The following is a 57,671-nucleotide window of genomic DNA, read 5'->3' as shown; positions in this document are numbered from 1 at the left end:
ACAACAACTCGAACCAATTGTTAGTTCCCGGAGTACAACAAGCTCTTAACCAGATGAAGGAAGAAATTGCTTCTGAATTTGGAGTACAACTTGGACCAGACTCAACATCGCGTGCCAACGGATCCGTCGGCGGAGAAATTACAAAGCGATTAGTGCGTCAGGCTCAGTCACAAATGAACGGTTATACTAAGTAAATCGTAAGACACGGGATGCCTCAGAAGCCATAGCGCTTCTTGGGGCATCTTTTTTAACTGCTTTAAGTTCAAGGTCAAAGTGGGACAGATTTTGTAAGTTTAAAGTGAGTACGAGGGGATGGATATGGATCGCGTATTGGCGTTAGTATGTGTCCGGTTGTTGTGTTTTAAACTTTTTTGTTACAAGATCAAATTCAAGTAACCACAATCCCAGCTTCAATGGACAATGAAAAGTAGTACCTGCTTACATTGCAGGGATTTATGCGCAGGAAAGCGTGCCCTCCGAAGCATAAATTCCCTCGGGTTTTCCCGTTCAGCCTTTCCTCTTCCTTCATTCCTTCACCATATTAAAAGAACTCATACTATACCTTTCCAAAGAGTAAAATGGAAAAAAGTATATAATGTTTTGAAATTTCGCCATTCTATTTGTATACTTGTAGTATTACATAAAAGGGGGAATGGAAATGAACCGAGAAGAACTACTTGCGCCAGCTCGTTACAATATTGTTTCGGAATTCGAAAAGTATGCAACGGGTGATGGTAGAAAAGCATTAATTTATGTAGATGCGCAAAATCAAGAACACGAAGTAACATACGACGAACTCATCCTAGCCGCTAACCGTACAGCGAACGTGCTGACATCGACTGGCTTGAAAAAAGGGGATGTAGTGCTAGTCATGGTACCGCGTATGATTGAAGCGTATGTGACATATATTGCTGCACTAAAGGCAGGACTTGTTGTGATCCCTAGTTCTGAAATGCTTCGTTCCTCCGAAATTGAATATCGAATTGAGCACAGTAACGCAAAAGCAATTATTGCATTTGACGCGTTCACCGATCAACTGGAACATGTAGAAAATCTAGATAAAGTGACAGTTTATATTATCGGGGAAGCAAAAGAAGGGGAAGTATCCCTGACTGAGCAAGAAAAAAATGCATCGTCCGAATTTACAGCTTGTGATACCGCTAGTGATGATATGGCGTTTCTATCGTATACGTCTGGAACGACAGGCAAACCTAAAGGTGTAGTGCATACACATGGTTGGGGATACGCGCACTTGCGAACCACTGCACCGAACTGGTTAGGGATTGAAGAACATGACATTGTGTGGGCTACAGCGGCACCAGGCTGGCAGAAGTGGATTTGGACACCATTCTTATCTGTTCTAGGAAGCGGTGCGATAGGTTTCGTCTATAGTGGCAAATTCAACGTAGACAAATATTTGCAATTCTTGGATGACTATCAAGTGAGTGTTCTATGTTGTACGCCGACTGAATACCGATTTATCGCAAAAGCGGAGAATTTGGACAAGTTTTCATTAGCTTCTCTAAAAAGTGCCGTCTCAGCAGGAGAGCCATTAAATCGTGGAATTATTGATATTTTTGAGAAACAGTTCTCGCTTTCTGTACGTGATGGCTATGGGCAAACAGAGAACACGCTGCTAGTCGGTACGATGATTGGAATGGAACCACGTCCTGGATCAATGGGCAAACCAACACCAGGGAATATCGTCGATGTCATTACTGATGAAGGCAAACCGGCAGACGTAGGTGTAGTGGGAGATATTGCGGTTCATAAATCAACGCCAGCACTTTTCCAAGAATATTTAAATGATCCAGAACGCACGAGAATGCAATTTAGAGGGGATTATTATATTACGGGTGACCGTGCTAAAAAAGATGAAGACGGCTATTTCTGGTTTGAGGGCCGAGGCGATGATATCATTGTGAGCTCAGGTTATACGATTGGACCTTTCGAAGTGGAAGATGCGTTGATCAAGCACCCTGCAGTTCGTGAGTGCGCAGTAGTAGCAAGCCCTGATCCTGAACGCGGAAATATCGTCAAGGCGTTTGTTGTCTTGCGTGACAATGCGACAGAATCAACTGAAAAACTTGTGAAAGAGTTGCAAAACCATGTCAAAGAACTGACGGCACCTTATAAATATCCACGTAAGATTGAGTTTTTAGAAGAGTTGCCAAAAACATCTTCAGGAAAAATCATGCGGGTTGAATTGCGCAAAAAAGAACAAAATCAAAATTGACGTTGTCGTAAGGCTATAAAAAGGACTGTCAAGAGTCGTTTTGTACCGACATTTGACAGTCCTTTTCATTTTATTTTAAAAGAACGTACGTTGGACTTTCTCGAAGAATGAGTTATCTAGAAGTTTAGCGGTACGAATGACTTTATTGCTGAGTCGCGCTTCTACTTTTTCTACTTGTTTAATACCGAGTGCTTCGTTATCTGCTGCAATGGAAGGGAATTCATTGCCTTCTTGTTGGATATTGAGCGTCAACGTTCGTTCATTGCTTAGGATGAACGACGTGCCGAGTGTGCGGTAGCGATTATTATTAACTGATGCGAGTTCTGTCACTTGGAAAGAAGGAAGTCGCGGATCAATTACGGCGCCCTTAACGGATTTATTATACGCCGTACTGCCAGTTGGCGTAGAGATGATCATGCCGTCGCCAAGAAACGTTTCGAACAATAAATCATCGATGTAAATATTCATGACAAATGTGCGGATGATTGTGGAACGTATGCTGAATTCATTCAGGCAGAAGAACGGGTTCTGCTGATTGATCGTTACTTCGAGAAGTGGATAATGACGTTCTTCAATTGTGGATTGCTGTAAAGTTTCTGTTAGGCGACTGATATCATCGTATTTAAAATCACAATATACACCGTGTGCTCCTTTTACAGATGTTCCGAGATATAGAACATCCTGACGGAAATCCGTTTTACGAACCGCTTGAAGGAATGTGCCGTCACTGCCGATACTAATGACCACGGTCGCTTCGGTATGATCTTCAGTTAATTTGAAGCCTTCGTTTTTAAGGCGTTGGGCAATGAAATGTTTTTTATGTACGGTGTCTTCATCCAAACGGCTGAAGAGAAAGATAGTATGTAGGGAATTCATTTGAATCATCTCCTTATTCAGTTAATAGAATAAGTGTAGCATGAATGAAACATTTGGACGATGAGGAACGTATAGGTAGATGTGGACAAAGGAGGAACTTTAATTATGAATGCAAAAAGATGGATTGCCGTAGCGGTAACTGCCACATTGATTATTGTGTCGGTAGGTATTAACGCGATGTCATGGGTTTTCACGAGAGATTGGAACAGTTTCGTCAATGAAATCAATTTAATGGAGACGCAAGTGCAAGAAACAGTAGTAGAAGAAGGAAGTGTCAATGAGCGAATTGCGGTATTGACAGTAGATGGCGTCATTCAAGATGTTGGGGAAGCTACAATTTTCAGTGGAGCAGAGTACAACCACAAGCAGTTCTTGACACAGTTGAATGAATTATCGAATGACGACACGGTGAAAGGAATTGTCCTTTCTGTCAACTCACCAGGTGGCGGTGTATTGGAGTCATCTGATATTTATGATGCGATCACAGAAATTCAGGAATCGAAAGAAATTCCAGTCTACGTAGCGATGGGCGGTATGGCGGCTTCAGGAGGCTATTATATTTCAGCTCCTGCCGATAAAATTTATGTTCATCCTGAAACATTGACTGGTTCGATTGGTGTCATCATGCAATCGATTAACTACGGAAAATTGGCTGAGAAATACGGTGTGGAATTCCCGACAATCAAGTCTGGACCCTATAAAGACATGATGAGCCCGACACGTGACATGAAACCTGAAGAACGTGCAATGCTACAGGAAATGATTGATGATTCGTATAAACGCTTCGTTGATATTATTGTAGAGGGACGCGGTATGTCTGAAGCAGCTGTCCGTAAAGTAGCGGATGGACGTGTCATGAATGGTCGTCAAGCGATTGAAGCGGGACTTGCGGATGATTATGGTAAGCTACCAAGTGTTATTTCTGCAATGAAAGAAGATTATCACTTAGAAAAAGCAGAAGTATTCGAATATGGAATGCCTACTAATTTGAAAGCGATTCTGTCCATGAAAGCGCATGATGTATTCAATGGAGATGTCGAATCACAAATTATGAAAAAATTACTGACTGAAAATACAGCACCACGCATGATGTATTTATACGGTGAATAACAAGGAGGGAAACGATAATGACGAATGAACTGCTAGATACGCAACCAACCGTGCGACTTGAACAGACGCTCGTGCCAAAGTATGCAGGCTTCTGGATCAGACTGTGGGCATTTTTAATCGACATGCTGATTCTTTCGGCTGTTAGCGGCATCTTTGTCAAGCCGGTGTTCCGTGTGCTCGATATTGCGATCACCAAGCCCTCTGCCTTTTTATTCAGCCCGTATAAAGTGACAGCACTTGTCTTGTTATTGTTGTATTTTATCTTGATGACGAAAATAGCGGGGCAAACTATAGGGAAAATGATTATGGGCATTCGAGTGATGAAAACAAACGGCGAGAAGTTAAGCTTTAGTTCCGTTATCTTTAGAGAAGGTTTCGGCCGTTTCATTTCACAAATGCTATGGATTCCGTATTTGCTAGTGTTGTTCTTACCACAAAAGAAAGCACTTCATGATGTTTTCGCTGACACGGTTGTGGTTCATGAACGAACATTTGAGAGAAAAGAAGTACAGAAAATCATTCACCCTGAACACCATCAGTTGCATGATGACCCTACAGTTTAGTACACTAGCTTAAAAGGAGTGGTTAGTTATGGTACAAGTTACATTCAAAGATAATCCGATTCATCTATTAGGTTCAGAGGTGAAAGTAGGAGATCAGGCACCAAGCTTCACAGTGCTTGCGAATGATTTGAATCCTGTTACACTTGACGATTCAAAAGGTAAAGTACGTTTGATTAGTGTTGTGCCTTCTGTTGATACAGGTGTATGTTCCATCCAGACTAAGCGTTTCAACGACGAAGCAACTTCACTCGGTGAGGATGTGGAAGTCATGACGATTTCTTGCGATCTACCGTTTGCACAAGGGCGTTGGAAAGAAAATGAGAACGTAGAGAATTTACACTTATATTCCGATCATCGTGATCTTTCATTCGGTAAAGCGTTTGGTACGGCGATTGAGGAATTACGATTATTGACTCGTTCTATCTTCGTTGTCGATCGTGATGACAAAGTCACATATGTTGAATATGTGAGTGAAGCGACAGACCACCCAGATTATGATGCAGCAATCAAAGCAGTAAAAGAATTGAATTAATTAAAAAACCCACCTGAACAAGAGGTGGGTTTCTTCTTGGAGGAATTTCAAATGAACAACATGGAAAAAGTTTTTACGTATTATGACAATCATGCGGCGGCTACTGAAGGATTGTATTTGGATGCGGTGTTGGAAGCTAGTGAAAAGTGGCTCGATCAACCGTCAGCGGTAGACTTACAAGATCCAGATAAAGAGGAAATTCGTAAAGGCATTCAACTAGCCTTATTAAAAGGATTGAAGCAGTCCACACAAGCTCATCACCAAATGACTCCTGATACAATTGGCTTTTTGATGGGCTATCTAGTCAATAAATTACTAGACTCAACTCAGCCTGTCACGTTATTGGATCCCGCAGCAGGAACAGGGAACTTGTTGTTTACAGTATTGAATCAATACAAAGGTTCCGCTTCTGCCAGTGCAGTTGAAATCGATGATGTGTTGATCCAAATTGCTGTAGCGACAGCCAATTTATTGGAGTTGCCGGTATCATTTTATTTACAAGACGCGCTTCGTCCGTTACCTATTGATGTAGTCGATGCGGTAGTGAGTGACTTACCTGTAGGCTATTATCCTGACGATGAAGTCGCTTTGGATTATGAACTAATGGCACCTGAAGGCCATGCTTTCTCTCATTATTTATATATTGAGCAATCTATGCGCTACGTGAAGCCGGGTGGTTATGGATTATTCATCGTACCTTCGAAGTTGTTGACTGCTGAAGGGGCAGAACCCATTTTGAATTTTGTCAAAGAACATAAATTATTGAGAGGCTTGCTTGAATTGCCTTCTTCATTATTTGCGGATCAGCGTTTCGCGAAAAGTATTTTATTATTACAACAACCGCCAAATGAAAACTTTGTCTTGCCGGACGTATTGTTAGCGAAAATACCTGAGCTTGGCAATACAACCGCTATGCAAAAGTTCTTCGATAAACTTAGTGCATGGATGGATGAAGAAGAGGAGTGACGAAAAGTCACTTCTCTTCTTTTTTAATTCGTGAATATATTAGCGGAAAGATAGTACAGATCCATGAATTCCATTGCTTTTAAAATTGTTAGATACTATAATAAATTCAAACGTTCTACGACGTAATTATTTTAAGGGGTGGGTATTTATGCCGAAGATTTTGTCGATAAATGCAGGCAGTTCTTCTTTGAAGTTTCAATTGATTGAAATGACGAACGAAGAAGAAATTACTAAGGGGTTATTCGAGCGAATTGGTTTAGAAAAATCGGTTTTCACAATGGCAACTGCCGAAAAGAAAATCGAAAAAGTAGTAGATGTTACAGATCACTCGATGGCAGTTGAGATGCTTTTGGAGCATTTACTCAGTGAGGGAGTCGTTTCATCCTATGATGAGATTGACGGAATCGGTCACCGTGTTGTTCATGGGGGAGAACTTTATAGTGACTCAGTATTAATTACAGATGAAGTGGTCGAGAGACTTGAAGAAATTTCAAGCTTCGCACCTCTGCATAATCCAGCAAACATTGTAGGAATTAAAGCTTTTGAGAAAGCGCTACCAAACACACCTTCAGTTGCAATCTTTGATACAGCATTTCACCAGACGATGCCTGAAAAAGCATTTTTGTATGCGTTACCATATGAATACTATGAAAAATACGGGATTCGTAAATACGGTTTCCACGGGACGAGCCATAAATACGTAACGGAGCGTGCTGCAAAGATTTTGAATAGACCACTTGAAGATACACGTCTAATCTCTTGTCACTTAGGTAACGGCGCGAGTATCGCAGCAGTTAAAGGTGGTAAGTCAGTAGACACGTCTATGGGCTTCACTCCGTTAGCAGGAGTAATTATGGGCACGCGGTCAGGTAATATTGATCCGGCTCTTATTCCGTATATGATGGAGCGTACGAATGAATCAGCTGAAGAAGTCGTCAACACGTTAAATAAAAAATCAGGACTACTTGGAATCAGTGGATTTTCAAGTGACTTGCGCGATATTACGGAAGCTGCAGAACAAGGCAACCACCGTGCGCAATTGGCTCTGGACGTCTTCACAGATCGTATCCACCAACACATCGGACAATACGCAGCTGGAATGGGTGGAGTGGATGCAATCATCTTCACAGCAGGGATTGGCGAGAATAGTGCAATCGTTCGTGAAAAAGTAATGAACGGATTGGAATTCATGGGTGTCTACTTTGACCCAAGCCTTAACAACATCCGTGGTGAAGAAGCGTATATCAGCTTCCCGCATTCACCAGTCAAAGTACTGATCATCCCAACAAACGAAGAAATCATGCTAGCACGCGACACTGTGCGCATCGCGGAAATTCCGGTACCAGTAGAAGCAGAGAAAGTAGCAGTTGAATAAATCACACAAAATCCCGACCGTCAGAATTCTGACAGTCGGGATTTTTTAAGAAATCGTAAAAGCATTACTTAGAACGTTGATCAACGGCGTCTACCGCCAACACTTGATAGGCAAGAATAAAAAAGACTGCCACAAGAAATCGAATGAACGACTCCTTGGACAGTCTGTAGTTACTCATTAGCCTTGTAGATGTTCCGGTGTACGTACAACTAGTACATCACATTTCGCAGAACGCACGATATTCTCGGAAACACTTCCGATTAAGAAACGTTCTACACGATTTAGACCTGTAGCACCACAGATAATTAAATCTGCATTAAGTTTCTTAGCGATATCGCGTGGGATCAACGTCTTAGGAGAACCGTATTCTACGTGGATCTCCACATTTGCAACGCCCGCTGCGACAGCTTCATTACGATAATCAGTTAACAACTCTTCAGCGTATTTCTGCGCACGCTCAGCGATTGAACGATCATACGCTTCAACTGCTGCGTAAGAACGTGTATCAATAATATTGATCAAGTGAAGAGTTGCGTCGTTACGATCTGCAATGGCGATCGCTTTCTTGAAAGCCCATTTCGCCTCATCTGAACCATCCACGGCTACGATGATGTCTTTGTAAGTAAGTGCCATAATTACCACTCCATCCTTAAAATTAAATTCTTTCTACACTATTCTTATTCTACGTAGTTTTATAATAGTCCTTCTTTTTTGTCGAAATGTTTTATCAAAATTTAGAAAATGAAGTTTGTATGGAATAACATTGAAAAAAAGAGGTAAATCTAGCTATTTTCTGATAAGATTAAATAGTCATGAATCGACAATGAGATAATGAAAAATGAATGAAAAGAAATTACAATTCTAGGAGGATTTTGCATGCGTATTGGTGTTCCAAAAGAGATTAAAAATAATGAGAACCGAGTGGCAATAGCCCCTTCAAGTGTACTAACTCTACTAAACGCTGGTCATGAAGTATTAATTGAAAAAGGTGCTGGAATCGGTTCGAGTTTCCAGGATGAAGAGTATCAAGAAGCAGGCGCGACAATCGTAGATTCTGCCGCTGAAGTATGGGAAGCGGATATGGTACTGAAAGTTAAAGAACCTGCAGAGTCAGAATATCAGTATTTCCGTGAAGGATTAATTCTATTTGCGTATCTTCATTTAGCACCAGAGTTAAAGTTAACACAAGAATTGCTTAATAAAAAAGTAACAGCAATTGCTTATGAAACAGTTCAACTTCCTGGCGGTGGCTTACCTCTACTAGCACCAATGAGTGAAGTAGCGGGCCGTATGGCAACGCAAATCGGCGCACAGTACTTGGAAAAAACGAAAGGCGGCAAAGGGATTTTGCTTGCTGGAGTACCGGGTGTATCACGTGGGAAAATCACCATCATTGGTGGTGGACAAGCTGGTACAAATGCTGCACGTGTGGCAATCGGAATCGGTGCACACGTAACGATCTTGGATCTATCGGTTGAGCGTGTACGTCAGCTTGATGAGATTTTCGGAGAGCATATTCAAACATTAGTATCCAATCCGTTTAACATCGCTAAAGCAGTAAAAGATGCAGATTTGGTAATCGGTTGTGTTCTGATTCCAGGTGCAAAAGCGCCAACTCTCGTAACAGAAGAAATGGTGAAATCCATGGGCCCTGGCTCTGTAGTCATTGATATTGCGATTGATCAAGGTGGGATTTTCGAGACATCGGACCGCGTTACAACACACGATGACCCAACGTATACGAAACACGGTGTTATTCACTACGCAGTAGCGAACATGCCAGGTGCAGTTCCACAAACATCTACCATGGCACTGACAAACGTGACGATCCCTTACGCTCTTCAAATCGCTAACAAAGGCGTCAAAAAAGCATGTACAGACAACGAAGCACTACGTAAAGGAATTAACACACTAGCTGGAAAAATAACGTACAAAGCAGTAGCAGAAGCGCAAGAGCTGGATCACGTAAACATTGAAGAAGCACTAGAAACAATCTAAACTAAAAAGGACCACTACATAAAGTAGCGGTCTAGGACTGAAGACAAACCCCTGCATTGGAGTTTGTCTTCAGTTTTTTTCTCTTCATATTGCTTATTCTGCGATAATCTTCAATTCTTTAGGGAACTTCGTTAACACTTCGACACCATCTTTGGTTACATACAGATCATCCTCAATCCGCACACCCGTGATTGCTGGATCATATATACCTGGCTCAATGGTGAAGACCATACCTTCTTGAAGTGGCATATCATTCGTGCCTGTTAAAGAAGGGAACTCATGAACAGAAATACCAAGACCGTGTCCAATACGGTGCGGGAACAATTTTCCGTATCCTGCTTCTTCAATGATGGACCGTGCCGCATGATCAACTTCCCGAGCTAATGTGCCAGGACGTACTACATCAATAGCTGCTTGTTGTGCTTTCTTGACCGTCTCATAAATTTTACGCTTTTCTTCTGTAGGCTCGCCAAAGGCAATCGTACGCGTGATGTCAGAGCAGTAACCTTTATACACAACACCTAGATCAAATAAGATGAAATCCCCTTTTTCAATTCTCTTATCTCCTGGAATACCATGAGGTGAAGCGGTTTTTGTACCGGAAACGATAATGGTATCGAATGACATCTTCTCTGCACCTTTTTGTTTCACAGCCTGTTCTACAGCTTGAACTATTTCTAGTTCGGTTTTTCCTTCTGCGATTTCATTGCAACCTACTTCAATTGCATAATCTGCCAATTCAGCTGCTTTACGTAAATGCTGAAGTTCCACATCATTTTTGATTAGACGATTATTTGCCAGTATATCATCCAGCTTTGCGAATTGTAGGGCAGGGAAACGCTCTTGCAGTATTTCGAATCGATCAACAGTTAGATGTTCTTTTTCAATTGCGAGCAATGAACATGTAGAAATCCGTTCCGTTATGGCTTCATCTAAAAATTTGAACGCATTATCTGTATCCTTATAGCCGATAGCATCATACTGCCAACCAATTGCTTTTACATCGGCCACTTCCATAGCTGGACAAATAATAAATGGGTCCGCTTCTTTGAAAACAACTACAGCTAGTAACCGCTCGTGGGGATCGCTGCGGAAATCAGTCAGATAAAATATATTATCTGGATTCGTTATGAGTGCGGCATCAATATTATGTTTCTCTAAGAAATCTTGTACTTTTTGAATGTTCGTCAAATTATTTCCTCCTCCGTTTTGGTTAGTATAACAAATAAGAGGGTTTTAAGCTGTTTTGCAGAAGGTATAGAGAGAGTAGGTAATTAAAAAGAGGAGTGTGATCGTTGTGAAAATCTCATACCATGGTCATTCGATCGTAAAAATTGAGACAAAAGGAAAGACGATATTAATCGATCCTTTCATTACAGGCAATAAATTAACAGATCTACAAGCGGAAGAGGAAAAACCGGACGTGATTTTACTAACGCACGGACATAATGACCATGTAGGCGATACGATGGATATTGCTAAAAGGGAAGACATACTAGTCGTAGCACCAAATGAATTAGCCGTATACCTTGGATTCCAAGGATTGAACACGCATGGAATGAACATTGGTGGAGCAAAAGAGTTTGATTTTGGTACCGTGAAATATACACAGGCATTCCATAGTTCTTCCTATACAACGGAAGATAATGAGATTATATATACAGGTATGCCAGCGGGGTTACTATTGACGATAGAAGATAAAGTAATCTATCATGCAGGGGATACTTCACTGTTTAGTGATATGAAACTGTATGGGGAAGATGGAATTGATGTGGCGTTCTTACCGATTGGTGATAATTTCACGATGGGTCCTAAAGATGCCGCAAAAGCAGTCGAGTTGCTGAAACCGAAGCTAACTGTTCCGGTTCATTTCAATACTTTCCCACCAATCGAAGTGGATCCTGAAGACTTCAAGTCACTCGTAACGAATTATGAAGTGAGAATAATGGAACCAGGGGAATCAATCGAACTGTAAAATGTGAAATGAAAAATTACGGTCTAAGGCGCATTGTTCGTGTCTTAGACCGTTTTTTTTATGGTTTTATGGTATGATTATCAAAAAGCCGAAACCTTAAACTAGGTCGAAGAAAAAGGTGAAATCATGTCAACTAAACACGAGCAGATTTTGCGTTATATCGAAAGCTTGGCCGTGGGAGAAAAGATCTCCGTCCGCCAAGTTGCGAAAGTATTAGAAGTCAGTGATGGAACCGCTTACCGAGCGATAAAAGAAGCGGAAAATCAAAAACTGGTGAATACGATTGAACGTGTAGGTACAATCCGAATTGAGAAAAAGAAAAAAGAAAATATTGAACGCTTAACATTCGCGGAAGTCATCAACATTGTAGATGGCGTCGTGCTGGGTGGACGGGATGGATTACATAAAACATTAACGAAATTTGTAGTGGGAGCCATGCAACTTGAAGATATGATCCGCTATATCGATGCAGGCAGTTTATTGATTGTAGGAAATCGTTTGAAAGCGCATGAAATTGCGATTAAAGCGGGGGCAGCTGTACTTGTTACGGGTGGCTTCGATGCGACAGATGAAGTGAAGCAGCTAGCAGACGAAATGAATTTGCCTGTGATTTCAACAAGTTACGATACTTTCACAGTAGCGACTATGCTAAACCGAGCGATTTATGATCAGTTGATTGAAAAAGAAATTTTGCTTGTTGAGGATATTTTAACGCCACTGGCCAGTACAGTGACATTATCTCCTGAGGATTCAGTCGACCAATTTTACGAAGTCAATCATCAAACATCGCACTCAGCCTACCCTGTAGTAAAATCTGATGGCACATTAGTAGGAATTATTACGTCCCGCGATGTTGTGAGCAACCCCGATGTAGAAACTATTGGGAAAGTTATGACGCCAGGGCCAATCACTGTAAACGGAAAAATGAGTGTGGCATCAGCAGGACACAGTATGATTTGGGAAGGTATTGATTTAATGCCTGTCGTTAATGATGCTGGAGTCCTCGAAGGGATCATCAGTCGTCAGGATGTCCTAAAAGCATTGCAAATGACGCAACGTCAACCGCAACAAGGGGAAACCATTGACGACATTGTCAAAAACCAAATGAAAGCCATTGCCAATTCACCTGAAAAAATCGAGTTCGCTGTGGTGCCGCAGATGACCAATCAATTTGGTTCATTGTCTTACGGAGCGATGTTGACGATTCTGACGGAAGCAGGCAGTCGTACGATTAAGCTTCAAAAACGCGGCGAAAGTGTGCCTGAGAATGTGACAATCTATTTCATCAAACAAGTGCAACTTGGCGCAACGGTAACAGTGGAGCCAAAGATTATTCACTTGAGTCGCCGATTCATCAAACTAGAAATCGAATTAACGTCAAACGACGGAATTGTAGCGAAAGCTATGGGGACTTTCCAGCTTTTTGAGAAATAAAAAAGCTGACGTCAATTGACATCAGCTTTGTTTAGTTCACGTTCTTCAGCTACAAACTGCTTATAATGTTTCTGAGCATTAAAGTTAAATATGGCCACATATCCACCGAATAAAATGAATATAGCTGACACGATATAGGTTAGTACGCCATCAAATATGAGCAATTGATTAATTCCGAAGAAGATCAATAGGGCACCAAGTGCTGTGCCGGCCAAACTTGCATACATCTTTTTACGGATGGGAAACATATGGCTTGTGCGGAATTGTCGTGTTTTGAAAACAAAATAGAATACGCCTGAAGCGACGATACCAAATACAAAAATAAAATTAACCATTTCCATCAAAAAAGCCTCCAATACATACAAAATAACCTACTACCTAACAGTAGAGGTTCATTATATATTGTAGCGGCTTTTACTGGGAAATGCGAATACTTGTACAGGAACCTGGGGGAATATACATGAAACGACAAATCATTGACACAATTGAAAAATACGAAAAAATCATCATCCATCGTCACGTCCGACCGGATCCAGATGCATATGGATCACAAATGGGGTTGAAAGCACTTATTGAAAAGAACTATCCCCAAAAACAAGTACTTGCAGCAGGAACACATGATGAATTATTAGGCTATTTAGGGGAACCAAATACAGTGACTGAAGCTGATTACGAAGGAGCTCTCGTCATCGTCACCGATACAGCGAACACGGATCGCATTGACGGATCATTTTACAACAAAGGTTCATTTTTATTGAAAATCGATCATCACCCGAACGAAGATCCATATGGCGATGAGCGATGGGTGAATACAGATGCAAGTTCTTGTTCAGAAATGATCTATACACTGTATGAAGAAGGTCAAGCGTCATTCGGTTGGGAAATGTCTCCGGAAGCGGCACGTTTTTTATTCGCAGGAATTGTGGGAGATACAGGCCGCTTTATGTTCCCGAGCACAACGGAAAAAACATTTGAAGTTGCCAGCTCATTGATCAAGCAACCTTTTGATCGCACGAAATTATTCGCGGGAATGTATGAGATGGATCGTAAAATCTTGCATTTGCAAGGATATATCTACCAAAACTTTACGATTGATGAAAATGGTGCGGCGTATATTAAATTAACTCAAGACATTTTGGAACAGTTCGATGTCACAGTGTCTGAGACGTCTCAACTAGTAGGGTCACTTGGAGATGTGAAAGGAATTTGTGCATGGATTATCTTTATTGAAGAGAAAAATCAAATCCGTGTCCGCCTACGTTCGAAAGGTCCAGTCATCAATACGTTAGCGATGCAGCATAATGGTGGCGGTCATCCATTAGCCTCAGGCGCTTCCGCATACTCATGGACAGAAGTAGATGAAATTATCGTCAAACTGCAAGAACTTTGCAGAAACTATTAAGCAGAGCTGAGGGATTGAAATGAACCTGATGTATCCGCAAATCGTAACGGGCGCAGACTTATTGCGTGGAATTGTAAAGTTAGATGAACTGGCTCCTCTTTTGCAAAAAAGAGGGGCTTCTTCTGCTGCGATCGTCAACAGTAAATTATATGGTGTTCGATCATTTAGTAAAATGTTAGTGAAATACGGTATCCGACCGGTAATTGGTTTGTCCGTTATGTTAGAAATCGAAGATCATGAAGTGCTTTTATATATATATGCACAAGATGAAATAGGTTTTTCCAATCTAATGAAAATGAGCAGCGCCATTTCGACACGTGAAGAAGAAAACTTGCCGCTTAACTGGCTTCAAGCCTATAGAGAAGGGTGCATCATCATATGTGCGATGACGGATTCTTCATGGGCGAACGCGCGTAACCTCCATGTATTACAGTTGCTGATGGAGAAAGTTTCTAGCGCTTCTACATTTATCGGGATTAGCCGGCCGGGTGGAGGGGCACACACCGACGAAGAGGCAATCATTCAATTGAGTAAAGAAAGTCAATTGTCTATAGCGGCTTGTCAGGAAACACGCTTTCTCTACAAAGAAGACTTTCAAGCGTATGAAGTCGCAACAGCTATTCGTAAAGGCTATAAATTGAATGATTCAAAAAAGCCACCCAATCGTTATCGACAAGCGTATTTGCCTGAACAACAAGAACTTTCGGATTGGTTCACGGATTATCCAGAATGGTTACAAACAACGGAAAACATTATGAATTCCTGTGACGTAGCTATCCAGAAAGAAGATTTTTTACTTCCGAAGTTTCCTGTAGTAGATGGCAAAGTACCTATTGATTTGCTGGAAGAAAATTGCCGGACAGGATTGCAACAACGCTTTCAGACGTTATCTCCAGAATACGAAGAACGGCTGCGCTATGAATTATCGATTATAGAACAGATGGGCTTTACAGATTACTTCTTAATAGTGGAAGACTATGTGCGTTATGCGAAAACAGAGGGAATCCTAGTTGGTCCGGGACGAGGGTCTTCAGCAGGCTCTTTAGTCGCGTTTGCACTGGGTATCACAGAAGTAGATCCCATTAAATACGGCTTATTATTTGAACGCTTCTTGAATCCGGAGCGAGTGACGATGCCCGATATCGATATCGATTTTGCCGACCATCGCAGAACAGAAGTGGTAAATTATGTGGCAGATACATACGGTAAACAATATGTCGCACAGATCATCACATTCGGTACACTTTCAACGAAAGCCGTTGCTCGAAATGTGGCCAGAGTGTTGGATTTCACACCTGAAGAAGTTCGATTCATGTCCAATGAATTGAATAGTGGACAGTCATTTAAGGAAACCATCAAGCAGTCCAAGAAATTACGTGACTGGATTCAAGTAGAGCCGCGAAGAGAGATGTGGCAACAAGCCGCTGAACGTTTAGAAGATTTACCGAGAAATGCATCCACACATGCTGCGGGTGTTGTACTTGCCGCGAAACCGCTTGTTCATTATGTCCCATTGCAAATTGGATCGGATGAAGTCTTCCTAACGCAGTGGGCGATGAAGGATGTAGAAGAAGTCGGTTTATTGAAGATGGACTTCCTTGGATTGCGAAACTTAACATTACTCGATAGAATTCGTGCCATGATTCAATACAATAAAAAACAGGTTATTGACTTCGAACAGATCCCACTCACTGATCAAGCAACCTACAAACTATTTAAAGCAGGAGATACAACAGGAATTTTCCAGTTCGAATCACCAGGCATGCGTCGCGCCCTACGAACGATACAGCCAGATAACTTTAAAGATATTTACTCAGTCAATGCGTTGTATCGTCCAGGCCCTATGGAGTTTATTCCGCTGTATAGCCGTCGGAAAAATGTACAAGAGCCGACTGTTTATGACATTCCGGAGCTCGAACCTATTCTAGCTGAAACGTACGGCATCATTATCTATCAAGAACAGATTATGAAAATCGCGGTGAATATTGCGGGCTTCACTATGGCGGAAGCCGATCTTCTGAGACGAGCCATTAGTAAGAAGAATCAGCAAGTGCTAGAGGAAGAAAGACAGCACTTTATTGCCGGAGCACGTAAAAAAGGATTTGATCAAGTGAAGGCAAATAACGTCTATAACTTGATCGTTAAATTCGCAGATTACGGATTTCCAAAAAGCCATGCTGTGGCGTATTCACTGATTTCGTATCGCTTGGCATTTTTTAAAGCCAATGAACCGACATATTTTTACGCCGCGTTTTTATCTTCTTTAACAGGAAGTAAAGATAAGACGATGGAAGTGATCCGTGAAATGAAAGCAAAAGGTATTCCGATACTACCCCCATCTGTCACGAAAAGCCGCTATTCACATACAGTGGAAGGACATGCGATTCGTCTGGGTTTAGGTGCTATAAAAGGTGTCAATTTCGCCTTCTACCAGCAATTGGCTACTGCCCGTGAAAAGGGGAGGTGGTCTTCTATGTTTGACATGGCCCTCTCACTAGGAGCGGATCATTTTACAGAAAAAGCGATCATCCCGTTAATTAAAGCAGGTGCGCTTGACGATTTTAATGAAAGGCGTTCAGTGCTCCTTGCTTCCATAGATGCCGCTCAATCCCATGCGCTCTTCATAGGGGATGATGCATTAAGCGATCAGTTTCAATTTAATTCGCAACCGAAATATACACCGGGTGGCACAATGGATCAAATGACTATGCTTGGTTTTGAACATGATACATTAGGATTTTATTTGTCTGAGCATCCTGTAGAACAATTGAAGCGGAATGCATCTAGTCAAATACCAGCCATTGCGTCTCTATTTTCTTTGCGTCAAGGTACCAAAGTGGACTGTATGGGGATTATTTTGTCAATCAGACGAATTCGTACTAAAAAAGGTGAGGCTATGGCGTTTCTTACGTTACAGGATGAGACTGAAGAAATTTCCTGTACCGTATTTCCGAAACAATATGCACAGATTAGCGTCCAATTAAAAGAGGAAGCATTTGTTCAAATTTCAGGAAGCATTGATTTCCGAAATCAATCCGTTCAACTCATAGTAGAACAGTTATTGCCGCTTAGTTTCTCAGGAGAATGAAAAATGATTAAGAAAATACTAGTACAGTCCTCCATGGTCCGTCATGACGCAATCTGCGTCACGATGGACCATGCTTCGACTTTTCGGCAAGCGAGCGTTCAGTCAGTGAGAAAAATGACGAAATAAAAACACTTGTAATTTTACGATATTGCTTTACGTAGTGCTGACTTTTTTGTATGCTTGTATGCAGGGTGGTCAGACCACTCTGCTGAAGGTATGAAAAAGGAGTTCTCCTCATGCAAAATTCACAATCATCATCCAAGCGTTTTTTGGATATTATCGGAGAACTACAATCACTGATTAGCGAACAAAAAATCGAATATGGCGATAGGTTACCATCTGAACGTCACCTGGCAGAAAAGCTGCAAGTAAGTAGAACAGCGGTACGCGAGGCGTTACGAAGTATGGAATTGCTAGGTCTCATTGAGACGAGGCGAGGCGAAGGAACATTCCTATCCGATTTCAAAAAACATCAGTTAGTAGAAGTTCTCTCGACGTTTATTATGCAGCAAGCACGGTCCATCCAAGATGTAGTTGAAACCAGGATGATCCATGAGCGAGCAGCAATCACAACGATCACTGAAAATGAAGAATTCCGCATGCTTCCCGTTTGGGTTGGTATGCAAAGTAAGTTGATAGATGAAGAGTCAGTGTTTTTGCGTGAAGATATGGTGCGCGAAACCATTGTCGCTACTGAAAATCGACTGTCCTTGAAAATTTGGTTTTTATTGAAACAATATAGCGGCGTTTCTTTTGATGTAGCCATTGAGGCTGTTGAAGAAATAGCTATAGTGCATGAACTGCTGGATGAAATGATGGCAGGTAATACGGAAAAAGCCTTAATTTGTTATGAAAAATGGATGAATCAAGTTGAGGGAGAAAGAAGGGAAATGGAATGAGTATTAAAGAATTATTTAAAAAGAAACCAAAAGTTGACCAACATACAATGCCTTCTGCCAAGAGTAAAGCAGACGTGCCAGAAGGAATCATGACGAAATGTCCGGAGTGTAAGCACGTAATTTTGACGAAGGACTTGTTGAAGAATGATAAAGTTTGTCCATCTTGCCAACATCATTATAAAATGACGGCTCAAGAACGAATTGATCATTTATTTGACGACAATAGTTTTGAATCAATGGATGATCATTTGAAAACAGAGAATCCACTTGATTTCCCTTCGTATACAGAAAAAGTAGAAGCGGATGCCAAAGCGACAGGTTTGAATGAAGCGGTTCTGACGGGTGTCGGAAAGATTCAAGGTTCGCAAGTCGCTGTTGCAGTCATGGATGCACATTTCCGTATGGGTTCTATGGGTTCAGTTGTTGGCGAAAAGATTACGAGAGCTGTAGAAAAAGCTACTGAATTAGGTATACCTATGATGATCTTTTCAGCAAGTGGTGGTGCCCGTATGCAAGAAGGCGTCATCAGTCTAATGCAAATGGCTAAAGTGAGTGTAGCTCTTGAAAGACATGCTAACAAAGGCTTATTGTATATTTCCATCATGACCTACCCAACCACAGGTGGCGTATCGGCGAGCTTTGCCTCCGTTGGTGATATTAACCTAGCGGAACCAAAAGCTTTGATTGGGTTTGCGGGACGTCGTGTAATTGAACAAACCGTACGTGAAAAACTGCCTGAAGATTTCCAAACAGCAGAGTTTTTATTGAATCACGGTCAATTAGACGCGGTCGTCCATCGCAATGAAATGCCAGAAGTGATGAGTAAAATCTTGAAGCTTCACGCGCAAAAGGGGGCCGTACTTGTATGAGTAAAACACTTGCATTTGAAGAACCAATCGTCAAACTACGTGAAAAAATTAATGAACTAGAAGAGTATACGGCAGTCAATGATGTAGATCTTTCATCTGAAATCGTCAATTTGAAAAATCGTCTAGCTAAGTTGGAGACGGATATCTATGAAAGTATGGAGCCTTGGGATCGTGTACAAGTTGCACGACATCCTGAACGACCGACGACAATGGATTATATTAATCGGTTGTTCGAAGATTTTATCGAATTTCATGGAGATCGCAACTTCGGAGACGATGAAGCCATCATCGGCGGAATCGCTTCATTTGAAGAAACACCTATTACAATCATAGGACATCAGCGCGGAAAAGACACCAAAGAAAATGTCAAAAGAAACTTTGGTATGCCGCATCCTGAAGGATACCGCAAAGCGCTTCGCCTCATGAAGCAAGCAGAAAAATTCAATCGTCCTATTATTTGTTTCATTGATACTAAAGGCGCGTATCCTGGTAAAGCAGCAGAGGAACGTGGCCAGAGTGAGGCAATTGCTCGTAATTTAGTTGAAATGGCTGGTTTGAAAGTGCCTGTAATCTCCATCGTCATAGGAGAGGGAGGTAGTGGAGGTGCATTGGCTCTAGGTGTAGCCAACCATATCCATATGCTCGAAAACTCCACGTACTCTGTAATTTCTCCTGAAGGAGCAGCGTCTATTTTGTGGAAGGATCCATCACTTGCTAAACAGGCGGCGGAAGCGATGAAGATCACTGCACCCGATTTGAAAGAAATGAATATTATTGATGAAATCATTCCGGAAGTACTTGGCGGAGCACATCGCGATGCAAACAAACAGTCGCTAGAGATTCGTTCTACACTACGTAGTTCATTGCAAACGTTATGCAAATTGTCATCAGATGAATTGATTGATAATCGATATACTAAATTCCGGAATATTGGCGTCTTTTCGGAATAAAAGATGCGGGCAACCGCGTCTTTTGCTCGTACATACAAGTCATGATTAAAGGATGGGATCGACATGAAAAAAATTGCGGTCTTAACAAGCGGTGGCGACGCGCCAGGAATGAATGCGGCCATTCGTTCCGTAGTCAGGAAAGCCCTTTTTGAAGGGGTAGAAGTTTCGGGTGTGTTTAATGGCTATCAAGGATTGATTGATGGAAGAATCGAGCAATTTCAACTTGGTTCTGTTGGAGATATCATTCAGCGTGGGGGAACAATATTGCGATCTGCAAGATGTCCGGAGTTCATGACGGAAGAAGGTCGTGCCAAAGCGATGGAGCAAATCAAACTTCATGCTATTGAAGGGTTAGTTGTTATTGGTGGAGATGGGTCATTCAAGGGAGCGAATGAGTTAGTTAAATTGGGTGTTCCTTGTGCTTGTGTACCTGCTACAATTGATAACGATATTACCGGAACGGAATTTACGATCGGCTTTGATACGGCATTGAATACAGTAGTCGAAGTCATCGATAAAATCCGGGATACTGCGACATCACATGAGCGCTCATTTATTATTGAAGTAATGGGGCGTGACGCGGGTGATTTAGCGTTGTGGGCGGGTCTTGGTGGCGGTGCGGAATCAATTATACTGCCTGAGAAGCCGTTTGACGTCAACTCTATTGTAGATCGCCTCAAGAGCAGTACGAGTCGTGGTAAAAAACATAGTATTATCGTACTCGCTGAAGGGATGATGTCTGCTACACAACTAGCAGCTATTTTGAAGGAAGAAGCGGGTGTCGAAACCCGTGTGTCCATTTTAGGACATATGCAGCGAGGTGGCTCGCCATCTGCACGTGACCGGGTAATTGCCAGTCAATACGGGGCAAGAGCAGTAGAAACATTATTGTCTGGAAAGAAAAGTTCTGCTGTTGGTATGAGAAATCATAAAGTGGTAGACTATAATTTAGAAGAAGTCTTTATAAAACGAGAACAGTTGGACTTGTCATTATTAGATTTGGCAGAAACATTATCTATCTAATTAGTCAGAGTCGACATGACGCAGAGGAGCGATAAGTAGTGAGAAAGACAAAAATTGTGTGTACAATCGGCCCGGCAAGTGAATCATATGAAGGACTACTTGAGCTGATTGATGCAGGGATGAACGTAGCACGTCTAAACTTCTCCCATGGTACTCAAGAAGAACATAAAGTACGTATTGAAAGAATCCGCAAAGCGGCAGCTGAAAAAGAAAAAGTGGTAGGCATTCTACTCGACACAAAAGGTCCTGAAATTCGGACGCACAAAATGAAAGACGGCCAAATCGAATTGGTACGAGGACAAGCAGTAGATATCGCAATGCAAGAAGTGCTTGGTACTGCTGAAACTTTTTCTGTTACCTACGAAAAGTTAATTCATGATGTTGACCGTGGTTCATTTGTCCTTTTAGATGACGGATTAATCGAACTTGAAGTAACAGGTAAAGATACGGATAAAGGGTTGATCCACACAAAAGTGATCAACGCAGGTCCTTTAAAAGATAACAAAGGTGTCAACGTTCCAAATGTTTCTGTTCAATTACCAGGAATTACGGATAAAGACAAAGAAGATATTTTGTTTGGTATTGAACAAGGCGTTGATTTTATCGCGGCTTCATTTGTACGTCGTGCATCTGACGTCATTCAAATCCGTGAACTACTTGAAAATAATGATGGTGGACATATCCATATCGTGCCGAAGATTGAAAATCAAGAAGGTGTCGACAATCTAGATGAAATCCTTCAATTATCTGACGGTCTGATGGTTGCTCGTGGAGATTTAGGAGTAGAAATCCCAGCTGAAGAAGTGCCTTTGGTACAAAAAACGATGATTCGTAAATGTAACCAATACGGTAAGCCGGTTATCACAGCAACTCAAATGTTGGATTCTATGCAAAGAAACCCACGCCCTACACGTGCAGAGGCAAGCGATGTAGCCAACGCGATTTTAGACGGTTCAGATGCTGTCATGCTTTCAGGTGAAACGGCTGCAGGAATGTACCCGGTTGAATCTGTAAAAGTGATGTGTAAAATTGCTTTATCTACTGAAGAATCCATGGACTTCCATTCTGTCGTTTCCACAAGAACGAGAGAAAAAGAAGGGAATCTGACAGAGGCAATTGGACAAGCAGCTGCTTATACAGCCCTAAACTTGAACGTCAAGGCGATTTTAGCCCCAACTGAAAGTGGTCAAACTGCTACGATGATCGCGAAATACCGTCCAGGTGTTCCAATTATTGCGGTTACTCGTTCTGAAGTAATTTCTAACAAGCTGACACTTGTTTGGGGAGTGTATCCGATTGTTGGGAAGAAAGCACTCGACATCGATGGAATTCTTCAAGAATCCGTCGAAGAAAGTGTCAAACATCAATACGTAACGCACGGTGATGTAGTCATCATTACGGCGGGTGTACCGGTTGGTAAAGCAGGTACAACGAACTTGATGAAATTACATGTAATCGGTGATTTAATCGGTCGTGGACAAGGCATCGGCAAAAACATTGCCTTTGGTAAAGCGAAAATCATCAAGAATTCACAAGAAGCATTGACACAAATTAAAGAAGGCGACATCATGGTTACGCATTCTACAGACCGTGATATGTTTGCAGCGCTTGAGCGATGTGCAGGGATCATTACTGAAACAGGCGGACTGACTAGTCACGCAGCAGTGGTTGGTTTGAGCCTTGGTATACCTGTGATCGTCGGTGCTGAAAATATTACATCTGTTATTAAAAATGGCAGTGACATTACAATGGACGCAGCGAGTGGCGTAATCTACAACGGTCACGCAAAAGTATTGTAAAAACATACAGACCGCTTCTCATTAAGAGATAGCGGTCTTTTTTGGAGGTTACTATATGAAGTGGTTAGCAGCATTATTTATTATTGTACCGACTGCGGAACTGGCTGTATTAATGGTTTCAGGTAAAACACTCGGTATCATGCCTACAATTTTGATTATTATCGCAACAGGAATTGGTGGCGCTTATCTTGCGAAGAAACAAGGACTTCGTGCATGGCGTGATTTACAGTACCGTATGGCCAATAGAGAAACTCCTGGTAAAGCATTAGTGGATAGCGTCTGTATTTTACTAGGTGGTTTATTATTACTCATGCCTGGTTTTATCACTGACATAGTAGGATTATTATTATTGTTCAGCGGTCCGCGTAAACTATTGTACCCATTTATCGTCAAGTGGATTTACAATAAAATCCGTAATGGTCAAATCCGAGTTATGTAAATGTAGGATTTTCTTTGACTTTCAACGCGATAAATAGGAAGAATGGTAAAAACATAATGCCATACAAACCGAATAAATAGACAGCGCAAGCGGTAATAACAAAGGAATGTACGGTACGTAATTTAAACGCATGTGCCCACAGAATGGATTCAATCATCTGCCTGCACACTAGTAAAATGATGTACAAAACTAATAAGCCAATTGCCGATTGCATGTCATCAATATAGAAGGAAAAGGCAATCATCGGTAAAAACACCAGACCGATGCCAAGGAACGGAATACTATCGACTAATGAAATTAAAAACGCTTTGGTTAAGAAAGACTCGAAATCAAGCAACCAAAAACCGGCTGCCATTAGAATAAACGTCATGAAAAATAGTCGAATCTGAACAGAAAAGAAATGTCCCATCAAATGGCTTGACCTATCAAAAATCCTGCGTGCTACCTGTCTGAAGTTTTTAGGGAAGTATACTAAAAACCAAAAGCGATTGGTAGCACTTTCACGTAAAGCGAAGAAATACGCGATAATAAATAAAAATGTACTAAAGATCTGCTGGAACGTTTTTTGTAGTAAACTAATAATCCCTTCCATCGCTTCATGACTGACTTGAATAAATTGTTCTGCGGCCGCGTGTAAATTCCAGCCTTTACTATCCATCATTTCGATAATTACACCTAATTGATCTTCCATTGTCCAAATGACAGAAATCAATCCATTGATTGATAGGAATAGGAAGGTGTATACTAAAGAAGTAAGCACCCCCATTATGAGTAAAGCAGCTAAAAAAGCCGGCAGTTTTGTAAGAGCAATTAAGGAATTCATGAGCGGAGCAGTGAAGAAAGCGAAAACTATCGCAAATCCTACAGGTGGGATCACGATAAGGAAAATCACGATTAATATAGCTGGTAACCATTGACGGGCATAGGTTTGGAAGCGCTTGGAGTCAAAGGATATCATGCGGATTTGTCCATTCCTTTCGAGTAATAATAAATAAAAAACATCTTAACCATTCACAAAACCGTTTAAGTTGCTTATAATGGACTTTGTAAGCGTTTTAGATAAAAATATAATTAGCAGGTGGTCATCGTTCTGCACTCCGCTTCAGGGAGATGACCAAACTGGGAAGAAGGAGCGAATATCATGACAGCAACAAAAGGTTTGGAAGGTATCGTGGCAGCACAAACTCAAATCAGTTCCATTATCGATGACACTCTTACATATGTAGGATACGGCATCGATGATTTAGCAGAAAATGCTAGTTTTGAAGAAGTAGTTTACCTACTTTGGCACAAACGTTTGCCAAACGAAAAGGAACTAGCTGAATTGAAACAGCAGTTAGAAGATAACGCAGAAATTCCACAAGGGGTTCTTGATCACTTCAAAACGTACCCAATCGACAAAGTGCATCCAATGGCGGCACTTCGTACAGCTATCTCGCTTCTAGGATTATACGATGAAAAAGCGGAAGATATGTCACCAGAAGAAAACTACAAAAAAGCAGTGAAGCTTCAAGCTAAAGTTGCAACTGTAGTTACTGCATTTGCACGTATCAGAAAAGGACAAGAGCCAGTAGCACCTAAAAAAGGTTTAAGCTATGCGGCAAACTTCCTTTACATGCTTTCTGGGGAAGAGCCTGCTGATATTGCTGAAGAAGCATTCAACAAAGCACTTGTACTACATGCAGACCATGAATTGAACGCATCTACGTTCACAGCACGCGTATGTGTAGCTACTCTATCTGATATGTATTCTGGTGTTACTGCAGCAATCGGCGCTCTAAAAGGCCCATTACACGGCGGTGCAAACGAAGCGGTTATGAATATGCTAATGGAAATCGGCGATGAAGATAAGGTCGATTCATATATTCGTGAAAAGTTAGCTAACAAAGAAAAAATCATGGGCTTCGGACACCGTGTATACCGTCAAGGTGATCCACGTGCGAAGCACTTACGTGAAATGTCTAAGCGATTGACTACTCTTCGCGGTGAAGAAAAGTGGTACAATATGTCTGAACAAATCGAAGCAATTGTCACTGGAGAAAAGAAATTGCCTCCAAATGTTGATTTCTACTCCGCTTCGGTATATCATTCATTAGACATCGATCATGATATTTTCACACCTATTTTTGCTGTTTCTCGTTTTTCAGGATGGATTGCTCATATCCTGGAACAATACGAAAACAACCGCTTGATCCGCCCACGTGCAGAGTACGTTGGACCAGGCATGCAGAAGTATGTTCCAATCAATGAACGATAAAAAAAAGTAAATTCGTGGGGCGGTATCTCGTATACCGGCCCACTGATTTTGAACTCAGGAGGATATCAATAATGGCTAATGATGGAAAGATTACAGTAACTAACGGTGTTTTAAACGTCCCAGATCACGCAACGATTCCTTTCATTATAGGCGATGGCACAGGTCCGGATATTTGGCATGCAGCTTCACGCGTAATCGAAGCAGCTGTTGAAAAAGCTTATGACGGAAAAAAGAAGATTAATTGGTTAGAAGTTCTTGCAGGAGAAAAGGCATTCAACGAAACTGGTGACTGGCTTCCAAAAGAAACTCTAGACACAATTGAAGAATATCTAATTGCGATTAAAGGGCCACTTACTACGCCGATCGGTGGAGGATTCCGTTCATTGAACGTAGCACTACGTCAAGAACTAGATCTTTACACTTGCTTGCGTCCGGTTCGTTATTTCGAAGGAGTACCTTCACCCGTGAAACGTCCTGAGGATTGTGACATGGTTATTTTCCGTGAGAACACGGAAGATATCTATGCTGGGATCGAGTACCAAAAAGGTTCTGACGAAGCGAAAAAATTAGTTAACTTCCTTCAAACTGAATTAGGTGTTAAAAATATTCGTTTCCCTGAAACTTCCGGTCTTGGAATCAAACCAATTTCAGAAGACGGTACGAAGCGTTTAGTACGTTCTGCATTGAACTATACAATTGAAGAAGGACGCAAGTCTCTAACAATTGTCCACAAAGGTAACATCATGAAGTTCACAGAAGGCGCATTCGCAAGCTGGGCTTACGAGTTAGCTGAAGAAGAATTCGGCGACAAAGTATTCACATGGAGACAATATGATCGTATTAAAGACGCTGAAGGAACAGATGCTGCAAACAAAGCACAATCTGATGCAGAAGCAGCTGGCAAAATCATCGTTAAAGATGCAATTGCTGATATCTTCTTGCAACAAATCCTTACACGTCCTAAAGAGTTTGACGTAGTAGCTACAATGAACTTGAACGGAGACTATATTTCTGATGCACTTGCTGCACAAGTAGGCGGAATCGGAATTGCTCCGGGAGCGAACATTAACTACGAAACAGGTCATGCTATCTTTGAAGCTACTCATGGTACAGCACCTAAGTATGCAGGATTGGATAAAGTTAACCCTTCATCCCTATTGCTATCAGGCGTTATGATGCTTCAACACCTTGGCTGGACTGAAGCGGCTGATCTAATCACTGCTTCTATCGAAAAGTCTATCGCATCTAAAGTAGTGACATACGACTTCGCACGTCTAATGGACAATGCAGAAGAAGTAAGCACTTCTGGATTCGCAGATGCACTAATCAAAAACCTATAAGCATTAACGAAAGAGGGGGATGAGAATCCCCCTCTTTTCTACTAATTTGTTCTGAAAAAGGAGAGTTTTGCATGTCATTGAAGCGTAAAAAAGTATCGGTTATCGGATCTGGTTTTACTGGAGCAACAACTGCATTCCTTTTAGCTCAAAAAGAATTATGTGATGTCGTCATCGTAGATATTCCACCTATGGAAAATCCGACGAAGGGCAAAGCGTTAGACATGTTGGAAGCTGGTCCGGTTCAAGGGTTTGATGCCAACATCATCGGTACATCCAATTACGAGGATACAAAAGATTCTGATGTAGTTGTCATTACCGCGGGGATTGCGCGTAAACCTGGAATGAGCCGCGACGACTTAGTACAGACAAATCAAAAAGTAATGAAATCCGTAACAGCTGAAATTATAAAGTATTCTCCTGATACGAAGATTATCGTTCTGACAAATCCAGTGGACGCCATGACGTATACGGTATACAAAGCATCCGGATTCCCTAAAGAACGTGTTATCGGTCAGTCAGGTGTACTGGATACAGCCCGTTTCCGGACGTTTGTCGCACAAGAATTGAATCTATCAGTGAAAGATGTAACAGGATTCGTTCTGGGTGGTCATGGAGATGATATGGTGCCTCTAGTGCGTTACTCGACTGCTGGCGGTGTACCTTTAGAAAACTTGATCTCTGCTGGTCGTCTAGAAGAAATTGTAGAACGTACACGTAAAGGCGGAGCTGAAATCGTCAATCTGCTAGGCAATGGATCTGCATATTATGCGCCAGCTGCTGCATTGGTTGAAATGACAGAAGCTATTTTGAAAGACCAAAAACGTGTATTACCATCTATTGCGTTCTTAGAAGGCGAATACGGTATGAACGGGATTTATTTAGGAGTGCCGACGGTTTTAGGTGCTGGCGGTATCGAAAGAATTATAGAGCTCGAATTAACGGACGATGAGAAAATGGGGCTTCAAAAGTCCGCTGACTCTGTACGTACAGTAATGAGTGTTCTAGCGTAAAATTATAGGTGAAAGATCGGACAGCTATCTAGCCGTCCGATCTTTTTTCTTGTTAGCTCGATTTTTCATGCACGGATTGTTATAATTTAATTATTGAAGTAATTTTCAGCTTTTTCATTGATGACTGTAGAAATATAGGAGGGGTTTATTTGTTGAAAAGTAGACGGAAATTGATAGGAAAAGATATTACAGAATTAGAAATCGGCGAGAGGCTGCACTTGACCGAGAAAATTGAAGATAAAGACTTAATGCTGTACCTTGGATTGACGAATGATGCCAATCCGCTTTATCTACAACATGATTACGCAGCGGAGACGATATATGGACAGCCCATTGTTCCGCCCATCATGTTGACGGGGATCGTGACAGCAGCTATTTCAAAACATATGCCTGGACCAGGCGCGCACATAATTAATCAGCAACTGCATTTTCCTAAACCTGTCTATCATTACTCAATTGTTGAATTCGTTCTGGAAGTGACGAAGCTTGAAATTCAGTCGAACCAAGTAACCATCCAAGTAGACGCCACGGATCAAGAAGGAGAACGAATTATGAGTGGGGAAGTAGTAGTTATCGCCCCGCAAAAGTTACCTGTTAAACTTGCACAAACAAAGGAAGCCGCGGATGGGAATTAAACAACAAAAGATTTTGATTGTGGAAGATGAACTGTCTATACAAAAACTGCTTGAATTCACATTGCAACAAGCGGACTATAAAACAGTACTCGCAAATGATGGAGAAGAAGCCGTGGAGAAAGTTTTAGATGAACAGCCTGATTTGATTATCCTGGATTTAATGTTGCCCAAAATAGACGGATTAGAAGTCTGCCGTATGCTGAGAAAAGAGGATATTGAAACGCCTATTATCATGTTGACTGCTAAAGGAGAAGAGATGGATAAAATCGTTGGCCTAGAAATGGGTGCCGATGATTATATGACCAAGCCTTTTAGTCCACGTGAAGTGGCGGCAAGAGTTCGTGCGGTTCTTAGGCGTACAGGTGAGCGCAACCATATGAAGGAAAAGAAATTGGTTGCTGGGCAGTTGACAGTGTATCCTGAGCGCTTAGAAGTCTATTTAGACGAGAAACCATTAGAATTTACACCGAAAGAATTTGAGTTGCTTGTTTATTTCATGAAGCATCCGAATCGAGTGTTTTCTCGTGATCAGTTGCTACAAGCGGTGTGGAATTACGATTTTGCAGGAGATTCAAGAATTGTTGATGTGCACGTGAGTCATTTGCGCGATAAAATCGAAGAAAATACGAGGAAGCCGCGCTATATTAAAACGATGAGAGGCGTCGGTTACAAGTTCGGGGAGCAAAACTAGATGAAGTACTATTACAGAAGAATTTTAACAGCATCTGCAGTCATTTTATCTATTTTACTAATTGTGCTAGGAATTATCTTAGGACAATTTTTTCATTTGTTTGGAGAAAATGTGGATGCGACCATACAACAAACCTATTGGGTCTACTTACTGTTTACGCTAGTTTTAGTATTTGTTGTCATGATGTTTGTTATGGCAAAAATTCTTCAACAGTATGTTAAGCCGATTGATCACTTCACAGGTGTTGTGCATCAATTGGCACAGGGGAATTATTTGGCGCGTGCGCATAATGAAGACAGTGAAATCAATCATCAACTAACGAATTCCATTAATCAAGTCGCACAAAAATTACAAGGTAACTCTTCACTTCGCGCAATGGAACAAGAGCGTTTAAAAACATTGGTCAGCAGCATTGGTAGCAGTCTATTAATGTTTGGAAGACAAGGTGCAGTGAACTTGGTGAACCGCGTGTTTGAAGAAACATTCCATCGCAATGGAGAAGAGTTGATGGGGAAAACGTTTAAAGATATCGGTTTGCCTTCAGATATTGAAAAAGAAATTGAAACGATATTTTTAACTGAAGAAGTGCGTACATTCCAATCTGAAGTATTACTTCCAGAAGGTATTTGTCATTTAGAAGTGTACGGTGCTCCTGTAATAGGTGAAAACGGTAACTGGCTTGGAATCGTTATCATTATGCACGACATTACAGAATTGGTTCGTCTTGAACAAATACGGAAGGATTTCGTGGCGAATGTGTCTCATGAATTAAAAACACCTGTGACGTCAATTAAAGGTTTTTCAGAAATGTTGCTAGATGGCGCGGTGGAAGATCCTGTGATGAAACGTGAATTCCTGGAGATTATGTATAAAGAAAGTAATCGTCTGCAATTATTGATTGAAGATTTATTGCGCTTGTCCAGTATGGAACGTGGAAGTTTTGAAATTATACGAACACCGGTTGATGTGGTGGAAGTAGTCGAACAGTCCATCAAAATCGTTCAAGCAAGAGTTCAGGAAAAAGATATGCGAATCGATTTGCAAATGCCAGGACAACTAATCATACCTGCAGATCATGATCGTTTAGTGCAAGTGATGGTGAACTTATTGAATAATGCCATTGCCTACTCGCAAGAAGAAACGGTTGTGACGGTTTCTGTAGAAGAAATTGAAGAGTACGTAGAAATTACGGTTCGTGACCAAGGGATTGGTATTATGTCTTCAGAGCTACCGCGTCTCTTTGAACGTTTTTACCGCGTAGATCGTGCTAGAAGCAGGGAGTCAGGCGGCACAGGATTAGGTCTTGCGATTGTGAAACACATTGCTGAAGCGCATCATGGCACCGTCACAGTGGACAGTGAAGTGGGTGTTGGCACGGTTTTCCGTATTCAGTTACCTACACATGAATAAATGTAGTAAAGAAATTGAAACTTACTAGACTACTGTTCCGTACAGTAGTCATACATAGAAAAGGGGGAACAGATATGAGCACAAAAAGAATCCTGGTGACACTCGGTTTGTTTATCACCGGATTAGTACTTTTATTGATCGTCTTTACCACGTGGTACACAGTAGACGAATCTGAACAAGCTGTCGTCATTTCGTTCGGGCAAGCTGGCGCACCTGTGACGGACTCAGGTCTACATTTTAAATTACCTTGGCCGATTCAGAAGACAGAAATTTTATCGAAGGAAACGTATAGTATCCATTTCGGTTACAAGCAAGACAAGTCGGGGGAAATCGTAGATAAGGAAACGAAGATGATTACGGGGGATGAATACATCGTTCTGACCGATTTGACAGTGCAGTGGCGTATTGTCGATCCAAAGAAGTATTTATTTAATGCGGAAGATCCTATTGAGATCTTAAGGGATGCGGCATCTGCATCTATTCGTTCTGTCATCGGTAGTTCCACAATCGATGCGGCTTTAACGGATGGAAAAGCCGAAATCGAAGCGAAGACACGTGATTTATTGACTAGTTTAGTAGAGAAATATGATATCGGTGTCGCGGTACAAGGCGTAAAGCTACAAGACGTTGAATTACCGAACGCAGAAGTACGTGCAGCATTTACCGCTGTAACGGATGCACGTGAAACGAAAAACACGAAGATTAACGAAGCGAAAAAATATGAGAACCAGAGAACGAAAGAAGCAATCGGTGAACGTGACGCGATCAAATCCCAAGCACAAGGGAAAAAGACGGCACGTATAGAACAAGCACGTGGTGACGTGGCGGTATTCAGCGATTTATATAATGAATACGCAAAAAGTAAAGATATCACTCGCGAGCGTTTGATCATTGAGACGCTAGAACAAGTTTTACCTAAAGCGAACCTTTACATCATGAACGATAGCGGAGAAACGATGAAGTATTTACCACTCCAACAATTGCAAAAAGATCAGCCGCCTGTAACGGAAGAAAAGGATAAGTCAGCTGAAAAAGGAGGGAAAGCTTCATGAGTAACGAACAAAACCCTTTCAAGAAGATAGAAGAGGCCCTCAAGAAAATGGGGGAAACTGATCAAAAAAGAAGTGCGCAGAAGCCAGGACCGGAATCAGATCCTAAAGTTACACAGATGCGACCGAAAAAAGCGTTTGATATGAAAAAGTATACGAAACTCATTATCTCGCTAACAGTAGTTTTTGCGATTCTCGTTATTCTGTTATCTAACTTATTTATCGTAAAAGAGAATGAGTATCGTGTCGTTCGTCAGTTTGGTGAGATCACACGGATTATCGAAAAACCTGGTATCAATATGAAAATACCATTCATTCAAAGTGTAAGTACATTGCCGAAAAACCGAATGACTTCTAATGTGTCAGAAGCTGAAATCAATACAAAAGATAAGAAGCGGATCATCATTGACAACTATGCAATATGGCATATTACTGATCCTGCGAAAATGATTTCGAACGCACGTAATATCGTCAATGCGGAAGCGAGAATGGAAGAATTTATTTATTCTGTTGTCCGTAATGAAATGGGACGTCTTGATTATGTCAATGTCGTCAATGACGAAGATTCTTCTCGCGGAAGCTTGAATGATGATGTCACGGCCAAAGTAAATAAGTTCTTGGACGACGGAAATTATGGAATTAAAGTAGTGGATGTCCGTATGAAGCGTATTGATTTACCTGAAGAAAACGAACAATCTATCTACACACGGATGATTTCAGAACGTGATTCGACTGCGCAATCATACCTGTCAGAAGGGGATGCAGAAAAGCAGAAAATTGAAGCGGAAACAGATCGTGAAGTGCAGGAAATGTTAGCAAAAGCGAAAAAAGAAGCAGCGATTGTCACTGCACAAGGTGAAGCGGAAGCTGCAAAAATCTATAATAATGCGTATGCAAAAGATCCTGAATTCTACAAACTGTATAGAACACTTCAGTCTTATACGAAAGTCGTGGATGACGAAACGATGATCATCCTTCCAGCAGATTCTCCATATGCCAAGCTATTAACCGGCAATATCGAGTAATCATAAGTGCGTCATTTTCATTCGAGTTGCCAAACGTGGTAAACTAGATGAAAATGACGTTTTTTTATAGTGACGAACATGAAGGAGTGGGATGAATTTTGACGAAAAAGAAAGTCGTCTTATTGGATGGTAACAGCTTAGCCTATCGTGCATTTTTCGCTTTACCTTTATTAACGAATGAAAAAGGTGTTCATACAAACGCGGTATATGGTTTTACTATGATGTTAGAGACCATCTTAGCGAATGAAAAACCGACGCATGTGATCGTAGCTTGGGATGCAGGCAAAACAACTTTCCGCCACAGTACGTATACAGAATACAAAGGCGGACGTCAAAAAACTCCACCAGAGCTATCGGAGCAGTTCCCGTATATTCGTAAACTAATTGAAGCATTCGGCATTACGCAATATGAGCTCGATTTATATGAAGCTGATGATATTATCGGGACGTTGAGCAGAGAGTGCAGTGATGCGGAAGCAGAAGTCGTCATCATTTCGGGAGATAAAGATTTAACACAACTTGCGAATGATCAGACGACCGTATGTATTACTAGAAAAGGCATTACCGATCTTGAAAAATACACACCAGCACACATCGAAGAGAAATATGGTATTGCACCATTGCAGATCATCGACATGAAAGGTTTGATGGGCGATGCATCCGATAATATCCCAGGTGTACCTGGAATTGGTGAAAAAACAGCACTGAAATTATTGAAGGAATATGGTTCAGTAGAAGCTGTCTATGAATCGATCGATCAAATCACAGCAAAGAAAATGAAAGAAAATCTCGTGAACAATAAAGACCAAGCGTTCATGAGTAAAGAACTTGCAACAATTGAAGTTCACGCACCGATTACGGTGTCATTGAATGATTTGGACTTTGTTGGACGTAACGAAGAAGAAGTTATACAACTATATAAAGAATTACAATTTAAATCATTGCTTGAAAAGATGGATGTATCTGTCGAAGTTCAACCACTAGAAGAAATCGCTGTTCACACAGTGGAGGAAATTACTTCCGAGATGTTGACGGATACGATGTCTGTGCATGTCGAAATCGATGGAGATAATTATTTATCTCAAGATATTTTAGGTATAGGTCTGTCGAATGAAACAGATACGTATTTCATTTCTACGGAATTAGCTACATCGTCTGACCTCTTTAAAAACTGGATTGCAGACCATGCAACGCGTAAATATGTTTCAGATTCTAAATCAGCCTATGCAGCGATTGCACGACTTGGCATGGAGCTAAATGGTGCAGAATTCGATCTTATGCTGGCGGCGTACATCGTCAATCCTTCATTCTCAACAAATGAAGTCTCAGAAATTGCTCGTTCATTTGGCTACCATGGGGTAGAAAGTGATGAAGCGGTCTATGGCAAAGGAGCTAAACGGACTGTACCAGCACCTGAACAACTGGCTAATCATACAGCGAGAAAAGCACATGCGGTATGGGAGTTGTATCCTGTAGTCTCGAAACAGTTGGAGGAAAATGAACAGCAAGACCTGTTCCATGACCTAGAATTACCGTTAGCAAAGATTCTCGGAAAAATGGAAGTAACCGGTGTGAAAACGGACGTAGATGTGCTGAAAACGATAGGCGAGCAGTTATCGGAACGTCTGGCAGTCATCGAAAAGACGATCTATGAAATGGCTGGCGAGAAATTCAATATTAATTCGCCTAAACAACTCGGCGTCATTTTATTTGAGAAAATCGGATTAACTCCTATTAAGAAAACGAAGACGGGTTACTCGACAGCTGCGGATGTGTTAGAGAAGCTCGAAAGCGAACATGAAATCATTCAACACATTTTACTATACAGACAGCTCGGCAAATTAAATTCCACATATATTGAAGGACTAACGAAAGAAATTCATGAAGACGGAAAAATCCATACACGTTTCCAGCAAGCCTTAACACAGACGGGAAGATTGAGCTCGATCAATCCAAACTTGCAAAATATCCCGATCCGTTTGGAAGAAGGACGCAAAATACGTGCAGCATTCATTCCATCTGAAACAGAATGGATTATGTTTGCGGCCGACTATTCACAAATTGAATTGCGTGTACTGGCACATATTTCGCAAGATGAAAAATTGATTGAAGCATTCCGTCAAGGTGCGGATATTCATACGAAAACCGCCATGGATGTGTTTGGTGTGAAGCAAGAAGAAGTCGATAGCAATATGCGTCGCGCTGCAAAAGCGGTCAACTTTGGTATCGTCTATGGCATCAGTGATTATGGATTATCACAAAGTTTAAATATTACTCGTAAAGAAGCAGGGGAATTTATCGATACGTATTTAGCGAGTTTCCCAGGCGTCAAACAGTATATGGATGACAGTATTATTGACGCTAAGCAAAAAGGCTATGTGACGACACTATTGAAACGTAGACGGTATTTGCCGGATATTACGAGTTCGAATTTCAACTTGCGAGGCTTCGCAGAGCGTACAGCGATGAATACACCGATCCAAGGAACGGCGGCAGACATCATAAAGCAAGCAATGATCGATATGGATGCCAGACTTGAAAAAGAAAATATGCAAGCACGTATGCTACTACAAGTGCATGATGAGTTGATCTTTGAGGCGCCTATGGAAGAGTTGGAGAAACTAAAAGAAATCGTACCGGAAGTCATGGAACAAACGATTCAACTCGACGTTCCGTTGAAAGTCGATTGGAATTATGGCAAGTCTTGGTACGAAACGAAGTGAGTGAATATACATGCCAGAATTACCGGAAGTAGAAGGAGTGGTGCGAGACCTTGCGCCACTCGTGGAAGGGCGTACGGTGAAGCAACTATCTGTATCGGATACCGTCGTCATTTCTAAAACAGCTGGAAAAGAAACGATTATTAAAGGGAAATCTGTAGACGACTTTCTTCACGGCATGGAGAACATGCAAGTCGAGAAAATTGTGCGTCGCAGTAAATATATTTATTTTCATTTATTGAAAGAAAATCAACCATACTTGCTCGTCAGCCATCTTGGCATGACGGGCGCTTGGTTTGTCGTAGATTCTCCTGACGAAATTACAGAAGAGAAATTCCGCAAGCATGCGCATGTCTTTTTAGAAATGGAAGATGGCGGATTACTAGTCTACTCGGATATACGAAGATTCGGCGAAATGCGTCTTTTGCAATCTGAAGAAGATTTTCCTCCTTTGTTAGAGATGGCACCAGAACCTTTTTCTGATGAAGCACTACAACATTTTTTATCGATGGCAGAAACTCCGAAGTATAAAAGAAAACCGATCAAAGAAGTCATCATGGATGGCAAAGTAATTTCGGGATGCGGCAATATTTATGCTACAGAAGCGCTGTTTCATATGAAGATTCATCCGGGGCGCTCAGCGGAGCGGATCAGCAAGAAGCGCAAAGTTTTATTGTTTGAAGAAATTGTACGTGTTTTGCAAGAAAGTATCGATGCGGGTGGCAGTACAATATCCGACTATCGTTCAGTTAACGGCAACGCGGGCACGATGCAAGATCGACTGCATATGTACGGTAAAAAAACATGTTTATCATGTGACACACCGACTAAGAGTAAGCAGATTGCAGGCAGAACGTCTGTCTATTGTCCAGCTTGCCAAAAATAAGGAGGGATGAACGTGATTATCGGATTAACAGGAAGTATAGCGAGCGGGAAAAGTACTGTAGCCAATATGTTGCGTGAAAAAGGTTACCCTATTGTCGATGCGGATGTAATCGCGAGGGAAGTGGTGGAGCCAGGCAGTCCATTGCTTGATAAAATAGAGCAGACATTCGGTCAAGAGGTATTACGGGAAGATGGCACACTCAATCGCGAACAGCTTGGTGCGGTTATTTTTGGCGATGAAGTGAAGCGACAACAGTTAAATGAATTGATGCATCCTGCAATCAGAGGGCGAATGGTCAGTCAGAAAGAAGAGTATTTAACGCAAGGCTATGAAACGGTCATCATGGACATCCCTTTACTGTTTGAAAGTAAGCTTCAGGACTATGTGGAGAGGATTGTCGTGGTTTCTGTTACAAAGGAAATTCAAAAGCAGAGACTAATGGCACGCAATGAATTAACGGAAGCAGAAGCAGATGTCAGAATTGCATCGCAACTGGATATGGACATCAAAGAACAAGGCGCTGATGCGGTTATTCACAATAATGATACAGTGGAAGAAACCGAAAAGCAGCTAGATACAATCCTTGAAAACTGGCAAGCTGTACCGAGATCATGAGCGTGGAGAATTAATTTGTAAATTTAATGTGTAATAGTGTTGGCATAATGATAAAATGTGTTATACTAATGAACGATTAAGGATATAAAGTATAACATACATGCAGGAGGATCCCTTTAATGACTACAAAAATTGCAATTAACGGACTCGGCCGTATTGGACGGATGGTATTCCGCCAGATTATCAAGGAAGACGATGTTAATCTAGTAGCTGTCAATGCGACATATCCAGCTGAAACGATTGCACATCTCTTGAAATACGACTCCACACATGGAGTGTTCGATGGTGAAATCGTAGCGGAAGAAAACGCGATCATTGTTAACGGCAAACGTGTACAATTAATTACTGAGCGTGACCCTTCGAAATTGCCTTGGAAAGAACTTGGCGTAGATATCGTTATAGAATCAACAGGTGTATTCAACTCTCGTGACAAAGCAGCACTTCACTTGGAATCCGGAGCAAAGAAAGTAATTTTAACAGCTCCAGGTAAAAATGAAGACGTAACCGTTGTAATCGGAGTGAATGACGACAAATTAGATGTGAACAAACATAGTGTAATTTCTAATGCTAGTTGTACAACCAACTGTCTAGCTCCCGTTGCCAAAGTATTGAATGATGAATTCGGTATTGTAAACGGCTTAATGACAACTGTACACGCATATACGAATGATCAGAAGAACCTGGACAACCCTCATAAAGATTTGCGCCGCGCGCGTTCTTGTGGAGAGTCCATCATTCCTACTTCAACAGGTGCTGCAAAAGCGTTGTCTCTTGTACTCCCTGAGCTTGAAGGGAAGATTCATGGTTTGGCATTACGCATCCCGACACCGAATGTTTCCCTTGTGGACTTGGTAGTGGACGTTGAAAAAGATGTGACGGTTGAAGAAGTGAACAACGCGTTCCGTAAAGCAGCAGAAGGCCCGATGAAAGGCATTCTTCGCTTTACTACAGAACCTCTTGTATCGATTGACTTCAATACGACTACAGAATCTGCAACACTTGATGGACTTTCTACCATGGTCATGGGCGATCGTAAAATCAAAGTGCTTGCTTGGTATGATAATGAGTGGGGTTATTCAGCACGTGTTGTGCAATTGGCGAAAAAAGTCGCTGCTGCATTAAATGACAAAGTAACTTCTTAATGAATGAATCAGCACTTCATCTTACGGGATGAAGTGCTTTTGTATGTCCGTTTGTTGTTGTCTGGATAGTTTCTGTTATAATGAAAAGTACTAATGAAAATGCGGAGGAACTAACTATGTTATGTCCAGCTTGTCACTATAACGGAACACGTGTAATTGATTCGCGGCCAGCGGAAGAAAACCGCTCCATTCGACGAAGACGTGAATGCGAAAAATGTAGTTTTCGTTTCACGACATTTGAAAAAGTAGAGCATTCTCCGCTAGTTGTCGTAAAGAAAGATAAGACACGGGAAGAGTTTAGCAGTGAAAAATTGCTAAGAGGATTAATTCGCGCGTGTGAAAAACGTGCGGTTCCGATTGAACAATTAAAAGATATTGTCAGTTCTATCGAAAAAGAACTAAGAAGCTCAGGAAATGTCGAAATAGATTCTGAACAAGTAGGAGAAATGGTGATGGAACGACTAGTGGATGTCGATGAAGTGGCGTATGTACGATTCGCGTCTGTCTACCGACATTACAAAGACATCACAGTCTTTATTGACGAGTTGCAACAATTGCAAAACAGGAAAGATGAACAAGAGTAAGATGTTGATCTAGAAGGGGAGGCGATTGTTAAAATGCTTTATACAGAGTTGCAGCCTGTCGATTCCTTCGAAGTGAAATTAGCACATCCGTTCTCTGCGTATGACCGACAGATGCTCACGCTATTTTACCAGCCACTTATCGGTCCTGAAGCGGTCAGTTTGTTTATGACACTTTGGACAGATGCGGAGAGCAGAGAACCACAAGAACATACCCACTATTATTTAATGAATATGTCTTCTTTCCCACTTCAAGCCATTTTTGAAGCGAGGATTTCATTGGAAGCTATTGGGTTATTGCGTACGTATAAGAAGAAACAAGAAATAGATAAGCGGTCTTTCCTTTACGAATTATTACCGCCTCTCGATGCACCTTCTTTTTTCAGTGATCCGCTCCTATCTACATTTTTATTCAGTAAAATCGGAGAGCAACCCTATCGTCAGTTGCGTGGCCGGTTTTTAGAGGAGCCTATAGCGAAAGAGGAGTATCAAGATATATCACGGACATTTTTAGATGTCTATAAACCAGCAAGAGGCGATCAAGCGATGGAATTGACTGCAGGAATGCAATTTCAAGGAAAGAGTGAACCTCCAGGCATACCGTTTTATGTAGCAAATTTTAATTTTGATTTATTTTATAACGGTCTTTCAGAACAAATGATCCCTAAAGCTTCGTTACGAACTATTTCTCAGGAAATGATTGCGATGCTAGCTTTCTTGTATTCACTCAGTCCGCTTGATATGCAAAAGGTCGTGATGATTGCAATGGATGAAAATCATCAGCTGACAGAAGAAAAAGTTCGTAAGGCGGCTGCGGAGTTTTATAAGATGAATACGTCAAAACAACCACCTAAATTACAGTCGGTGTTTACACAGCCGGTAGTCGATGAAGTGCCAAAAGAGAATATGAGTCGTGACGAAGAATTGCTATTCTATTTGGAACATACACCACCGAAAGAGATGTTACGCAAAGTCAGCAAAAAAGAACCATTCCTTGTAGACATTCAACTTGCAGAGCGGTTAATCAATCTGCATAAATTCCCAGTGGGTGTCGTCAATGTTTTGCTACAATATGTAATGCTACGTAATGATGGCAAAATTACGAGCAGTTTTGTGGAACGAATCGCTTCTCATTGGGCGAATAAACAAGTAAACGATGCGAAAACCGCTTTGAAGCTATCACGAGAAGAACATGATCAATATATGAAATGGCTTAAAGAAGGAAAGCAGTCGACGCCTAGAAATCGAAAGCCAACAAGAGAAGAAAAAGTTCCCGAATGGTTTTCAAAGCGTGATAAAAAGAGTAAGAAATCCGAAAAACCTGATGACTTCAATGTGGAGGAAGAACGCCAGAAGTTATTGAAAGAATTGGGGATTCAAGAATCAGAGGTGAAGTAATATGGAACGAATTGGGGATGCGATGAAACGCGTAGTGAATGCTCCTTCATTAGCTCAAAAATACGACGAGCTTAAAACGGAAGTTATGGAAGATCCGTCTGTACAACAATTTATTAACGATCATTCTGATGAAGTCAATACAGAAGTGGTCAATCGCAGCCTAGGGAAATTATATGAATTCACAACAGCATCCCACGCTTGTGAGCGCTGTCCGAATCTCGAAGGGTGTATTAATGTCATGAAAGGCTTTGAGCCGAAACTAGTCATAGCACAGCGCCTAATTGATATTGATTACGTAGTCTGTCCTACTAAACAGTTGGAAGATGAACGTAAAAACATCTCGAGAATGGTGAATAGTATGTACATGCCTAAAGAAGTGATGGAAGCACGTCTAGCTGATGTGAATTTCCTGTCAGAGGATAGTCGCGTGGTCGTGATGCGGGCTGCTAAAGATTTCTTGAATCAAATCGATTCTGCCGGTAAGGTTCCTGAAAGGGGATTCTATCTATTCGGTAATTTCGGTATTGGTAAATCCTTCATTTTAGGTGCGTTGGCGAATGAATTAGCCACTCGACGTGTACAGACTGTTGTCGTCTATGTGCCGGAATTCCTGCGTGAGATGAAGCAGTCTATTCAAAACCAAACATTGGACGAAAAAGTGGAATTTGTGAAGCGAGCTCCTGTCTTGATGCTCGATGATATAGGGGCAGAAACAATGTCAACATGGACACGGGACGAAGTGCTTGGCACAATCCTACAGTACCGTATGGCGGAAAAGCTACCCGTATTCTTTACATCCAACTTTAATTATGATGAATTAGAACATCATCTCACAACGAGTCAACGTGGGGAAAAAGAGCCTATTAAAGCTGCACGAATAATGGAAAGAATCCGCATGGTCAGCCAGCCATTTAAACTAGGTGGGGAGAATTGGCGGGATTAATCTTCCCTTATAAAATTGCTTTATTGAAAGAATTACTCGATTACACTTGCAATTATGCTCAGACTTTTCTATACTATTACACAGTTCAACATTCATAAAATGTTAAAATGCATCGAAGAGGACAATAATTTATTTTTCACCTATCCAGAGAACAGGGGCTTGGCTGAAACCCTTGTAGGCAGAAGATAAATTTACCACCTCCAAGCAGCATCAGTGAAATGAAGTAGCTGATGACGGTAGCGGCCCGTTAGCCGATCGAAAGCTTCGGTCTTTTCGCGTTTTTGCGAATGGAAGGAAGAAGGGTGGAACCACGAGCTCAAGCCTCGTCCCTTTAGGGATGGGGCTTTTTTGCGTTCAAAAAAAGAAAGGGAGTCATACACATGCCAGAAAATATTCATTTAACATTTCCAGATGGAGCAGTAAAAGAATTCGAGGACGGCGTCACAACAGAAGAAATTGCAGGCTCCATTAGTCCTGGATTGCGTAAAAGCGCATTGGCAGGAAAAATTGGAGATCAGCTGATCGATTTGAAATCACCAATCCATACAGATGGAGATATTAGTATCATTACGCCAACATCAGATGAAGCATTGGAAATTCTGCGCCATAGTACGGCTCACCTTTTGGCACAAGCCGTCAAACGCAAATTCCCAGATGCGAAACTTGGAATAGGGCCTACTATCGAAAATGGATTCTATTATGATATCGATTCACCTACACCGATTACAGCTGAAGACTTACCTGAATTAGAAAAAGAAATGAAACGCATCATCGGTGAAAACTTGCCGGTCATTCGTCACGATGTATCCCGCGCTGAAGCCGAAAAACGTTTCAAAGAAATAGATGATGAATACAAATTGGAACTTCTTGAAGCAATTCCTGAAGATCAACAAGTGTCCATTTATGAACAAGGTGAATTCTTTGACCTATGCCGTGGTATTCACGTCCCGTCTACAGGTAAACTAAAAGAATTTAAATTGTTAAGCATTGCAGGAGCTTATTGGAGAGGGAACTCTGATAACAAAATGCTTCAGCGTATCTACGGAACAGCTTTCTTTAAAAAAGACGAGCTGAAAGAACACTTGCGTATGCTTGAAGAAGCGAAAGAGCGTGATCACCGAAAAATCGGTAAAGAATTGAATCTCTTCACGAATTCACAAAAAGTTGGACAAGGTCTTCCGTTATGGTTGCCAAAAGGCGCTACCATTCGCCGTGTAGTAGAGCGTTATATTGTAGATAAAGAAGAAAGACTAGGCTATCAGCACGTCTATACTCCGGTACTGGGAAGTGTAGATCTCTACAAAACTTCTGGTCACTGGGATCATTATCAAGATAGCATGTTCCCAACAATGAGCATGGATAACGAAGATCTTGTTCTACGTCCAATGAACTGTCCTCACCACATGATGATTTATAAAAATGGTATTCATTCGTATCGTAACTTGCCACTCCGTTTGGCAGAACTCGGCACAATGCACCGTTATGAAATGTCTGGAGCACTTTCAGGTCTCCAGCGTGTACGCGGAATGACATTGAACGATGCACATATCTTCGTGCGTCCAGATCAGATTAAAGAAGAGTTTAAACGTGTGGTCATGTTAATCATTGAAGTATATAAAGACTTCAATATCAAAGATTATTCATTCCGTCTATCGTATCGCGATCCTGAAGATACAACGAAATATTTTGATGACGATGAAATGTGGGAACGCGCACAAACGATGTTAAAAGAAGCAATGGATGAGATGGAGCTTCCGTATACAGAAGAAGAAGGCGAAGCAGCATTCTACGGTCCGAAGTTAGATGTCCAAGTGAAAACAGCAATCGGCATGGAAGAGACACTTTCCACTGCACAACTAGACTTCTTACTACCTGAGCGCTTCGACCTTACGTACATCGGAGAAGACGGCAAGCAACACCGTCCAGTCGTTATTCACAGAGGTGTCGTATCGACAATGGAACGTTTTGTTGCCTTCTTAATTGAAGAATACAAAGGCGCGTTCCCGACATGGTTAGCACCGATCCAAGTAGAACTCATCCCAGTATCACCTGACGTTCACTTTGATTATGCAGAGAGCGTTAAAGAAAAACTGACAATGGCAGGCTTCCGAGTAGACGTAGACAGCCGTGATGAGAAGATTGGTTATAAAATCCGTGAAGCACAAGTACAAAAAGTTCCATACATGCTTGTTCTAGGAGATCGTGAAATGGAAGCTGGCGAAGTCAACGTTCGTAAATACGGCGAACAAAATTCTGAAAGTATGTCATTCGACGCGTTCCTTGAGTTAATCAAAGAAGACGTGAAGAAAGACTAAAAGAAGAAATAAGCACCTTGCATCTGTTTTTTTTAGGAATGCTTCCACTTATTACACAAGGCTTTATGCGGTAGGCGTAGCGATGAGCCAGACAAGAGTTCATCTTGTCTGGGTTCAATCGCGTTAACCAGCCGCAAGCGTTGAAGTGGGGTTAAAGCTGTTATTTATTCCGCATTTCTAAAGTGTTTAAAATAGTAGTTGCAATTCAATTTAATATGCGCTATACTTAAAAAGTTGAATTAATTCAAACATAACCTGTGCATCCAACCATGAGATCTACAGAGTTATTGACACTTGATACTAAAGATGTTATTATTAATAAGGTTAACTGAATACAGTTTGTGGTATAAGAAGAGGCTACCCGCTTCTCACCTGATCGACGCAATGAAGTTGTTGCCAGGTTAGCACAATAAGTTTATATCTATGCGTACTAGCATAGTATACTTACGCGGGTAGACAAATCATATTTGTCTACTTTTTTTATTTTGTAAAATGGATAGACCTATGGGACTTTGAAATCGGAATTTCCGATATACCAAAACATGTATTCACGAGACAATATTCGGAGGTGGATTACTATTAGCAAAGACATGTACGTAAATGATGGTATCCGAGCACGTGAGTTGCGACTAATTGATCACAACGGCGAGCAACTCGGTATCAAAACACGTAATGAAGCTTTAGAAATTGCTGCTCAAGCAAACCTGGACTTAGTTCTTGTTGCTCCACAAGCGAAGCCCCCAGTAGCTCGTGTTATGGACCATGGAAAGTTCAAGTTCGAACAGCAAAAGAAAGAGCGTGAAGTACGTAAGAATCAAAAGATCATCAACGTAAAAGAAGTACGACTTAGCCCTACAATTGATGAGCATGATTTCCAAACGAAACTTCGTAACGGAATCAAGTTCCTTGAAAATGGGGATAAGGTAAAAGCTTCGATTCGTTTCCGCGGTCGTGCGATTACGCACAAAGAAATTGGCCAACGAGTACTTGATCGCTTTGCAGAAGCTTGTAAAGAAGTTGCAACTGTTGAAGTAAAACCCAAAATGGAAGGTCGGAGCATGTTCTTAATACTTGCCCCACTTGCCGAGAAACAGTAACAGTAAGAGTAACACGAACAATTTAGGAGGAACAGAACATGCCAAAAATGAAAACTCACCGCGGTTCCGCGAAACGTTTCAAAAGAACTGGATCTGGTAAATTAAAACGTGGCCGTGCTTACACAAGTCACCTATTTGCTAACAAATCTACGAAGGCTAAGCGTCACTTACGTAAGTCTTCACTAGTTTCTTCAGGCGATTACAAGCGTATTCGCGAAATGCTAACAAACATGAAGTAAGACCGAACACACACTTATAGGATAAGCAGGAGGTAATGCACTATGCCACGCGTAAAAGGTGGAACAGTAACGCGCAAGCGTCATAAAAAAGTATTGAAATTAGCAAAAGGTTATTTCGGTTCAAAACATAGACTTTATAAGGTAGCAAACCAACAGGTAATGAAATCTTATAACTATGCTTACCGTGACCGTCGTAACAAAAAACGTGATTTCCGTAGACTATGGATCACACGTATCAACGCGGCTGCTCGTGTGAATGGTATTTCATACAGCACATTAATGCACGGCTTGAAAGTAGCTGGCATCGATGTTAACCGTAAGATGCTTGCAGAACTTGCAGTGACAGATGCACCAGCATTTGCACAACTTGCAGAAACAGCAAAAAAATCTGTAGCAAAATAAGATGAACCAAAATCCACTTTCGTTTTCATTCTTATATGGAAATGAAGGTGGATTTTTTTCGTATGGAGGAATGGCTGAAATGGCGCAAACTCTATTGATTTATATGGTCATCCTGTCACTCTGGGCATTTGGGGCAATGGGATACGATAAAAGACAAGCTCAAAAGAAGAAGCAACGTGTGCCTGAACGAAACTTATGGCTACTAGCATTGCTTGGCGGTGGAGTAGGTGCGTACTTTGGCATGCAATTCTTTCATCACAAAACAAGAAAGACCAATTTCCGTATTGGATTTCTTCTTCTGATGATGGTGGATATTGTGTTGCTACTTGCTATATATGGTGTGAAATTGCCAACGACAATGACATTTTGATATAAAAAAGCGGAAATAGCTAGTCTCAGCTATTTCCGTCTACTCAAGAATTCATTAATTGTTCAATGGGGTTCTTCCAATTGATCTCGGCATGAGGATAATTCGTCCGTACTTCGGATTCAAGGAAATGAAAGTCCTCTTTCGTCATACCTTGTAACTTTGCTTCATTTTTCACCCAAATGAAAATGGAAACAACATCAAAGGAATCAGTCGTGGTGCCTAAATATTTTTCACCTTCAAACATCGCACCTTTATACGTAATAAAGAAGTTTTTACGGATGTTTTTAATGTCATCATAAAAATAATATTGTTCTTTTTCATACGCTTCGTCCAGCTTTCGCTTAGCGTCTGTCAAATAGCGAATTCCGGCATAAAATAAATAAATCACAAGTGCTATAATAAAGACGCGGATCAATAAAACCATGAAATCAGCTCCTGCAAACGATATAGTACTTTACTATACGGATGAGCATGAGAAAAGGTTTCATTTTATAATAAAATGGTGGAGGGAATTTGAATGAAATTACATCAACTATTTGAAATGCAAAGAGCGCTTGATACATATATTCAAAAAAATCATCAAACGAATGAGACGTTTACTGAAAGAGGTTTGGCATTAGTAGTCGAACTTTCCGAGTTAGCTAACGAAACACGTTGTTTTAAATTCTGGAGCACAAAAGGTCCATCAGCAGATGACGTCATTTTAGAAGAATATGTAGATTCTATTCATTTCTTATTGTCTTTAGGAATTGAAAAAGGCTTTGATGGATTGGAAGAATGGCCAACAGGCGAGGCTACAGATCAAAATCTGACACAACAATTCATTCAAACAGGCCAAGCTATTTATGCATTTTTGGATTCATTAACATTTGAAGATTATAAAAAAATCTGGGTGAATTACGGTGTACTTGCGAATACGCTCGGATTTACTGAAGAACAAATTATTCAAGCTTATATTGATAAAAATGAAGAAAACTACGCACGTCAAAGAAGCGGCTATTAACTGGTATTATTCACTTTTTAGTAATTTTAACTATAGTAAAAATTTCATAAATAAATAAATTGACAAGAAGACTGTTTTGATAATAAAATTAATACAATACAGGTCATACAGGGGGTATTTCGTTGAACGAATGGAGTAAGGATGATTTTGGATTGCGTTTGAAAGCACTGAGAGAACGTCGGGGACTATCGATGATGGCATTTGGCGCGGCAATCGGCACATCGGCTAGCCGAATTAAAGATTGGGAACGTGGCAAGAACGCACCGTCCGCTGCATGGATCGCTAAAATTTCAGAGCGTTTTTCTGTTTCTACCGATGAGTTAATTATGGGGGAGGTAACATTTACTCCATATTTTAAAGCGACGGGTAATACAGTAGAATCACTCTATGATCGTCTACGTGAAACGATGAATGTCGAATCCTCTGGTAAATGGCCAACAGAAATTGATGAGCTATATGCAGAAATCGACGTGGTGAATAAAGAGAAGTATCGCAGCGGTAAAGGACGTCGATCAGCTGAAAAAGAGCTGATGGAGTTAGCTATCCGTCTTCCTAAGAAAGATGTACTAGAACTACTCGAGCTTGCTAAATATAAAAGACGTACACTATAAAACGATGTCCCTTGAAGTAATTATACTTCGAGGGGCATCGTTTTTACATAGACCTGACGTTTAAAAATGTAAGTGGGATAAGCATGGAGAGTACGAAGGGATGGAAGCTCCAGAAAGCGCACCCTCCGAAGCGCAAATCCCCACCCCAACATCCCGTTAGCCATACCCTTTTTTCCTAAATAATTATTAATCAAATAGCGTGAAATGTAGGAAAATAGAAAGAAATGCGTTATGATAGAATCGTAGATAAACCCAAGGAGGATGAATTGATTGAAAGCATTCGTTCATGAAAATGGTGTGTTGCACTATACAGATATCACCGATCCCTCGGCTGGAAACGGTGAAGTAATTGTCGCATTGAAAACAGCAGGACTCAATCGACGTGATACGGCTATACCCAAACGACGTGGGGACGCTAAAGAACCATTGGCATTAGGCTCAGACGGCGCAGGCACGATCGAATCAATCGGAGAAGGTGTAACCGGTTGGAATGTTGGAGATGAAGTCATTATCAATCCAGCACTTCGATGGTTCGAAGAAAGCGATGCGCCACCGGCTGAATTTGATATTCTAGGTATGCCGGATCATGGTACGTTTGCTGAAAAGATTTGCATATCTTCAGAACAGCTAGAGAAAAAGCCATCACATCTTACATGGAATGAAGCTGCAGTCATCGCTCTAGCAGGGCTTACAGGTTATCGAGCATTGGTGACGAGGGGCCGTATAGAAGAAGGACAAACCGTCTTTATTCCTGGAGCAGGAAGTGGAGTCGCGACCTATATGATTCAATTTGCGAAGAAAATGGGAGCGCGTGTTATCGTATCTTCAAGAAGTGAAGATAAAAGAAAACACGCAATAAAAATTGGTGCAGATGTAGCACTTGATACGAATAGTGATTGGCCAACCGAACTAAAAGATGAACGTGTGGATCTTGTGATTGAGAGTGTGGGAAGAGCAACATTCAATCGTTCTCTTGAAATTCTTAAAAAAGGTGGTCGGATCGTAGTGTTTGGTGCAACGACAGAAGATACCGTCGAACTGAACTTACGCGAATTCTTTTATGGTCAGTATTCGTTACTAGGCACTACGATGGGAAGTCGTGAAGAATTACGGGATATGTTAGCGTTAGTTGAAGAACATCAAATTCATCCTGTGATTGATTCAGTGATCCCTCTTGAAAAAGCAAATGAGGCATTTACTAAGCTAGATGACAGTGTACAATTCGGTAAAATCGTTTTAGCCATTTCGAATTAAACAATATAACCGGTATAGAAAGGCAGTGGAAGTAGTGACGAAAGAAGTAAAGACACTGACGGATTTGGAAATTGCTTCAAAAGCAACTATGCAACCCATTGAGGATATTGCAGATAAAGCAGGAATTCCATTGGATGCACTAGAGCTATATGGTAAGTACAAAGCGAAAATCAATGTAGACCTCATTCCAAAACAAACTTCACAAGCCAAAGTTATACTCGTAACTGCTACTAGTCCAACACCGGCTGGAGAAGGAAAATCGACAGTGACTGTTGGTCTTGGCGACGCACTTTCCCGTTTAGGTAAGAAAACAATGGTTGCATTACGTGAACCTTCATTAGGACCGGTAATGGGGGTCAAAGGTGGAGCGACGGGCGGTGGCTTCTCACAAGTACTGCCTATGGAAGACATCAATCTGCACTTCACTGGAGACCTTCATGCCATTACGACGGTAAACAACGCATTGAGCGCTATGATCGATAACCATTTGCATCAGGGGAATGTGTTACACATTGATCCTCGCCGCATTACTTGGAAGCGCGTCATGGATATGAATGACCGTGCGCTTCGTCATGTGACGATTGGTTTAGGTGGGCCGTCACAAGGCGTGCCACGCGAAGATGGCTTCGATATTACAGTTGCATCCGAAATCATGGCTGTATTCTGTCTGGCGACTAGTTTGCAAGACTTGAAAGAGCGCTTGTCCGATATTGTGATTGGCTATACGTATGAAAAAGAAGCTGTGACTGTGCGTGATTTAGGTGTAGAGGGTGCGTTGACGCTTCTGCTAAAAGATGCATTCAAACCCAATCTCGTCCAAACGATCGAAGGTACGCCAGCTTTAATTCACGGTGGACCGTTTGCAAATATTGCGCATGGTTGTAATTCGTTGATCGCAACGAATACAGCCCGTAATCTGGCTGACTATGTCGTGACAGAAGCAGGATTCGGATCGGATTTAGGCGCAGAAAAGTTTATGGACATTAAAGCGCGCATCGGTAAATTCCAACCGGATGCAGTCGTTCTTGTGACAACGATTCGTGCGCTCAAAATGCATGGCGGAGTAGCCAAGCAGGAATTAAAAGCTGAGAATAGTCAAGCTGTAGAAAATGGTTTAGTCAATTTGGAAAAGCATGTTGAGACGATTCTATCGTTCGGAGTGCAGCCTGTCGTCGCGCTTAATCGTTTTGTAGGGGACTCCGATAATGAATTGCAGAAAGTCCAGAAGTGGTGCCAAGATCATGACGTGAAAATGGCTTTAACTGATGTCTGGCAAGACGGTGGAGCAGGCGGGGAAGCATTGGCGAAAGAAGTCCTAAAAGTGATGGAAGAGCCAAATAATTTCGCACCGATCTATGAAGTAGAGCAATCAGTAGAAGAAAAACTCACAGCGATTGTTCAAAAAGTATATGGTGGCACAGGCATCGTATTGACCGATCAAGCAAAGAAAGATTTAGCCGAAATCAAAAAGAATGGCTGGGATCTATTGCCGGTCTGTATGGCGAAGACTCAGTACTCGTTTTCCGACGATCCAAAAAAGTTAGGACGTCCGACAGATTTTTCCATCACAATCCGCAATATTTTACCGAAACTGGGTGCAGGATTCTTAGTTTGTCTAACAGGCGACATCATGACTATGCCTGGTTTACCAAAAAAACCGGCAGCACTCAATATGGATGTCGATTCGGCCGGTAATGCGAAAGGGTTAATGTGATAACATCCTTAGAAGAGAAATAAAGAAGCAAAGAGCCATTACGGCTTTTTGCTTTTTATCAAAAGTTGATTTATAAAAAGGATGTACAGAAAGTCGTCAACACGACATTCTGTACATCCTTATTTGTAATCACAAAAATTAAACTATCTTATGCTCAACCAGCCATGCACTAACGAAATCCATGATCGACTCAACAGTCCCATCTTCAAATGGTGACCTCAAGTGGGCAGTTGCAACGAGCTCCAGGAATGATTTACTTCCCCCTAATTGACACAATGCCAAATAGTCTGTCCATGCTTCGTCAAAATCGTTTAGTGAGCGTTGCCAAAATTGGAGAGCACAGATTTGCGCCAAAGCATAATCAATATAATAAAACGGCACTTCATAAATATGACCTTGTCTTTGCCAAAAACCGCCTTGTTCCAAATAGGGGTGTCCATCATAATCCCGATTAGGTAAATACAAGTTCTCGAGATCCTTCCATACGGCTTTGCGTTCGCTAGGTGTCATTTCAGGATGGTCATAAATGCGTTGTTGAAACTCATCCACCGCCACTCCATAAGGTAAAAACAATACACTTTCTAGTAAGTGCGCATAGCGATAACGTTCTGCATCGCTACCAAAAAAGTGATCCATCCAGAACCAAGTGAAAAACTCCATACTCATGGAATGAATTTCTGCTGCTTCAGTCGTTGGCCATATATATTCGGGGATGCCAATCGAACGACTAGAATAAACTTGGAACGCATGGCCAGCTTCATGCGTCAACACGTCAATATCACCTGAAGTTCCATTAAAGTTAGAGAAGATAAACGGTGAATCATAATTTTCTATAAATGTACAATAGCCACCAGCTTCTTTGCCCTTTTTTGCTACTAAATCCAATAAGTTTTTTCGTTTCATATAATCGAAAAAGCGTCCGGTTTCACGTGATAACTCCTGATACATTTTATGCCCGTTTTCTAAAATCCATTCTGGAGAACCTTTAGGTTGAGGGTTTCCCTCAGGGTAATGCAATGGTTCATCATAAAACTTCATCTGAGAAATGCCTATTCTTCTACTTTGCATAGCTCGAATCTTCTCAGCTAATGGCACTACATGTGTTCGAATCTGATTACGGAAGTTTTCCATCATATGTGCATCATAGCCGATACGGTCCATACGTATGTATCCGAGTTCTGTAAAGCTCTTAAATCCGAGCTTTGTAGCAATTTCATGACGTAAAGCCACGAGTCGATCAAAAATCCTGTCGAAATGATCTTCATTGGACGCATAAAAATCAGCCGTGGCAATCATAGCATCTTTTCTAACCGTACGATCGAGTGACTCTTTAAAGGGTCCAAGTTGTGCCAATGTTAGTAATTCGCCTTGGAACTCAATTTGTGCAGAAGCGACAAGGGTGGAGTATTCAGAAACTAGTTTATTTTCTTGTTGTAAAAGTGGCAAGACTTCATCAGAATATGAATGAACGGCATTCTCCGCAAGCTTAAATAGCTGTGGTCCCCATCTCTCTTCCAGTTGTGCTCGGAAGGGTGTGGTGATGACGGCTTGGTAATAATCGCTTTGCAAAGCTTGGAATTGTGGTCCAATCTCATCAAAATAATCCCGTTCATCTTGATAGAAGCTGTCATTCGTATCAACCGAAGAACGTATATACATGATGTTTTCTGCCGTACTGTAATCACTCGTCAACATGTTTATATGCTCCATAATTTTCGCTTGATCTTCGAATGAGTTTGCCTGCTTAAATTGTTCAAGTGCCGTCTTAAATTCTATTTGTAATTTTTCAATATCTGGGCGAGTATACTCGTAATCTTCAAAAGTAAGCATTGTACTCCTCCTAGTTCGTATAAAGTGTGACTATCCCTTCATTTTCTAGCAACCAGTAAAGAAAAGCAAACAATTAACCAAAAATGACGTTCATAAATTGCCACAATCTTATGAAATGATGTAGGATAGAGAGAGTAAACTCTAAGTGAGCGGGAAGAAGGAGAAATATAATGCAAATAGTAAATGGTAAAGTACAAGAATTGGTCGATCCAACAGGTATTATCGATGGTCAGCGCTACGAATTTCTATTGACAGTTAAGTTCGATGAAGAAGATGAACTGTTCAACGAAGAGGGTACTGGCTTACGTTTGCTATATTCTGTGAAGGATGGCCAGCGAAAAATGTTAACATACCAATTTTATGAATTGGCAACGGAAAGCACGTTTGACGTAGAGTGGGACGAAGAAGAACAAGCATCAGCAGAGCAATACTGCATAGAACATTTCCCTGAAATCTGAATACAAAAAAGATGTTATTCTCTTTAGAATAGGGGATAATAGACTTGGGTAACATAAGTGGTACACCCCAATAGCTTCTCATTAAAGAAATAATTATAGGAGTGTTTAAAATGAATCAAGAAATAGTGGATATTACGATTATCGGCGGAGGCCCAACTGGATTATTTTCTTCATTTTACGCGGGAATGCGTGAGATGTCTGTCAAAATCATCGATAGTTTGCCACAGCTGGGCGGCCAATTGATCGAACTATATCCTGATAAATACATTTATGATGTAGGCGGATTCCCTAAAATTTTGGCGAAGGATTTGGTGGCAAACTTAGTGACACAAGCGCACTATGCAAAGCCTGAAATTTGCTTAGGGGAAGCAGCGATGTCCATCGAAAAGAAGGACGATCACTTTGTTTTAACGACGGATAAAGGACAGCATTTGACACGTACCATTTTATTGACTGCAGGAATAGGGGCTTTTCAACCGCGTAAAATCGGATTGAAAGAAGAACCTACTTTTGAAGGCAAAACATTACACTATGGTATCAAAGACTTGTCTATGTTTAAAGATCAAAATATTTGTGTTTGTGGTGGGGGAGACTCCGCACTGGACTGGGCATTGATGCTTGAAGATATCGCAAGCCAGGTAACACTTATTCATCGTAGAGAACGTTTTACTGCGCATGAAACAAGTGTCAATCAACTGCGTGCGTCTAGTGTCAATGTTTTAACTTCGCATGCTGTAAGTGAGTTACAGGGCGACGGAGACACATTGGATAAAGTTATACTGAAAGAAAAAGACGGTAGCGTGAAAGAACTTGAATTCGATCATGTTGTAGTCAACTACGGCAATATTTCCTCACTCGGCCCATTGAAAGACTGGGGCTTAGAAATGGATCGTAATTCTATTAAAGTTAACTCTCGCATGGAGACGAATATTGAAGGCATTTATGCAGCTGGTGATGTCACAACATACGATGGCAAAGTGAAATTGATTGCGGTCGGTATGGGCGAAGCACCTGTTGCAATTAGCCACGCGAAAGCGTTCCTAGATCCGAAAGCAAAAGTACAGCCGTTGCACAGCACGAGCATATTCGGTTAATAAAATAGTCAGCACCTTGTATGGAGAGTTTTTTGCTGTACAGGTGCTTTTTTACAAGGACGATAAAAGGCTATCCCGAGATAATTCTCGAGATAGCCTTTTTCATTGTGAGTTGATCATCATTTTGTCGTTTCAGAATCAGCGACTTTGACCAGTTGTTTTCCTAAATTTGTTCCATCGAATAAACCGAGAAATGCATCTGGAATATTATCGAAGCCTTCAACAATCGTTTCTTCATACTTCAATTTACCTTCAGAAAGCCATGTACCTAAATCAGTTGAGGCAGTAGCGAAGTCTGCCGCATAATCTCCTACGGTAAAGCCTTTCATCAAAGCACTTGTTTTGATCATCGTAGATTGAATACGAGGACCTACGTCTTGTCCTTCTTTATTATAAGAGGAAATAGCGCCACATAGTGCAATTCGTGCATGTTTATTAAGTAATGTGAAGACTGCATCCGTCACTTCACCGCCGACATTATCGAAATAGACATCTACACCGTCAGCTGCAGCTTTAGCTAAGTCTTCTTTGAAGCTATCTAGTTTGTAATTGACTGCCTCATCAAAGCCGAGTTCATTTTTCAAGTACTCGATCTTCTCCTGGGAGCCTGCAATCCCGATTACTTTAGCACCTTTCATTTTGGCGATTTGGCCCACAACTGAACCAACTGCTCCGGCAGCGCCAGAAACGACGACTGTTTCACCTTCTTGTGGCTTACCGATATCGAGTAGACCGAAGTATGCAGTTAAGCCTGTCATGCCAAGGATACCTAAATGTGTAGTAATTGGAGCGATAGTTGGATCAATCTTACGTACTTCTTTGTCTGAAGCTGCCGTATACTCTGCCCAATTCAAGTTCCCAACTACAAAATCTCCGGGTTTGAATGAATCAGAAGTAGACTTTGTGACTTCACCCACAACTCCACCGGCAATCACTTCATCTAGTTTAAAAGGTGGAATATAAGATTTTGCATCTATCATTCTTCCACGCATGTACGGATCAACAGATACATATAGCGTACGAACAAGAACTTCATTGTCTTTTAGCTCAGGCATAGGTTTTTCTACAAAATTGAAGGCTTCCATAGTAGGCAAGCCTTTCGGTCGATTTGCTAAATGAATTTCTCTTTGCATTTCTTGTGTCATAGTAATTCCTCCAGTTTTATCTACATTTCAACTTATCAACTAACTAATAGTAAGCTTAAGTACAAGGTTACTAGCATGCAGTATGGATGTCAATTAATTGCACTGACATGAAAAGGTCATCCGGATTCATTTAAATGAATCAATTAAAGAATATTCAATAATGATTTGAGTGGACTTTTTCTTGACGTCAAAGTAGAGTAGAGACGTAGACTTTCAGAAAAATTAATGATCTAGCTGTAAAGGAGCTAACCAAATGAAAAAGATTTTGGTTGTGGAAGATGAAAAGTCAATAGCTACTCTTTTGCAATACAACTTGGAGCAGGCAGGATACACTGTGTATGTAGCCCGAGATGGTAATGCAGCAATTTCGATGACTCTATCTGAAGAACCAGATTTACTCTTGCTCGATATTATGCTGCCTGGAATGGATGGCATGGATGTATGCAAAAAACTTCGCCAGGAAAAGATTCATACACCTATTTTAATGTTGACGGCAAAAGGCGATGAATTTGATAAAGTCCTTGGACTCGAACTTGGAGCAGATGACTACTTAACAAAACCATTCAGTCCACGAGAAGTACTTGCCCGTGTGAAAGCGATCTTGCGCAGAATAGAGTTACAGGATTCTATTCAAGGAAAAGAATCGGTAGCGGAACTTAGTCATGGAAGTTTACTAGTTCATCCAGAACGAATTGAAGCCTTTTTAGATGGAAGCCCATTAGAATTAACACCAAAAGAATTTGAACTCCTTTTATACTTAATGCGACATTCAGGAAAGGTACTACACCGCGAGCAGTTGTTAAATGCGATATGGAATTATGACTACACTGGAGATTCTAGGATCGTAGATGTTCATATTAGTCATCTGAGGGAAAAAATCGAACCCGATACAAAAAGTCCAGTCTATATTAAGACTGTCAGGGGATTTGGTTATAAATTTGAAGAAGTAACAAACTAAATACTGTAGATACATACGTAGGCTGAAGTCGAATCCATATAGGATTGCGTCTTCGGCTTTTTATTATTCCTTCTTAGGTTGTAAAAATCTAGAGTAGTATCTATTTATACACAACCTTTACACAACCTTTACGTTTCATCCATCACTCTTTAATATCCATTGCTTATAGTAAAGAAGCAGTAGAGAGTTCTTACTAAAACGATAAATCCTAGGGGGCACAGTGATGAGAAAACGTAATCGAATAACTGTATTGGCATTTGTTTTACTTTGTACGTGGGTAATCGCGGCTTGTAGTAGTACGAAAGCGAGCGATAGTGAAAAAGGAGAAGCAAAACAAGAAACTGAACCCATCACGGCAGTAGGGTCAAGTGCACTACAACCTTTAGTAGAAGCAGCAGCACAGCAGTATTCGGCAAAAAATCCAGGGTCCGTTATTAACGTCCAAGGTGGAGGAAGCGGAACTGGTTTAAGTAAAATTAGCGAAGGCGCAGTAGATATTGGCAACTCGGATATATTCGCAGAAGAAAAAGAAGGTGTGGACGCGACGAACTTAGTCGATTATAAAGTGGCGGTTGTTGGAATGGGTCCAGTAAGTCATCCAGATACTGGCGTAGAAGACGTTACCACTGAAGAACTACTTGGAATCTTTACAGGAGAAATCAAAAACTGGAAAGAGCTTGGTGGAATCGATCAAGAGATTATTGTCATAAACCGTGCAAAAGGATCTGGAACACGCGCTACTTTTGAAACCATTGCGTTGCAAGGAAAACAACCAATCGAAGCACAAGAACAAGACTCTTCGGGTACGGTACGAAAGATTGTCAGTGAAACACCGGGAGCAATCAGCTATTTAGCATTTTCTTATTTCGATCAAACGACTACAGCTTTACGGGTTAATGGTATTGCGCCAAACCAAGAAAACGTCGAGTCAAATAAATGGGAAATTTGGGCTTACCAGCATATGTATACAAATGGAGAAGCAACGGGTCTCGCAAAGGACTTCATCGATTATATACTTTCGGATGATGTACAAGAAACCGTTCTTCCTGAAATGGACTACTTACCGGTAACGGGGATGCAAGTAGAACGAGATGCGGAAGGGACTATCATAAAAAAATGATAGAAACTGCACATCTCACCACTTTGGAAAGGAGCGTACATGATGGCGAAGATGATCAAAGAGACGGAACATCCATTGTATAGAAAAAGTAATAAAATGCGTATGGAGCGAATTGGTAAATGGCTAACCTTCCTCTCAGTGGCTTTGACTGCAACCATCACTGCTGCGATTCTATTTCTAGTTTTCTCGAAAGGTGTATCTACGTTCATCGTAAATGATGGAAGTGTTAAAGAATTTTTCACAGGTACGACTTGGAACCCAGCGGAAGTAAATTCTCTGGGTCAGCCTATTATTGGGGCCTTACCATTTTTAGTAGGTTCATTAGCGGTTACAGGAATCTCCGCTCTAATTGCGGGACCGCTTGCCATTGGCGCAGCCATTTTCATGAGCGAGATTGCGCCAAATACGGGCAAGAGAATTATGCAGCCAGTGATCGAGTTGTTAGTAGGTATTCCTTCCGTTGTCTATGGATTTATCGGATTAACTGTCGTCGTTCCTTTTTTACGCGGTCTATTTCCAGGTAGCGGATTTGGTATTGCTGCGGGGACTATTGTGTTATCAGTCATGATCTTACCGACAGTTACGAGTTTAGCACTGGATGCTATTCAGGCGGTGCCACGTTCATTACGCGAAGCATCACTGGCACTTGGTTCAACAAGATGGCAAATGATTTGTAAAGTGGTATTGAAAACAGCGAAACCCGGCTTACTGATGGCTGTCATTTTTGGAATGGCGCGAGCATTTGGTGAAGCCCTAGCTGTACAGATGGTCATTGGGAATGCTTCGGTCATCCCGCATTCATTATTTGAACCGGCCTCTACAGTC

The 57,671-nt window shown here is 41.3% G+C and carries 56 protein-coding genes and 1 other annotated feature (2 of these 57 running past the window's edge); of the genes, 48 read left to right on the top strand and 8 right to left on the bottom strand.

From position 1 onward, the window contains the following. Both CSV68_RS00790 and mbcS read left to right on the top strand, forming a co-directional pair. A protein-coding gene (locus CSV68_RS00790) for an alpha/beta-type small acid-soluble spore protein (protein ID WP_085426568.1) crosses the window boundary here: on the top strand, window positions 1–194 show its 3' portion. Its footprint begins 10 nt before the window's first position; 194 of the gene's 204 nt are visible here — the last part of the coding sequence; its start codon lies off the left edge, out of view; it ends in the stop codon at window positions 192–194. A gap of 464 nt (window positions 195–658) precedes the next feature. Then, window positions 659–2,236, top strand: a complete 1,578-nt coding sequence (gene mbcS, locus CSV68_RS00785) for an acyl-CoA synthetase MbcS (RefSeq protein ID WP_099632798.1) — start codon at window positions 659–661, stop codon at window positions 2,234–2,236. 75 nt (window positions 2,237–2,311) lie between these two features. On the opposite strand, the gene CSV68_RS00780 is transcribed toward mbcS, so the two are convergent. Beyond that, a complete protein-coding gene (locus CSV68_RS00780) occupies window positions 2,312–3,112 on the bottom strand; it encodes an NAD kinase (protein ID WP_099661242.1) in 801 nt (266 codons plus the stop codon). 105 nt (window positions 3,113–3,217) lie between these two features. Between CSV68_RS00780 and sppA the strand changes: the two genes are divergently transcribed. The 5 genes from sppA to CSV68_RS00755 all read left to right on the top strand — a co-directional run bounded on the left by sppA (window position 3,218) and on the right by CSV68_RS00755 (window position 7,658). After that, complete coding sequence (sppA, locus tag CSV68_RS00775; RefSeq protein ID WP_099632800.1) at window positions 3,218–4,222, top strand: signal peptide peptidase SppA; 1,005 nt, start codon at window positions 3,218–3,220, stop codon at window positions 4,220–4,222. A 17-nt stretch (window positions 4,223–4,239) separates the two neighbouring features. Continuing rightward, complete coding sequence (locus CSV68_RS00770) at window positions 4,240–4,785, top strand: RDD family protein (protein WP_233190364.1); 546 nt, start codon at window positions 4,240–4,242, stop codon at window positions 4,783–4,785. 28 nt (window positions 4,786–4,813) lie between these two features. Further along, complete coding sequence (gene tpx, locus CSV68_RS00765) at window positions 4,814–5,317, top strand: thiol peroxidase (protein ID WP_099632802.1); 504 nt, start codon at window positions 4,814–4,816, stop codon at window positions 5,315–5,317. 51 nt (window positions 5,318–5,368) lie between these two features. Further along, on the top strand, window positions 5,369–6,283 hold the full coding sequence (locus CSV68_RS00760) for a class I SAM-dependent methyltransferase (RefSeq protein ID WP_099661241.1): 915 nt from the start codon (window positions 5,369–5,371) through the stop codon (window positions 6,281–6,283). A gap of 148 nt (window positions 6,284–6,431) precedes the next feature. Further along, on the top strand, window positions 6,432–7,658 hold the full coding sequence (locus CSV68_RS00755) for an acetate kinase (RefSeq protein ID WP_099661240.1): 1,227 nt from the start codon (window positions 6,432–6,434) through the stop codon (window positions 7,656–7,658). A 177-nt stretch (window positions 7,659–7,835) separates the two neighbouring features. Here the strand turns inward: CSV68_RS00755 and CSV68_RS00750 are convergent, their stop codons facing one another. Then, window positions 7,836–8,291, bottom strand: coding sequence for a universal stress protein (locus CSV68_RS00750; protein WP_099632805.1), 456 nt, complete (start codon window positions 8,289–8,291; stop codon window positions 7,836–7,838). Window positions 8,292–8,534: 243 nt separating this feature from the next. Here CSV68_RS00750 and ald point away from each other — a divergent pair, with 243 nt between their 5' ends. Then, window positions 8,535–9,656, top strand: a complete 1,122-nt coding sequence (gene ald / locus CSV68_RS00745; protein WP_099632806.1) for an alanine dehydrogenase — start codon at window positions 8,535–8,537, stop codon at window positions 9,654–9,656. Between the two features lie 93 nt (window positions 9,657–9,749). Here ald and CSV68_RS00740 read toward each other — a convergent pair whose 3' ends face one another. Next, a complete protein-coding gene (locus CSV68_RS00740) occupies window positions 9,750–10,847 on the bottom strand; it encodes a M24 family metallopeptidase (protein WP_099632807.1) in 1,098 nt (365 codons plus the stop codon). Between the two features lie 106 nt (window positions 10,848–10,953). Here CSV68_RS00740 and CSV68_RS00735 point away from each other — a divergent pair, with 106 nt between their 5' ends. After that, a complete protein-coding gene (locus CSV68_RS00735) occupies window positions 10,954–11,631 on the top strand; it encodes a metal-dependent hydrolase (RefSeq protein WP_099661239.1) in 678 nt (225 codons plus the stop codon). 126 nt (window positions 11,632–11,757) lie between these two features. Continuing rightward, window positions 11,758–13,065 carry a DRTGG domain-containing protein gene (locus tag CSV68_RS00730; RefSeq protein ID WP_099632809.1) on the top strand — a complete coding sequence of 436 codons (1,308 nt, stop codon included), beginning with the start codon at window positions 11,758–11,760 and terminating at the stop codon, window positions 13,063–13,065. An 11-nt stretch (window positions 13,066–13,076) separates the two neighbouring features. On the opposite strand, the gene CSV68_RS00725 is transcribed toward CSV68_RS00730, so the two are convergent. Further along, the gene (locus CSV68_RS00725; RefSeq protein WP_099632810.1) at window positions 13,077–13,406 is read right to left on the bottom strand and encodes a YtpI family protein; all 330 of its coding nucleotides are present in this window, start codon (window positions 13,404–13,406) and stop codon (window positions 13,077–13,079) included. 119 nt (window positions 13,407–13,525) lie between these two features. Here CSV68_RS00725 and CSV68_RS00720 point away from each other — a divergent pair, with 119 nt between their 5' ends. The 9 genes from CSV68_RS00720 (at window position 13,526) to CSV68_RS00685 (ending at window position 23,534) form a co-directional block, all read left to right on the top strand. Further along, a complete protein-coding gene (locus CSV68_RS00720) occupies window positions 13,526–14,467 on the top strand; it encodes a DHH family phosphoesterase (RefSeq protein ID WP_099661238.1) in 942 nt (313 codons plus the stop codon). A 19-nt stretch (window positions 14,468–14,486) separates the two neighbouring features. Next, on the top strand, window positions 14,487–17,555 hold the full coding sequence (locus tag CSV68_RS00715; RefSeq protein ID WP_099661237.1) for a DNA polymerase III subunit alpha: 3,069 nt from the start codon (window positions 14,487–14,489) through the stop codon (window positions 17,553–17,555). A 3-nt stretch (window positions 17,556–17,558) separates the two neighbouring features. Continuing rightward, a complete protein-coding gene (locus tag CSV68_RS17500) occupies window positions 17,559–17,681 on the top strand; it encodes a hypothetical protein (protein ID WP_255397609.1) in 123 nt (40 codons plus the stop codon). 110 nt (window positions 17,682–17,791) lie between these two features. Then, window positions 17,792–18,454: a FadR/GntR family transcriptional regulator gene (locus CSV68_RS00710; protein ID WP_099661236.1), complete on the top strand. Its 663-nt coding sequence runs from the start codon at window positions 17,792–17,794 to the stop codon at window positions 18,452–18,454. Next, window positions 18,451–19,323, top strand: coding sequence for an acetyl-CoA carboxylase, carboxyltransferase subunit beta (gene accD / locus CSV68_RS00705; protein WP_099632814.1), 873 nt, complete (start codon window positions 18,451–18,453; stop codon window positions 19,321–19,323). Before CSV68_RS00710 ends, accD begins: the two co-directional genes overlap by 4 nt. Continuing rightward, entirely contained in the window at window positions 19,320–20,273 is a 954-nt protein-coding gene (accA, locus tag CSV68_RS00700) for an acetyl-CoA carboxylase carboxyl transferase subunit alpha (RefSeq protein WP_099661235.1), read from the top strand. The genes accD and accA overlap by 4 nt, the downstream gene beginning before the upstream one ends. A gap of 63 nt (window positions 20,274–20,336) precedes the next feature. Next, a complete protein-coding gene (gene pfkA, locus CSV68_RS00695) occupies window positions 20,337–21,296 on the top strand; it encodes a 6-phosphofructokinase (protein WP_099632816.1) in 960 nt (319 codons plus the stop codon). Window positions 21,297–21,334: 38 nt separating this feature from the next. Continuing rightward, window positions 21,335–23,095, top strand: coding sequence for a pyruvate kinase (gene pyk, locus CSV68_RS00690; protein ID WP_099632817.1), 1,761 nt, complete (start codon window positions 21,335–21,337; stop codon window positions 23,093–23,095). A gap of 55 nt (window positions 23,096–23,150) precedes the next feature. Continuing rightward, a complete protein-coding gene (locus CSV68_RS00685; protein ID WP_099661234.1) occupies window positions 23,151–23,534 on the top strand; it encodes an FxsA family protein in 384 nt (127 codons plus the stop codon). Here the strand turns inward: CSV68_RS00685 and CSV68_RS00680 are convergent. Further along, entirely contained in the window at window positions 23,527–24,492 is a 966-nt protein-coding gene (locus CSV68_RS00680; protein ID WP_099632819.1) for an AI-2E family transporter, read from the bottom strand. The genes CSV68_RS00685 and CSV68_RS00680 overlap by 8 nt on opposite strands. A gap of 183 nt (window positions 24,493–24,675) precedes the next feature. Here CSV68_RS00680 and citZ point away from each other — a divergent pair, with 183 nt between their 5' ends. From citZ to CSV68_RS00580, 20 genes are all read left to right on the top strand, one after another. After that, window positions 24,676–25,791 carry a citrate synthase gene (gene citZ, locus CSV68_RS00675; RefSeq protein ID WP_085426545.1) on the top strand — a complete coding sequence of 372 codons (1,116 nt, stop codon included), beginning with the start codon at window positions 24,676–24,678 and terminating at the stop codon, window positions 25,789–25,791. 71 nt (window positions 25,792–25,862) lie between these two features. Next, window positions 25,863–27,131, top strand: coding sequence for an NADP-dependent isocitrate dehydrogenase (icd, locus tag CSV68_RS00670; protein WP_099632820.1), 1,269 nt, complete (start codon window positions 25,863–25,865; stop codon window positions 27,129–27,131). Between the two features lie 71 nt (window positions 27,132–27,202). Beyond that, window positions 27,203–28,141 (top strand): malate dehydrogenase, encoded by a 939-nt coding sequence (gene mdh / locus CSV68_RS00665; RefSeq protein ID WP_099661233.1) that lies wholly within the window; start codon window positions 27,203–27,205, stop codon window positions 28,139–28,141. A gap of 149 nt (window positions 28,142–28,290) precedes the next feature. Continuing rightward, window positions 28,291–28,776 (top strand): MaoC/PaaZ C-terminal domain-containing protein, encoded by a 486-nt coding sequence (locus CSV68_RS00660; protein ID WP_099632822.1) that lies wholly within the window; start codon window positions 28,291–28,293, stop codon window positions 28,774–28,776. After that, entirely contained in the window at window positions 28,766–29,467 is a 702-nt protein-coding gene (locus CSV68_RS00655; protein WP_099632823.1) for a response regulator transcription factor, read from the top strand. The genes CSV68_RS00660 and CSV68_RS00655 overlap by 11 nt, the downstream gene beginning before the upstream one ends. After that, window positions 29,468–30,877: a two-component system histidine kinase PnpS gene (gene pnpS / locus CSV68_RS00650; RefSeq protein ID WP_099632824.1), complete on the top strand. Its 1,410-nt coding sequence runs from the start codon at window positions 29,468–29,470 to the stop codon at window positions 30,875–30,877. Window positions 30,878–30,951: 74 nt separating this feature from the next. Further along, window positions 30,952–31,929, top strand: coding sequence for an FtsH protease activity modulator HflK (gene hflK / locus CSV68_RS00645; protein ID WP_099632825.1), 978 nt, complete (start codon window positions 30,952–30,954; stop codon window positions 31,927–31,929). Further along, window positions 31,926–32,951 carry a protease modulator HflC gene (gene hflC, locus CSV68_RS00640; RefSeq protein WP_099632826.1) on the top strand — a complete coding sequence of 342 codons (1,026 nt, stop codon included), beginning with the start codon at window positions 31,926–31,928 and terminating at the stop codon, window positions 32,949–32,951. The genes hflK and hflC overlap by 4 nt, the downstream gene beginning before the upstream one ends. Window positions 32,952–33,049: 98 nt before the next feature. Next, the gene (gene polA, locus CSV68_RS00635) at window positions 33,050–35,674 is read left to right on the top strand and encodes a DNA polymerase I (protein WP_099632827.1); all 2,625 of its coding nucleotides are present in this window, start codon (window positions 33,050–33,052) and stop codon (window positions 35,672–35,674) included. Between the two features lie 10 nt (window positions 35,675–35,684). Continuing rightward, window positions 35,685–36,557: a bifunctional DNA-formamidopyrimidine glycosylase/DNA-(apurinic or apyrimidinic site) lyase gene (mutM, locus tag CSV68_RS00630; RefSeq protein WP_099661232.1), complete on the top strand. Its 873-nt coding sequence runs from the start codon at window positions 35,685–35,687 to the stop codon at window positions 36,555–36,557. 12 nt (window positions 36,558–36,569) lie between these two features. Continuing rightward, window positions 36,570–37,172 carry a dephospho-CoA kinase gene (coaE, locus tag CSV68_RS00625; protein WP_099632829.1) on the top strand — a complete coding sequence of 201 codons (603 nt, stop codon included), beginning with the start codon at window positions 36,570–36,572 and terminating at the stop codon, window positions 37,170–37,172. 119 nt (window positions 37,173–37,291) lie between these two features. Beyond that, on the top strand, window positions 37,292–38,314 hold the full coding sequence (locus tag CSV68_RS00620; protein WP_099632830.1) for a glyceraldehyde-3-phosphate dehydrogenase: 1,023 nt from the start codon (window positions 37,292–37,294) through the stop codon (window positions 38,312–38,314). Window positions 38,315–38,430: 116 nt separating this feature from the next. After that, window positions 38,431–38,898: a transcriptional regulator NrdR gene (gene nrdR, locus CSV68_RS00615; RefSeq protein WP_099632831.1), complete on the top strand. Its 468-nt coding sequence runs from the start codon at window positions 38,431–38,433 to the stop codon at window positions 38,896–38,898. A 33-nt stretch (window positions 38,899–38,931) separates the two neighbouring features. Further along, a complete protein-coding gene (locus tag CSV68_RS00610; RefSeq protein ID WP_099661231.1) occupies window positions 38,932–40,293 on the top strand; it encodes a replication initiation and membrane attachment family protein in 1,362 nt (453 codons plus the stop codon). Window position 40,294: 1 nt separating this feature from the next. After that, the gene (gene dnaI / locus CSV68_RS00605; protein ID WP_099632833.1) at window positions 40,295–41,236 is read left to right on the top strand and encodes a primosomal protein DnaI; all 942 of its coding nucleotides are present in this window, start codon (window positions 40,295–40,297) and stop codon (window positions 41,234–41,236) included. Window positions 41,237–41,339: 103 nt separating this feature from the next. Then, window positions 41,340–41,570: a binding site (T-box leader), on the top strand. Window positions 41,571–41,616: 46 nt separating this feature from the next. Beyond that, window positions 41,617–43,551, top strand: coding sequence for a threonine--tRNA ligase (gene thrS, locus CSV68_RS00600; RefSeq protein ID WP_099632834.1), 1,935 nt, complete (start codon window positions 41,617–41,619; stop codon window positions 43,549–43,551). A 542-nt stretch (window positions 43,552–44,093) separates the two neighbouring features. Then, window positions 44,094–44,648: a translation initiation factor IF-3 gene (gene infC / locus CSV68_RS00595; RefSeq protein ID WP_099629673.1), complete on the top strand. Its 555-nt coding sequence runs from the start codon at window positions 44,094–44,096 to the stop codon at window positions 44,646–44,648. Between the two features lie 38 nt (window positions 44,649–44,686). Further along, a complete protein-coding gene (gene rpmI / locus CSV68_RS00590; protein ID WP_085131191.1) occupies window positions 44,687–44,887 on the top strand; it encodes a 50S ribosomal protein L35 in 201 nt (66 codons plus the stop codon). Window positions 44,888–44,929: 42 nt separating this feature from the next. Next, complete coding sequence (gene rplT, locus CSV68_RS00585; protein ID WP_029052910.1) at window positions 44,930–45,289, top strand: 50S ribosomal protein L20; 360 nt, start codon at window positions 44,930–44,932, stop codon at window positions 45,287–45,289. A gap of 79 nt (window positions 45,290–45,368) precedes the next feature. Further along, window positions 45,369–45,659, top strand: a complete 291-nt coding sequence (locus CSV68_RS00580) for a DUF1294 domain-containing protein (RefSeq protein WP_099633016.1) — start codon at window positions 45,369–45,371, stop codon at window positions 45,657–45,659. 43 nt (window positions 45,660–45,702) lie between these two features. Here CSV68_RS00580 and CSV68_RS00575 read toward each other — a convergent pair whose 3' ends face one another. Then, window positions 45,703–46,083: a sigma-w pathway protein ysdB gene (locus CSV68_RS00575; protein WP_099632835.1), complete on the bottom strand. Its 381-nt coding sequence runs from the start codon at window positions 46,081–46,083 to the stop codon at window positions 45,703–45,705. 93 nt (window positions 46,084–46,176) lie between these two features. Between CSV68_RS00575 and CSV68_RS00570 the strand changes: the two genes are divergently transcribed. From CSV68_RS00570 to CSV68_RS00555, 4 genes are all read left to right on the top strand, one after another. After that, window positions 46,177–46,662 (top strand): dUTP diphosphatase, encoded by a 486-nt coding sequence (locus tag CSV68_RS00570; RefSeq protein WP_099661230.1) that lies wholly within the window; start codon window positions 46,177–46,179, stop codon window positions 46,660–46,662. 122 nt (window positions 46,663–46,784) lie between these two features. Then, a complete protein-coding gene (locus CSV68_RS00565) occupies window positions 46,785–47,273 on the top strand; it encodes a helix-turn-helix domain-containing protein (RefSeq protein ID WP_158232974.1) in 489 nt (162 codons plus the stop codon). A gap of 270 nt (window positions 47,274–47,543) precedes the next feature. Beyond that, a complete protein-coding gene (locus CSV68_RS00560) occupies window positions 47,544–48,527 on the top strand; it encodes a zinc-binding dehydrogenase (RefSeq protein ID WP_099661229.1) in 984 nt (327 codons plus the stop codon). A gap of 34 nt (window positions 48,528–48,561) precedes the next feature. Next, a complete protein-coding gene (locus CSV68_RS00555; RefSeq protein WP_099632839.1) occupies window positions 48,562–50,241 on the top strand; it encodes a formate--tetrahydrofolate ligase in 1,680 nt (559 codons plus the stop codon). Window positions 50,242–50,379: 138 nt separating this feature from the next. Here the strand turns inward: CSV68_RS00555 and CSV68_RS00550 are convergent, their stop codons facing one another. Further along, complete coding sequence (locus tag CSV68_RS00550; protein WP_099661228.1) at window positions 50,380–52,071, bottom strand: M3 family oligoendopeptidase; 1,692 nt, start codon at window positions 52,069–52,071, stop codon at window positions 50,380–50,382. Window positions 52,072–52,241: 170 nt separating this feature from the next. Here CSV68_RS00550 and CSV68_RS00545 point away from each other — a divergent pair, with 170 nt between their 5' ends. Both CSV68_RS00545 and CSV68_RS00540 read left to right on the top strand, forming a co-directional pair. Then, entirely contained in the window at window positions 52,242–52,529 is a 288-nt protein-coding gene (locus tag CSV68_RS00545; RefSeq protein WP_099661227.1) for a DUF6509 family protein, read from the top strand. Window positions 52,530–52,639: 110 nt separating this feature from the next. Beyond that, complete coding sequence (locus CSV68_RS00540) at window positions 52,640–53,623, top strand: NAD(P)/FAD-dependent oxidoreductase (protein WP_099661226.1); 984 nt, start codon at window positions 52,640–52,642, stop codon at window positions 53,621–53,623. A gap of 119 nt (window positions 53,624–53,742) precedes the next feature. On the opposite strand, the gene CSV68_RS00535 is transcribed toward CSV68_RS00540, so the two are convergent. After that, entirely contained in the window at window positions 53,743–54,768 is a 1,026-nt protein-coding gene (locus CSV68_RS00535; RefSeq protein WP_233190365.1) for an NADP-dependent oxidoreductase, read from the bottom strand. A gap of 253 nt (window positions 54,769–55,021) precedes the next feature. Here CSV68_RS00535 and CSV68_RS00530 point away from each other — a divergent pair, with 253 nt between their 5' ends. The 3 genes from CSV68_RS00530 to pstC all read left to right on the top strand — a co-directional run. Then, entirely contained in the window at window positions 55,022–55,726 is a 705-nt protein-coding gene (locus tag CSV68_RS00530) for a response regulator transcription factor (protein WP_099632843.1), read from the top strand. Between the two features lie 223 nt (window positions 55,727–55,949). Next, the gene (locus tag CSV68_RS00525) at window positions 55,950–56,846 is read left to right on the top strand and encodes a phosphate ABC transporter substrate-binding protein PstS family protein (protein ID WP_099632844.1); all 897 of its coding nucleotides are present in this window, start codon (window positions 55,950–55,952) and stop codon (window positions 56,844–56,846) included. Window positions 56,847–56,885: 39 nt separating this feature from the next. Further along, on the top strand, window positions 56,886–57,671 hold the 5' portion of the coding sequence (pstC, locus tag CSV68_RS00520) for a phosphate ABC transporter permease subunit PstC (protein WP_099632845.1). Its footprint extends 147 nt past the window's final position; the window shows 786 of its 933 coding nt (coding positions 1–786); its start codon is at window positions 56,886–56,888; the stop codon falls past the right edge of the window.

The sequence above is a fragment of the Sporosarcina sp. P29 genome, assembly GCF_002743265.1.
Taxonomy (GTDB): domain Bacteria; phylum Bacillota; class Bacilli; order Bacillales_A; family Planococcaceae; genus Sporosarcina.
The sequence above is the reverse complement of the archived record's forward strand: the minus strand, read 5'-3'. Positions and strand labels throughout refer to the sequence as shown.

Coding starts and splice junctions, on each gene's coding strand:
- citZ (WP_085426545.1), top strand. CDS start 24,676: ATGACAGCAACAAAAGGTTTGGAAGGTATCGTGGCAGCACAAACTCAA.
- CSV68_RS00620 (WP_099632830.1), top strand. CDS start 37,292: ATGACTACAAAAATTGCAATTAACGGACTCGGCCGTATTGGACGGATG.
- CSV68_RS00545 (WP_099661227.1), top strand. CDS start 52,242: ATGCAAATAGTAAATGGTAAAGTACAAGAATTGGTCGATCCAACAGGT.
- hflC (WP_099632826.1), top strand. CDS start 31,926: ATGAGTAACGAACAAAACCCTTTCAAGAAGATAGAAGAGGCCCTCAAG.
- CSV68_RS00655 (WP_099632823.1), top strand. CDS start 28,766: ATGGGAATTAAACAACAAAAGATTTTGATTGTGGAAGATGAACTGTCT.
- CSV68_RS00535 (WP_233190365.1), bottom strand. CDS start 54,768: ATGACACAAGAAATGCAAAGAGAAATTCATTTAGCAAATCGACCGAAA.
- CSV68_RS00610 (WP_099661231.1), top strand. CDS start 38,932: ATGCTTTATACAGAGTTGCAGCCTGTCGATTCCTTCGAAGTGAAATTA.
- CSV68_RS00525 (WP_099632844.1), top strand. CDS start 55,950: ATGAGAAAACGTAATCGAATAACTGTATTGGCATTTGTTTTACTTTGT.
- CSV68_RS00725 (WP_099632810.1), bottom strand. CDS start 13,406: ATGGAAATGGTTAATTTTATTTTTGTATTTGGTATCGTCGCTTCAGGC.
- dnaI (WP_099632833.1), top strand. CDS start 40,295: ATGGAACGAATTGGGGATGCGATGAAACGCGTAGTGAATGCTCCTTCA.
- mbcS (WP_099632798.1), top strand. CDS start 659: ATGAACCGAGAAGAACTACTTGCGCCAGCTCGTTACAATATTGTTTCG.
- icd (WP_099632820.1), top strand. CDS start 25,863: ATGGCTAATGATGGAAAGATTACAGTAACTAACGGTGTTTTAAACGTC.
- CSV68_RS00770 (WP_233190364.1), top strand. CDS start 4,240: ATGACGAATGAACTGCTAGATACGCAACCAACCGTGCGACTTGAACAG.
- pnpS (WP_099632824.1), top strand. CDS start 29,468: ATGAAGTACTATTACAGAAGAATTTTAACAGCATCTGCAGTCATTTTA.
- tpx (WP_099632802.1), top strand. CDS start 4,814: ATGGTACAAGTTACATTCAAAGATAATCCGATTCATCTATTAGGTTCA.
- infC (WP_099629673.1), top strand. CDS start 44,094: ATGTATTCACGAGACAATATTCGGAGGTGGATTACTATTAGCAAAGAC.
- CSV68_RS00680 (WP_099632819.1), bottom strand. CDS start 24,492: ATGATATCCTTTGACTCCAAGCGCTTCCAAACCTATGCCCGTCAATGG.
- CSV68_RS00550 (WP_099661228.1), bottom strand. CDS start 52,071: ATGCTTACTTTTGAAGATTACGAGTATACTCGCCCAGATATTGAAAAA.
- CSV68_RS00540 (WP_099661226.1), top strand. CDS start 52,640: ATGAATCAAGAAATAGTGGATATTACGATTATCGGCGGAGGCCCAACT.
- CSV68_RS00570 (WP_099661230.1), top strand. CDS start 46,177: ATGAAATTACATCAACTATTTGAAATGCAAAGAGCGCTTGATACATAT.
- CSV68_RS00720 (WP_099661238.1), top strand. CDS start 13,526: ATGAAACGACAAATCATTGACACAATTGAAAAATACGAAAAAATCATC.
- mdh (WP_099661233.1), top strand. CDS start 27,203: ATGTCATTGAAGCGTAAAAAAGTATCGGTTATCGGATCTGGTTTTACT.
- pfkA (WP_099632816.1), top strand. CDS start 20,337: ATGAAAAAAATTGCGGTCTTAACAAGCGGTGGCGACGCGCCAGGAATG.
- CSV68_RS00760 (WP_099661241.1), top strand. CDS start 5,369: ATGAACAACATGGAAAAAGTTTTTACGTATTATGACAATCATGCGGCG.
- thrS (WP_099632834.1), top strand. CDS start 41,617: ATGCCAGAAAATATTCATTTAACATTTCCAGATGGAGCAGTAAAAGAA.
- CSV68_RS00715 (WP_099661237.1), top strand. CDS start 14,487: ATGAACCTGATGTATCCGCAAATCGTAACGGGCGCAGACTTATTGCGT.
- CSV68_RS00710 (WP_099661236.1), top strand. CDS start 17,792: ATGCAAAATTCACAATCATCATCCAAGCGTTTTTTGGATATTATCGGA.
- CSV68_RS00530 (WP_099632843.1), top strand. CDS start 55,022: ATGAAAAAGATTTTGGTTGTGGAAGATGAAAAGTCAATAGCTACTCTT.
- hflK (WP_099632825.1), top strand. CDS start 30,952: ATGAGCACAAAAAGAATCCTGGTGACACTCGGTTTGTTTATCACCGGA.
- rpmI (WP_085131191.1), top strand. CDS start 44,687: ATGCCAAAAATGAAAACTCACCGCGGTTCCGCGAAACGTTTCAAAAGA.
- ald (WP_099632806.1), top strand. CDS start 8,535: ATGCGTATTGGTGTTCCAAAAGAGATTAAAAATAATGAGAACCGAGTG.
- accA (WP_099661235.1), top strand. CDS start 19,320: ATGAGTAAAACACTTGCATTTGAAGAACCAATCGTCAAACTACGTGAA.
- sppA (WP_099632800.1), top strand. CDS start 3,218: ATGAATGCAAAAAGATGGATTGCCGTAGCGGTAACTGCCACATTGATT.
- CSV68_RS00685 (WP_099661234.1), top strand. CDS start 23,151: ATGAAGTGGTTAGCAGCATTATTTATTATTGTACCGACTGCGGAACTG.
- rplT (WP_029052910.1), top strand. CDS start 44,930: ATGCCACGCGTAAAAGGTGGAACAGTAACGCGCAAGCGTCATAAAAAA.
- mutM (WP_099661232.1), top strand. CDS start 35,685: ATGCCAGAATTACCGGAAGTAGAAGGAGTGGTGCGAGACCTTGCGCCA.
- CSV68_RS00575 (WP_099632835.1), bottom strand. CDS start 46,083: ATGGTTTTATTGATCCGCGTCTTTATTATAGCACTTGTGATTTATTTA.
- CSV68_RS00580 (WP_099633016.1), top strand. CDS start 45,369: ATGGCGCAAACTCTATTGATTTATATGGTCATCCTGTCACTCTGGGCA.
- CSV68_RS00730 (WP_099632809.1), top strand. CDS start 11,758: ATGTCAACTAAACACGAGCAGATTTTGCGTTATATCGAAAGCTTGGCC.
- accD (WP_099632814.1), top strand. CDS start 18,451: ATGAGTATTAAAGAATTATTTAAAAAGAAACCAAAAGTTGACCAACAT.
- CSV68_RS17500 (WP_255397609.1), top strand. CDS start 17,559: ATGATTAAGAAAATACTAGTACAGTCCTCCATGGTCCGTCATGACGCA.
- CSV68_RS00750 (WP_099632805.1), bottom strand. CDS start 8,291: ATGGCACTTACTTACAAAGACATCATCGTAGCCGTGGATGGTTCAGAT.
- CSV68_RS00780 (WP_099661242.1), bottom strand. CDS start 3,112: ATGAATTCCCTACATACTATCTTTCTCTTCAGCCGTTTGGATGAAGAC.
- nrdR (WP_099632831.1), top strand. CDS start 38,431: ATGTTATGTCCAGCTTGTCACTATAACGGAACACGTGTAATTGATTCG.
- CSV68_RS00755 (WP_099661240.1), top strand. CDS start 6,432: ATGCCGAAGATTTTGTCGATAAATGCAGGCAGTTCTTCTTTGAAGTTT.